This is a genomic window from Halomonas sp. R57-5, from assembly GCF_900070345.1.
Lineage (GTDB): Bacteria > Pseudomonadota > Gammaproteobacteria > Pseudomonadales > Halomonadaceae > Vreelandella > Vreelandella ventosae_B.
Map to the genome: position 1 here is coordinate 1960062 of NZ_LN813019.1, position 57671 is coordinate 2017732.

Annotated in this window: 50 protein-coding genes (2 of these 50 cut by a window edge); 22 read left to right on the forward strand and 28 right to left on the reverse strand. The window is 55.5% G+C overall.

Features of this window, described 5'->3' with window-relative positions:
• Positions 1-566: the 3' portion of an ABC transporter permease subunit gene (locus HALO_RS08940; RefSeq protein WP_050713345.1), read on the forward strand. The gene continues 265 nt to the left of window position 1, outside the view; 566 of the gene's 831 nt are visible here — the last part of the coding sequence; the start codon falls outside the window, past its left edge; its stop codon occupies positions 564-566.
• Between the two features lie 21 nt (positions 567-587).
• Here the strand turns inward: HALO_RS08940 and HALO_RS08945 are convergent, their stop codons facing one another.
• Complete coding sequence (locus HALO_RS08945) at positions 588-797, reverse strand: CPXCG motif-containing cysteine-rich protein (protein WP_035583993.1); 210 nt, start codon at positions 795-797, stop codon at positions 588-590.
• A gap of 146 nt (positions 798-943) precedes the next feature.
• Here HALO_RS08945 and HALO_RS08950 point away from each other — a divergent pair, with 146 nt between their 5' ends.
• A complete protein-coding gene (locus HALO_RS08950; RefSeq protein ID WP_035583991.1) occupies positions 944-1372 on the forward strand; it encodes a DUF3617 domain-containing protein in 429 nt (142 codons plus the stop codon).
• A 94-nt stretch (positions 1373-1466) separates the two neighbouring features.
• Here the strand turns inward: HALO_RS08950 and HALO_RS08955 are convergent, their stop codons facing one another.
• Together HALO_RS08955 and HALO_RS08960 are read right to left on the reverse strand one after the other, a co-directional pair.
• Positions 1467-4613 (reverse strand): efflux RND transporter permease subunit, encoded by a 3147-nt coding sequence (locus HALO_RS08955; protein ID WP_050713346.1) that lies wholly within the window; start codon positions 4611-4613, stop codon positions 1467-1469.
• Positions 4613-5695: an efflux RND transporter periplasmic adaptor subunit gene (locus HALO_RS08960; protein ID WP_035583987.1), complete on the reverse strand. Its 1083-nt coding sequence runs from the start codon at positions 5693-5695 to the stop codon at positions 4613-4615. The genes HALO_RS08955 and HALO_RS08960 overlap by 1 nt, the downstream gene beginning before the upstream one ends.
• A 135-nt stretch (positions 5696-5830) precedes the next feature.
• Here HALO_RS08960 and HALO_RS08965 point away from each other — a divergent pair, with 135 nt between their 5' ends.
• Positions 5831-7015: an NAD(P)/FAD-dependent oxidoreductase gene (locus HALO_RS08965; protein WP_050713347.1), complete on the forward strand. Its 1185-nt coding sequence runs from the start codon at positions 5831-5833 to the stop codon at positions 7013-7015.
• Between the two features lie 67 nt (positions 7016-7082).
• On the opposite strand, the gene HALO_RS08970 is transcribed toward HALO_RS08965, so the two are convergent.
• The 4 genes from HALO_RS08970 to HALO_RS08985 form a co-directional block, all read right to left on the reverse strand.
• A complete protein-coding gene (locus tag HALO_RS08970) occupies positions 7083-7394 on the reverse strand; it encodes a YqjK family protein (protein WP_035583983.1) in 312 nt (103 codons plus the stop codon).
• Positions 7369-7773 carry a phage holin family protein gene (locus HALO_RS08975; RefSeq protein ID WP_035583981.1) on the reverse strand — a complete coding sequence of 135 codons (405 nt, stop codon included), beginning with the start codon at positions 7771-7773 and terminating at the stop codon, positions 7369-7371. Before HALO_RS08975 ends, HALO_RS08970 begins: the two co-directional genes overlap by 26 nt.
• Positions 7773-8105 (reverse strand): DUF883 family protein, encoded by a 333-nt coding sequence (locus HALO_RS08980; RefSeq protein WP_050713348.1) that lies wholly within the window; start codon positions 8103-8105, stop codon positions 7773-7775. Before HALO_RS08980 ends, HALO_RS08975 begins: the two co-directional genes overlap by 1 nt.
• A gap of 90 nt (positions 8106-8195) precedes the next feature.
• Complete coding sequence (locus HALO_RS08985; RefSeq protein WP_035585637.1) at positions 8196-9227, reverse strand: phospholipase A; 1032 nt, start codon at positions 9225-9227, stop codon at positions 8196-8198.
• Positions 9228-9426: 199 nt separating this feature from the next.
• Here HALO_RS08985 and mscK point away from each other — a divergent pair, with 199 nt between their 5' ends.
• Positions 9427-12744 carry a mechanosensitive channel MscK gene (mscK, locus tag HALO_RS08990; protein ID WP_035583977.1) on the forward strand — a complete coding sequence of 1106 codons (3318 nt, stop codon included), beginning with the start codon at positions 9427-9429 and terminating at the stop codon, positions 12742-12744.
• Positions 12745-12753: 9 nt separating this feature from the next.
• Here the strand turns inward: mscK and HALO_RS08995 are convergent, their stop codons facing one another.
• The 3 genes from HALO_RS08995 to HALO_RS09005 are packed head-to-tail and all read right to left on the reverse strand — an operon-like array spanning position 12754 to position 16884.
• A complete protein-coding gene (locus HALO_RS08995; RefSeq protein ID WP_035583975.1) occupies positions 12754-13512 on the reverse strand; it encodes a TlyA family RNA methyltransferase in 759 nt (252 codons plus the stop codon).
• Between the two features lie 45 nt (positions 13513-13557).
• Positions 13558-15630 carry a hypothetical protein gene (locus HALO_RS09000; protein ID WP_035583973.1) on the reverse strand — a complete coding sequence of 691 codons (2073 nt, stop codon included), beginning with the start codon at positions 15628-15630 and terminating at the stop codon, positions 13558-13560.
• Positions 15631-15660: 30 nt separating this feature from the next.
• Positions 15661-16884 carry an ATP-grasp domain-containing protein gene (locus HALO_RS09005; protein ID WP_035583971.1) on the reverse strand — a complete coding sequence of 408 codons (1224 nt, stop codon included), beginning with the start codon at positions 16882-16884 and terminating at the stop codon, positions 15661-15663.
• Between the two features lie 206 nt (positions 16885-17090).
• Here HALO_RS09005 and HALO_RS09010 point away from each other — a divergent pair, with 206 nt between their 5' ends.
• The 3 genes from HALO_RS09010 (at position 17091) to HALO_RS09020 (ending at position 18851) form a co-directional block, all read left to right on the forward strand.
• Positions 17091-17420 carry a DUF1820 family protein gene (locus tag HALO_RS09010; protein WP_035583969.1) on the forward strand — a complete coding sequence of 110 codons (330 nt, stop codon included), beginning with the start codon at positions 17091-17093 and terminating at the stop codon, positions 17418-17420.
• Between the two features lie 88 nt (positions 17421-17508).
• On the forward strand, positions 17509-18144 hold the full coding sequence (locus HALO_RS09015; protein WP_035583967.1) for a TIGR04211 family SH3 domain-containing protein: 636 nt from the start codon (positions 17509-17511) through the stop codon (positions 18142-18144).
• Between the two features lie 74 nt (positions 18145-18218).
• The gene (locus HALO_RS09020; RefSeq protein ID WP_035583966.1) at positions 18219-18851 is read left to right on the forward strand and encodes a hypothetical protein; all 633 of its coding nucleotides are present in this window, start codon (positions 18219-18221) and stop codon (positions 18849-18851) included.
• Between the two features lie 49 nt (positions 18852-18900).
• Here HALO_RS09020 and HALO_RS09025 read toward each other — a convergent pair whose 3' ends face one another.
• On the reverse strand, positions 18901-19494 hold the full coding sequence (locus HALO_RS09025; protein ID WP_035583964.1) for a YajG family lipoprotein: 594 nt from the start codon (positions 19492-19494) through the stop codon (positions 18901-18903).
• 166 nt (positions 19495-19660) lie between these two features.
• Between HALO_RS09025 and HALO_RS09030 the strand changes: the two genes are divergently transcribed.
• Positions 19661-20269 (forward strand): alpha-ketoglutarate-dependent dioxygenase AlkB family protein, encoded by a 609-nt coding sequence (locus HALO_RS09030; protein WP_035583963.1) that lies wholly within the window; start codon positions 19661-19663, stop codon positions 20267-20269.
• 104 nt (positions 20270-20373) lie between these two features.
• Here HALO_RS09030 and HALO_RS09035 read toward each other — a convergent pair whose 3' ends face one another.
• From HALO_RS09035 to cysP, 4 genes are read right to left on the reverse strand one after another with little or no spacing between them, the layout of a single operon-like run.
• On the reverse strand, positions 20374-21468 hold the full coding sequence (locus HALO_RS09035) for a sulfate/molybdate ABC transporter ATP-binding protein (protein ID WP_050713349.1): 1095 nt from the start codon (positions 21466-21468) through the stop codon (positions 20374-20376).
• Positions 21465-22292: a sulfate ABC transporter permease subunit CysW gene (gene cysW / locus HALO_RS09040; RefSeq protein WP_035583960.1), complete on the reverse strand. Its 828-nt coding sequence runs from the start codon at positions 22290-22292 to the stop codon at positions 21465-21467. The genes HALO_RS09035 and cysW overlap by 4 nt, the downstream gene beginning before the upstream one ends.
• Positions 22292-23146, reverse strand: coding sequence for a sulfate ABC transporter permease subunit CysT (cysT, locus tag HALO_RS09045; RefSeq protein WP_050713350.1), 855 nt, complete (start codon positions 23144-23146; stop codon positions 22292-22294). Before cysT ends, cysW begins: the two co-directional genes overlap by 1 nt.
• A 26-nt stretch (positions 23147-23172) precedes the next feature.
• A complete protein-coding gene (cysP, locus tag HALO_RS09050) occupies positions 23173-24183 on the reverse strand; it encodes a thiosulfate ABC transporter substrate-binding protein CysP (protein WP_035583957.1) in 1011 nt (336 codons plus the stop codon).
• Positions 24184-24392: 209 nt separating this feature from the next.
• Here cysP and rpe point away from each other — a divergent pair, with 209 nt between their 5' ends.
• Positions 24393-25085: a ribulose-phosphate 3-epimerase gene (rpe, locus tag HALO_RS09055; RefSeq protein WP_035583955.1), complete on the forward strand. Its 693-nt coding sequence runs from the start codon at positions 24393-24395 to the stop codon at positions 25083-25085.
• A 13-nt stretch (positions 25086-25098) separates the two neighbouring features.
• Here the strand turns inward: rpe and HALO_RS09060 are convergent, their stop codons facing one another.
• Positions 25099-26397 (reverse strand): NAD(P)/FAD-dependent oxidoreductase, encoded by a 1299-nt coding sequence (locus HALO_RS09060; RefSeq protein ID WP_035583953.1) that lies wholly within the window; start codon positions 26395-26397, stop codon positions 25099-25101.
• Between the two features lie 119 nt (positions 26398-26516).
• Here HALO_RS09060 and HALO_RS09065 point away from each other — a divergent pair, with 119 nt between their 5' ends.
• Entirely contained in the window at positions 26517-27230 is a 714-nt protein-coding gene (locus HALO_RS09065) for a phosphoglycolate phosphatase (protein ID WP_035583951.1), read from the forward strand.
• On the opposite strand, the gene HALO_RS09070 is transcribed toward HALO_RS09065, so the two are convergent.
• Entirely contained in the window at positions 27207-28127 is a 921-nt protein-coding gene (locus HALO_RS09070) for a metal ABC transporter substrate-binding protein (RefSeq protein ID WP_050713351.1), read from the reverse strand. The genes HALO_RS09065 and HALO_RS09070 overlap by 24 nt on opposite strands.
• A gap of 343 nt (positions 28128-28470) precedes the next feature.
• Here HALO_RS09070 and HALO_RS09075 point away from each other — a divergent pair, with 343 nt between their 5' ends.
• The 3 genes from HALO_RS09075 to trpC are packed head-to-tail and all read left to right on the forward strand — an operon-like array spanning position 28471 to position 30992.
• The gene (locus tag HALO_RS09075) at positions 28471-29091 is read left to right on the forward strand and encodes an anthranilate synthase component II (protein WP_050713352.1); all 621 of its coding nucleotides are present in this window, start codon (positions 28471-28473) and stop codon (positions 29089-29091) included.
• A 37-nt stretch (positions 29092-29128) separates the two neighbouring features.
• Positions 29129-30148, forward strand: coding sequence for an anthranilate phosphoribosyltransferase (gene trpD, locus HALO_RS09080; RefSeq protein ID WP_035583948.1), 1020 nt, complete (start codon positions 29129-29131; stop codon positions 30146-30148).
• 40 nt (positions 30149-30188) lie between these two features.
• Positions 30189-30992, forward strand: a complete 804-nt coding sequence (gene trpC, locus HALO_RS09085) for an indole-3-glycerol phosphate synthase TrpC (RefSeq protein ID WP_035583946.1) — start codon at positions 30189-30191, stop codon at positions 30990-30992.
• Positions 30993-31002: 10 nt separating this feature from the next.
• Here trpC and HALO_RS09090 read toward each other — a convergent pair whose 3' ends face one another.
• From HALO_RS09090 to HALO_RS09120, 7 genes are all read right to left on the reverse strand, one after another.
• A complete protein-coding gene (locus HALO_RS09090; RefSeq protein WP_035583944.1) occupies positions 31003-34143 on the reverse strand; it encodes an efflux RND transporter permease subunit in 3141 nt (1046 codons plus the stop codon).
• 17 nt (positions 34144-34160) lie between these two features.
• A complete protein-coding gene (locus tag HALO_RS09095) occupies positions 34161-35222 on the reverse strand; it encodes an efflux RND transporter periplasmic adaptor subunit (RefSeq protein ID WP_231896831.1) in 1062 nt (353 codons plus the stop codon).
• Positions 35223-35357: 135 nt separating this feature from the next.
• Positions 35358-38459, reverse strand: coding sequence for a D-2-hydroxyglutarate dehydrogenase YdiJ (ydiJ, locus tag HALO_RS09100; RefSeq protein WP_035583941.1), 3102 nt, complete (start codon positions 38457-38459; stop codon positions 35358-35360).
• Positions 38460-38562: 103 nt separating this feature from the next.
• Entirely contained in the window at positions 38563-39153 is a 591-nt protein-coding gene (locus HALO_RS09105; RefSeq protein WP_035583939.1) for a DUF4202 domain-containing protein, read from the reverse strand.
• Positions 39154-39320: 167 nt separating this feature from the next.
• Positions 39321-40568: a dicarboxylate/amino acid:cation symporter gene (locus HALO_RS09110; RefSeq protein WP_035583938.1), complete on the reverse strand. Its 1248-nt coding sequence runs from the start codon at positions 40566-40568 to the stop codon at positions 39321-39323.
• Positions 40569-40877: 309 nt separating this feature from the next.
• The gene (locus HALO_RS09115; RefSeq protein ID WP_035583936.1) at positions 40878-41156 is read right to left on the reverse strand and encodes a type II toxin-antitoxin system RelE/ParE family toxin; all 279 of its coding nucleotides are present in this window, start codon (positions 41154-41156) and stop codon (positions 40878-40880) included.
• A complete protein-coding gene (locus tag HALO_RS09120) occupies positions 41153-41437 on the reverse strand; it encodes a type II toxin-antitoxin system RelB/DinJ family antitoxin (protein WP_035583934.1) in 285 nt (94 codons plus the stop codon). The genes HALO_RS09115 and HALO_RS09120 overlap by 4 nt, the downstream gene beginning before the upstream one ends.
• Before the next feature lie 423 nt (positions 41438-41860).
• On the opposite strand from HALO_RS09120, the gene serS reads away from it, so the two are divergent.
• Positions 41861-43138, forward strand: coding sequence for a serine--tRNA ligase (gene serS / locus HALO_RS09125; RefSeq protein ID WP_035583932.1), 1278 nt, complete (start codon positions 41861-41863; stop codon positions 43136-43138).
• Here the strand turns inward: serS and HALO_RS09130 are convergent.
• Complete coding sequence (locus HALO_RS09130; RefSeq protein WP_050713353.1) at positions 43083-43937, reverse strand: SIMPL domain-containing protein; 855 nt, start codon at positions 43935-43937, stop codon at positions 43083-43085. The two genes, serS and HALO_RS09130, sit on opposite strands and share 56 nt — an antisense overlap.
• A 219-nt stretch (positions 43938-44156) precedes the next feature.
• On the opposite strand from HALO_RS09130, the gene HALO_RS09135 reads away from it, so the two are divergent.
• Positions 44157-45254, forward strand: a complete 1098-nt coding sequence (locus tag HALO_RS09135) for an AI-2E family transporter (RefSeq protein WP_035583928.1) — start codon at positions 44157-44159, stop codon at positions 45252-45254.
• Positions 45255-45345: 91 nt separating this feature from the next.
• On the opposite strand, the gene trxA is transcribed toward HALO_RS09135, so the two are convergent.
• Entirely contained in the window at positions 45346-45669 is a 324-nt protein-coding gene (gene trxA / locus HALO_RS09140; RefSeq protein ID WP_007113240.1) for a thioredoxin, read from the reverse strand.
• 397 nt (positions 45670-46066) lie between these two features.
• On the opposite strand from trxA, the gene cysB reads away from it, so the two are divergent.
• The gene (gene cysB / locus HALO_RS09145; RefSeq protein WP_035566650.1) at positions 46067-47041 is read left to right on the forward strand and encodes an HTH-type transcriptional regulator CysB; all 975 of its coding nucleotides are present in this window, start codon (positions 46067-46069) and stop codon (positions 47039-47041) included.
• A gap of 13 nt (positions 47042-47054) precedes the next feature.
• On the opposite strand, the gene HALO_RS09150 is transcribed toward cysB, so the two are convergent.
• The gene (locus HALO_RS09150) at positions 47055-47675 is read right to left on the reverse strand and encodes a phosphoadenosine phosphosulfate reductase domain-containing protein (protein ID WP_035583926.1); all 621 of its coding nucleotides are present in this window, start codon (positions 47673-47675) and stop codon (positions 47055-47057) included.
• Between the two features lie 117 nt (positions 47676-47792).
• Positions 47793-49148: an aminodeoxychorismate synthase component I gene (gene pabB / locus HALO_RS09155; RefSeq protein WP_035583924.1), complete on the reverse strand. Its 1356-nt coding sequence runs from the start codon at positions 49146-49148 to the stop codon at positions 47793-47795.
• A 260-nt stretch (positions 49149-49408) separates the two neighbouring features.
• Between pabB and HALO_RS09160 the strand changes: the two genes are divergently transcribed.
• The 6 genes from HALO_RS09160 to prpD form a co-directional block, all read left to right on the forward strand.
• Positions 49409-50152, forward strand: coding sequence for a GntR family transcriptional regulator (locus tag HALO_RS09160; RefSeq protein ID WP_035583923.1), 744 nt, complete (start codon positions 49409-49411; stop codon positions 50150-50152).
• A gap of 69 nt (positions 50153-50221) precedes the next feature.
• Positions 50222-51112: a methylisocitrate lyase gene (gene prpB, locus HALO_RS09165; RefSeq protein ID WP_035583921.1), complete on the forward strand. Its 891-nt coding sequence runs from the start codon at positions 50222-50224 to the stop codon at positions 51110-51112.
• Positions 51113-51182: 70 nt separating this feature from the next.
• Positions 51183-52310 carry a bifunctional 2-methylcitrate synthase/citrate synthase gene (prpC, locus tag HALO_RS09170; protein ID WP_035583919.1) on the forward strand — a complete coding sequence of 376 codons (1128 nt, stop codon included), beginning with the start codon at positions 51183-51185 and terminating at the stop codon, positions 52308-52310.
• 66 nt (positions 52311-52376) lie between these two features.
• Positions 52377-54989, forward strand: a complete 2613-nt coding sequence (gene acnD, locus HALO_RS09175) for a Fe/S-dependent 2-methylisocitrate dehydratase AcnD (RefSeq protein ID WP_050713354.1) — start codon at positions 52377-52379, stop codon at positions 54987-54989.
• Positions 54990-55004: 15 nt separating this feature from the next.
• A complete protein-coding gene (prpF, locus tag HALO_RS09180; RefSeq protein ID WP_035583914.1) occupies positions 55005-56183 on the forward strand; it encodes a 2-methylaconitate cis-trans isomerase PrpF in 1179 nt (392 codons plus the stop codon).
• A gap of 70 nt (positions 56184-56253) precedes the next feature.
• Positions 56254-57671 carry the 5' portion of a 2-methylcitrate dehydratase gene (gene prpD / locus HALO_RS09185; protein WP_050713355.1) on the forward strand. 91 nt of this gene lie beyond the right edge of the window, so 1418 of the gene's 1509 nt are visible here — the first part of the coding sequence; the start codon lies at positions 56254-56256; its stop codon lies beyond the right edge, outside the window.

The window sequence follows — 57671 nt, forward strand, 5'->3', positions numbered from 1 at the left end:
CCCGCTACGGACACTTTCGAGGCAAAACAGCCCTCTCTAGCATGGTGACGGCGCCGCTGGTCATGCCCGAAGTTATTACGGGGCTTTCGTTACTGCTGCTATTTGTGCAGATGGCGCAAATTACTGGCTGGCCTGCAGACAGGGGGATGGCGACCATCTGGATTGCGCACACCACCTTTTGTAGTGCCTACGTGGCGGTGGTGGTGGCCGCAAGGCTGCGGGAAGTGGATCATTCAATTGAAGAGGCCGCTATGGATTTAGGCTCGCCGCCACTTAAAACCTTCTTCTCCATTACGCTGCCGATTATTACTCCCGCGTTGGCGGCGGGCTGGCTACTCGCGTTTACGCTCTCCCTCGACGACCTGGTGATTGCCAGCTTTGTCTCGGGTCCTGGGGCGAATACGCTGCCCMTGGTGGTGTTCTCGTCGGTGCGGATGGGGGTGTCACCGAAGATTAATGCGCTGGCCACGCTAATTATTTTGACCGTATCCCTGGCGACGTTATTGGCGTGGKTTTTTATGCGCCGCAACGAAACCAAGCGCAAGGCTGCCTTGCGAGACGTTTAATACAAGACGTTACATTCAAGGCTAGAGAACGTCATCGTCGCGTCCGGCAACGACGCTGTCGAGTTCGCCGGTGACGGGTGAGACAACAATTTGCAACTGGATGGGCGCGCAGCACTGGTGGCAATCTTCCCAGGTATCGTGACTGCCCTGGGACGTATCGATCAGGAAGGTCAGCGGCGAATCGCAGTAGGGGCAGTGAAAGTCATAATTGACCAGAGCGTCGTCTTGCATTGTTGGCTACCTTGTATAGCGGGTGCGCTGAATAAGCTTGTTATTCGTTCAGTGTAGCAGTGTGGTCGTTGGGTAGGGCATCGTGGGATTGAATCAGGTAGGATACCTAGGCTCTAAATTCCTAAAGCAACGCAGTGAGAGTAGCGATGATGTTACGTAACATGGCAGTAGCGGCCCTAGTGGCCTTTCCGATGGTCGCGTTGGCTGAAACCCCTAATGTGACCGCTGGTGAGTGGGAGTTTGTTAGCAAAACCAGTGTCAGTGGTGAAATGGAAATTCCGGATCAAACCGAAACCGAGCGCCAGTGTATTAGCCAGGAAGAACTTGATGATGCCGAATTCGGTTTCATTGAGGAAGAAGAAGGCTGTGAGTTGCTTGACCAGGACATGAACGAGGATGGCCTAAGCTACAGCATGGTGTGCCGCGCTGAGGGTGGTGAGGCGACTATTGATGGCGAAATGCGTTTTATGGGTGAGCGCATTGAAGGTAACGTCGATATCCTGACCCAGTCACCCATGGGTGAGCTAAGCATGAATACCGTGATCGAAGGCGAGTATCTTGGCGAGTGTGAGTAATCGCTGCCTTTTAGTTAATATCTCGTTAGTTCATAACTAACCGGTAGCTTATCAAAAGGGTGCCCCTCTGGGGCGCCCTTTTGGTTTGCTGTTTTTAATTGTCGGATGTTCCCCCCGGCGCGTTAGCTATTTCCTCCTCTAACTGTCGTTTCACCGCTCCTGGTGAACCGGTGTGGCGTGCCAGCAAGTCGTAAGCGACGGGTACGACAAACAGCGTAAACAGCGTTGCCGAGCCTACCCCCGCCATAATCACGGTGCCGATGACCAGGCGCGACTCAGCCCCGGGGCCGGTCGAGACAATCAATGGAATGGCGCCGGCCATGGTCGTCACTGCGGTCATTAAAATGGGTCTTAAACGTGTCACAGAGGCTTCAATCAGCGCCGCTCGAAACGCTTTACCTTCATCGCGCAATTGGTTGGCAAACTCGACGATCAGAATGCCGTTTTTAGCTGCCAGGCCAATCAGCAGGACTAGGCCTACCTGGCTATAGATATTCAGTGACTGACCGCTAAGCAGTAGCGCAAGCAGGGCACCGCTCATCGCTAGCGGCACTGTGAGCATGATCACAAAGGGGTGAATCAGACTCTCAAACTGCGCTGCTAGTACCAAAAAGACCACTAGCGCGCCAAGTATCAGCAGGAAAGCGGTGGCGCCGCTGGCCTGCTGGAAATCCCGTGAAGCCCCTGCCACATTGGTTTGCGCTTCTTCCGGCAGTAGCTCCGCGGCGCTCTGCTCCAAGTAGGCCAAGGCTTCGCCGAGGGGGTAGCCATCCGCCAAGTTAGCCTCAATAGTGATGGCGCGAATGCGGTCAAAGCGGTTTAAGGTGCTGGCACCCGCAAAGTCTGAGAGGGAAACCAAGCTTGCCAGGGGAATCAGTTCACCTGTGCGCGCAGAGCGGACCTGTATGTTATCTAGCGTCCTTGGGCTGTTTTGGCTGCCGCGATCGCCTTCCAAGATCACATCGTACTCTTCACCGTCATCCACATAGCGAGTGACATTACGGCCACCTAATAGGACTTCCAGCGTCCTACCGATCTCGGTCACGGTAACGCCTAGCGACGCCGCCCGCTCGTAGTCAATATCTACCCTCAGCTGCGGCTGGGTTTCGTTGTAGTTGCTCTCTAGTGCCATTAAGCGGGGGTTGKTTTCGCGCACATGATTCATCAAGGTGTCGCGCCACTGGGCAATTTCTTCGTAACTACCGCCGCCCAGGACAAACTGCACTGGCTTCTCTGTTCGTTGACCAAACCCTTGGCGCATCACCGGGAAAGCCTGCACACCTGGCAGTGAACTAAGGCTTTGGCGTACCTCGGCCATAATCTCCCAGGCGCTGCGTCGGCTGCCCCAGTCGGCCATATTGACGATAATAAAGCCGCTATTAAAATTCTCGATGTTGCCGTAGCCACGTGGGGCGCGAACGACTACGCGCTCCAGCTCGCCGCTTTCTACTAGCGGCGTCATTCGCGCTTCGATCTCATCCATATAGTCCATCATGTAGTCGAAGGTGGCGCCTTCAGGGCCATTGACTAGCACAATAAAATTGCCGCGGTCCTCCTGGGGGGTGTATTCGTTGGGCAGCACCGTGGCCAGCCAGGCGGTGGCGGCAATCAGCAATGCAAACGCGGCCACCACCAGCCAGCGCATTTTGAGCATCCACTCTAACACCGCCTGATAGCGGCGCTGGGTGCCGCTGAGCAGCCACTGCACCGCTTTGCCAATCCGGCTGTCGTGCATGCCCGGTTTAAGAATTTTAGACGCCATCATCGGCGTCAGCGTCAGCGCCAGCAGGGTAGAGACCACCACCGCGGCGGCCATGGTCAGCGCGAACTCGGAAAATAGCCGACCAATATCGCCTTGCAACATACTGAGTGGCACGAAAACCGCCACTAACACCAGGGTGGTCGCAATCACGGCAAAGGCGATTTGGCGAGTGCCGCGGAAGGCGGCGACGAGCGGCGTTTCGCCGTAGTCGTGCATACGCCGGTTAATGTTTTCAAGTACCACGATGGCGTCATCGACAATCAGGCCGATTGCCAGCACCAGTGCTAGCAGCGTCAGCAGGTTGATCGAAAAATTCATTGCTGCCAAAGCGGTAAAGGCGCCGATGACGGCGATCGGTACGGTCACCGCTGGGACCAGGGTGGTGCGCAAATTACCTAAAAACATAAAGATCACCACCACGACCAGCCCCATGGCGATAAACAGCGTCATGACCACCTGCTCAATGGCGCCTGAGACAAATAGCGAGGCGTCGTAATTCAGGCTCAATGACATGCCTTCTGGCAGCGTGCCCTGCAGGCGTTCAAGCTCCCCCTGCACCGCTTCGGAAAGTTCGATCACATTAGCCGTGGACTGCATGATCATCCCCAGCCCAACCATGGGGATGCCGTTGGAGCGGAACACTGAGCGATCCTCTACCGCGCCCACTTCTACCCTGGCCACATCAGCAAGGCGTACCAGGTAGCCATTTTCGCCCTGATTGAGGGAGGCATTGCGGGGAGAATTGAGAGCAAGGCGCTGAAAATCTTCGGCGCTGGCAAAGCTGCGGGGTAGGCGCACAATAAACTGACGATCTTCAGATTCAATCGAGCCCGCAGGCAGTTCAACGTTCTCGGCCCGTAGTGCATCTTCGATATCGCTGACGGTGAGCTCACGTGCGGCTAGGGCGTTGCGGTCTAGCCACACGCGCATAGCGTAGTCGCTGCCGCCGCCGACACGCACCCTTGCCACTCCTGGCTGAACGGAAAGGCTGTCGACTAGAAAGCGGTTAGCATAGTCGGTCAGCTCGGTGATCGAGTAGTCTTCACCGGAAAGGCTGAGCCACACGACGATCTCTTCGCTGCTATCGGCTTTGGTGACCTCGGGGTTGTCGGCGTCGTCGGGCAGGTTGCGCAGCGCGCCAGAAATGCGGTCGCGAATATCGTTGGCGGCGGCATTAATATCCATATCAATGCTAAATTCGATCTCAATCTGAGAGCGGCCATCTTCGCTTTCCGAGGTGATCAGCTCAATGCCTTCAACGCCCGCAATACGGTCTTCTAACACTTGAGTAATGCGTGTTTCGACAACGCTGGCTGAGGCGCCGGGGTAGCGGGTGTCGATGGTGACCACGGGTGGGTCGATGGTGGGGTACTCTTGCAGCGGCAGGCGATTGAGCGCTAGAAGACCAAAGGCAATAATGAGCGCTGCGATCACCATCGCGAGGACGGGGCGCTGAACAGAGATATCCGATAAGCGCATTAGCGGTCGGCCTCCAGCAGCGCGCGTATACCTGTCTCGTCATCGGCGATCCCGATTAACCTCGCCTCTTGCCCATCGCGGGCAAGCTGTAGGCCATGAAAGACAATTAAATCGTCCTGGGCTAACCCTTCGAGAATTTCCACCTCGCCATTGCGCCGCTCGCCAATCCTGACTTCACGCTGGGCTAGGCGGGTAGTGCCATCTTGCTGTTCTATCAGCATAACGAAATGCCGATCACCGCTAGGCTCAATGGCCGCTTCAGGGATCACAATGGTGTCGCGGACGCGTTGCTGAACGATCACTTCCATCAACATACCAGGACGCAAGCGACCATCAGCATTATCGAGCTCCGCACGAACGCTTACGCTGCGTTTTACCGGGTCTACACGCGTACCGATGGTGGCAATTTCGCCGCTAAAGAGGTCGTCAGGGTAGGCCGCAGTGGTGGCATTGAGCATCAAACCTGGCGAGAGGCGGCCCAGAAACACCTCGGGGACGCTGAAATCGAGCTGCATAACATCCAGCTTATCTAGCGTCACCAAGTCCATTCCTGGAGTGACCAGAGCGCCGATACTGATAGTGCGAAAMCCAACGCGGCCGCTGAAAGGCGCCTCTATCCGATAATTGGATAGCTCCGCTTCAATTGCTTGAATATCGGCGTCTGCCTGACGCAGTCGTGATCGACTATCTTCTACATCGGCGCGAGCCGCAAGGTTGCGATCTTGCAGCTGCGAAGCACGATTTGACGCGTTGAGGCGCTCTTCGCGAAGTGCCTGGGAGGCCCTGAGTTGCGCCTGCTCTTCCGCGTCTTCTAAGCGAATAAGCAGCCGACCCTCTTCGACCAGCTCTCCATCACGAAAATTGATCTCGGCAACAATATCGGTGACGGTGGCGGATAGCGTGACACTTTCATCCGCGCTAAGTGTGCCTAAGGCTTCCAGTGGATCCGACCAAGTGGTCATGACCGCCCGTGTGCCGATGACTGACGGCGCCGTTTGAGCAAACGCCACGGCGGATAGCAGCAGGATGAAAGGTACAAGCGCGAGTCGCAGCAGCCGTCGTCGGCGAAGGGGCAAAAGCATAGTCTTCTCAGCGTTAGATATTATTTATACAGTTATTGTATAGAGGAATTCGATCATATAATAATTTTTAAGACTGACCCTGTTAGAATGCCTGCTTTTTACAGCGAGAGTCGCCCCCATTATGAGCTGTCCACTATGATCTATGACGTTGTCATCATCGGTGCTGGCGCCGCGGGCTTAATGTGCGCGGCGCAAGCGGGTTATACCGGCAAGCGGGTGTTAGTGCTTGATCATGCTAACAAAGCGGGCAAGAAAATTCTGATGTCTGGGGGTGGCCGTTGCAACTTTACCCATCTTGGCACGACGCCGCAGCACTTTTACTCGTCAAACCCTCACTTTTGTATTTCGGCGCTCAAGCGCTACCGGCCTGAGCACTTTGTCGAGTTGGTTGAGCGCCATGGCGTTGAACATGTGGAGAAAACCCCAGGGCAGCTATTCTGTGCAACCTCGGCCAAAGAGATCGTCCGCACGCTACTGACCGAGTGCGAATGGGCAGGGGCTGATATAAAACTCAGCACACAGATTACTCGCGTGGAGCAGCAGGGCGGTGCCATGCGGCTAACCACTTCGATAGGTAACATTGATGCGGGTGTGGTGGTCGTGGCGAGCGGCGGGCTTTCCATTCCGAGCATGGGGGCGACGGGATTGGGTTACGATATAGCCCGTCAATTTGGCTTGGAAGTATTCGATACCCGCCCGGGGCTGGTGCCGTTCACGCTGAGCGATACTTGGAAGGCACGCGCAGCAGAGCTATCAGGCGTCAGCGTGCCAGTGGCCGTTAGCGCAGGCAGTCGCCGCTTTGTAGAGCCCATGCTATTTACCCACCGTGGCTTGTCTGGGCCTGCGATGCTGCAGATATCCMGCGTTTGGCAGCCAGGGGAGGCGATTAACATTGATCTGCTGCCCGGTGAGAACGTGGCGGAGTCACTGCGCGAAGCGCGCCAAGAGACCCCAAAGCGCCAACTCTCTACCTGGCTTGGCGAACGCTTCCCGAAACGCTTGGCGCAAGCGCTGTTGGAGTGGTACCCCGACAGTGACCCGGCGCGACCACTGGCCCAGTATGCCAACACAGCGCTGGATGAGTGGGCAGGAAGGCTCAACGCCTGGCAACTGAAGCCAGCGGGCACCGAAGGTTGGCGCACCGCAGAGGTGACCATGGGCGGGGTCAATACCGAGGCGCTATCATCCAAGACCTTTGAAGTTAAAGGCCTGCCGCAACTGCGCTTTATTGGAGAGGTATTGGATGTGACGGGAGAGCTAGGCGGGTATAACTTTCAGTGGGCGTGGGCGAGTGGCGTCGCTTGTGGGCAAGCCTGCTAGGCTAGGAAATGCGTTTTACGTACATCCTAGCCCAGTACAAAAAAGCCCAGTACAAAAAAGCTTTAACTTAAGTAGCCACTTTGGCTAATAACTTAAGCTTTTTGAATAGCATGTAGCCCGCAAGCGCTTTTCGGCCTGCTGCCATAGCACCACCAGGGTGGCGTGCTAGCTTATAAGCAGCAAAGCCGCCGACGGCGTAGAGCGGCAGTTTAAAGCTTTGCCAGCTTTGGTCTAGCGGCGAGGCTGCCTGCTGCAAATAGTCGCTATCCACCAAAATATCCACGCGCTGCTGCTCTAATTCGGCTAGCAGCAGCGCTTTGCGCTCAGCGCGGCTTAAAGGTTTGGTTGGCGGTTTAGCGGTGTCTGCGGATGGTTTCATCACTTGGCTCCTCAAGCAGTGCTCGATCAGCGGCAAGCTGTTTGAGTGTTTCTTTTAAAAGCGAGTGACGCTTAGACTGGCGGATGGCGATAACCGCGAGTAGCAAACTGGCGCCTATCAACACACCTGCACTGATCGCAATGGCGGTTAAGCGATAGGTATCCCAGAACAGCACCACTACCAATGCCGTCAGTGTGGCAATACCCAACAAGAGCAGCAGTAAGCTTGCTCCTGCGAGAAGCAGTAGTACCAGTAAGCGCGCACGCTCCTCTTCTAACTCAAACACCGCCAAACGCAGGCGGGTTTCGCTATTAGCAATCAGCGATTTCAGTAAGCGTTTGGCGGCAGAGAAGACGCGTTGGGTGGGACCCAAAGCCATTAGCGACGACCGAGCAGCATACCCACAACCAAACCTGCTGCGGCACCAATGCCAATGCTTGTCCAGGGATTGTCATGCACGTAGCGATCACATGCATCGGCTTKGTGGGTCAATGAATCGCGGGTTTCGTCATAAATACGCTCGCCGCGAGCTTCAAGACGCGCACGCGTGTCTTTCAAACGGCGCTCAGCGCGGGTGCGCAAATCGTTCATCTCTCCGCTGGCGTCTTTAGCGGTCGCATTGACCAGCTCTTCAACGGTTTCACTCAAGTGGCGCAGATCATCTTTGAGTTGATCGGCTTGAGTAGAGTAAGTGGGTTGACGTTTAGCCATGGAGTCTTCCTTTGACGAATGAATGATTGGACTGTTAGCTCCTACATTTATAAGCATAGCAGCCACGCACTAACAGACAAGCAAATGCGCCTAACGGTTCAGCCCTGTGGCACTAAATAAGGGATTTAAACTAAACCCAAGGCTTAAACGGTGCACGCGATGATCATAATCGATCATGCTTTCACCATATCCGTAGTAGTACTGTACATGCGCCCGCAAGCTGTTGAATGCTGGCCAGCTGTAGTCAATCTGGGTGCCTATATTGCCAGCACTAGGGTTGCCACGTAATTGACCACTCACTTCATGGTTGTTGTTAAGGCGTTTGGCGAGTCGAATATCGCCGTAACCCATGTAGCGTTCGATATCCGGGTTGTCGTCATCCTCTGATGATTCGGGTATACGCCAATGCGGKGCCAGCGTGAACGCCCAATCGCCGCGTTGAAAGGTGCTTTCAAGATACACCCGGTTCCAGCTACGTGAGAGCGGATCCGAGCGACCATTAGACTGGTGGTTAAGGGATACCCGGTTGCGGGTATTTACCCAGCCAAGCGCCTCCCAGGCATTATCAAAGTCGATGAATATTTCAGGCTCGTAGTTGGTTTCCCGAAAGGGCGACGAGGCATCGGTATTATAAGCCTGCCACCAGCTACGCTGGGTGTAGCCAAAGTAGACATCACCGTAGTTGCCAAACACCTGCTCGGCGAGATTAACCTTGGCGCTGAACTGGAATTTCAACTCCACGCTATCTGCTGGGGTGCCGTTAGCCACGGTGCGAAAGCTTTCACGGTTTTGGTTGGCATTGTAACTAACTGGGAACAGGTAGTTAGTGCGGTGGGTGGTGATTGAAAACGGGTTCCGGCTTGACTCCTGCTCAAGTTCACGGCGCTCGCTTAAGTCTTCCCGTGCAGCCTCTTCAGGCAACTGTTCAAATGGTAAGCCTATTGCAGCTTCTTCGGGATTTTCTATCTGCTGCAACTGCTGATGCAGATCATACAGCTCGGCATTGAGGGCACGGATACGCGCCTCAATCTCTTGTTGAGACTCGGCGAGGGCATTGGCACTAAAGGTAGCAAGGCTGAGCAGAACAATGAGTTTCGTCAACGGCAGTTTTCGGGTGACCATCAAGGTGACTCGCAAAATGAGTGAATAGGCAAATGCCATGCTTGTTTCTATCACGCCGCCTGCAGAAGTCAACAGCTCTGATTGCGCTGGCTATCAGAACGCCTGACAATAACCCTATTATCCGTGTCTGCGGAGCTTTCGATGTCAACGAGGCATAAGTAACGTGGTGAGATGCGCCTTTAGGTGGAGTATAACCTGTTTGTTCCTGCTGCTGGTGATTAGCAGTGCCGCTTTTAATCCAGCCCACGCTGCGCTCCAGTCTAGCCTCCTTGAACGGGTGCCTGAGCAAGAAGAGCTGTCCTCAAGGCTAGCTCAGTTGGAAGCGCTTGAGGGAACATTGACTGACCAGCAGGTAAGCGACAAGGAGACCCTGGAAGCGGCGCTCGACGCCTATGAGCGGCTGGCTTCCGTGGATGAGCGCCTAGCGGCGTTAGACACCCGCGTAGAACAGGCCCCTGAACTGCTGGTACGTCTGCAGCGTGAGTTGAGCGAAGCTGAAGAGGCCTCGCAGCAGCTAACCGTTTCCGACTTGAGCGATCGTCCCCTCGACGAGCTGGAAACGCTGCAAACCAACGCCGTGGTTGAGCTACAGCAGTTGCAAAGCCAGCTAGCGGAAGTGAATTCGCAACTGCTGGCCGCCCAAACACTGCCCGAGCGTGCCCAGCAGTCCATTGCGGAAACCCTTCAGCGCGCGGAGAGTTTGCGCCGACAGCACGATGAGCGCGAGGCACTGCTGGCGGATCGTCAGCTCTCTGCGCTGAGCGATGCACGGCTTATCCAGCTGCGTCTGGAACGGGCGCTTGCCGAGCGCGAAATAAGCTTTTATCAGCGTGAGCTAAGCGCTAATAGCCGGCTGCGAGAATTAGCCCAAGAGCGCCGCGATGTGCTGATGGCGCAGGTCGATTATCGAGAGCAGCAGTTAACGATGTTGCAAGGGGTGATTGACCAGCAGCGTCGGTTGGCCTCGGAGCAAGCCATTGCCGATGCCGCCAGGGATAACCCATTAATCGCCGCTGGGCATCCGGTGGTGGCGCAGGCGCAGCAAACCAACCAGACACTCAGTCTGGAGCTATTGCGGGCGACGGATCGCGCTAACAGTGTTGTGCGCGAAAATATTGAAGCCCAGCGGCAGTTGGAGAACGTGCGTCAGCTACAGCGCAGCCTTAATGAACAAATTGAGGCTATCCGCGGCAGCCAACTGCTGTCGCGTATTCTGCGCGAACAGCGCAAGTCGCTGCCTCCCTTACCAGCTCCACGGGATTTGCAGGACGAAATTGCCGACCTGCGCTTAAAGCAGTTTGATTTAGTCCGCCAGCGTGACCAGCTGCGCCAAAGCGAGCAGTATGCCGCCACGCGCTTAGCCGAGGCGGGTATAGAGGCAACGCCTGGGCTAGTGGATTCACTTTCGCAGCTTTACCAATCGCGGCGTGAGCTGGTCGAACAACTGGAGCAGTCGTATGGCAGTTTATTGAGTGCGGCGATTGAACTGCAGCTCAATCAACAGCAGCTAGTAACGACGACCAGCGAACTGCGTAAAACCATTGATGAACAGCTGTTTTGGGTCGCCAATAGTCGCCCGCTGGATCTGAGCTGGGCGCGCCAGTTACCTCGTAACCTCAAGCTCGAGTGGCAGGAAGGAGAGTGGCGCACCATTTTACCCACCCATTGGCAAGGATTCTCATGGGAAGTGCTCAGAGGGGCGCCGCTGGTGGTGTTAAGCCTGGTATTGATTGGCTTACGGGGTCGAATTAAGGCGCGTTTGGCCAAGTTGCATTCGCAGATTGGCCGATTAAAAAGCGATACCCAGCTGCATACCCCCAAAGCGGTGCTGCTGAATGCGCTGCTGGCGATCCCCGGCCCGCTGGCATTAGCCGGTGTTGGCGTTGGGCTGCTTGGGGCGGCGGGGTCGTTAGCTAATAGCGTTGCCCCGGCGCTGCTTCAGTTAGCGCTTAGCTGGGCAGCCGTCGCATGGTTGCGCAGGCTGCTGGTCACCGATGGCGTGGCCGAACGCCACTTTACCTGGTCGCCGCAGTACAACGCCCGCTTACGCCAACTGTTAGGTGGGTTGGGCATTGCCTTGATACCGGTGATTGCCATTGCGGCGATGTCTGGAGAGATGGAAACGGCGCTGGCCCTGCGTCCTGTCGCCTTGGGGCTGTTGTCGTTTGGCTTGATGGCGATGAGCTGGTGGTTGGCGCAGTTGATATTGGCACATATCCCCATTTTTGGCTTGCGCCTGTTTCGCTTGCTGCTGGGACTGGCGATGGCGTCGGTGCCTCTGATGCTGCTGGGATTGGTCGTCTGGGGCTATGAATACACTGCGCTACGCTTGGTAGGGCGGTTCGCGATTACCCTTTACTTGCTGGGTCTATGGGTTGTGGTGGAAGCCACCTTGGTAAGAAGTCTTGCGGTGGCCGCACGACGGCTCGCCTATCGCCGCGCATTGGCTCGCCGTCGCGCTCAGGTACAAGAGGGTGCGGAGGGTGGGCTCGAAGTAGTAGAAGAGCCCCCCCTTGATATGGAGCAGATCAACAGCCAGTCGCTGCGGCTTTCTAAACTGATTGTGCTGATTGGCTTTAGCGCGCTGCTCTATTTGGTGTGGGCCGACCTGATTTCGGTGCTTGGCTACTTGGACAACGTATCGTTATGGGAGTCCCAGGATGGGGAACTGGTCGATAATGCGCTGTCGATCTCCGACATCTTTGCGGCCCTGCTGATTGTCGCGATTACGTTTATTATGGCAGGCAATTTACCCGGCCTGTTGGAAGTGATGGTGCTATCGCGGCTGTCATTGAAACAGGGTAGCGCCTATGCGATTAGCTCGCTGCTCTCCTACACCATTGTGGGCACGGGGATAGTCATGGGGCTTTCGACGCTGGGCGTCTCCTGGGACAAGCTGCAGTGGCTGGTGGCAGCCCTGAGTGTGGGCTTGGGGTTTGGACTGCAGGAGATTTTTGCCAACTTTATATCGGGCTTGATCATTCTGTTTGAGCGCCCAATTCGGATTGGCGACACCATCACACTCGGTAATTTGCACGGTACCGTCAGCCGTATACGCATCCGTGCGACCACCGTCACCGACTTTGATCGTAAAGAGATCATTATCCCCAATAAAACCTTTGTGACCGACCAACTGATCAACTGGTCGCTGTCGGATAATATCACCCGTGTCGTGCTGACCTACGGCGTGGCACACGGCTCCGATATGGCCAAAGTGCACCAGCTATTACGTAAGGTGGCGGATGAAAACCCCCGTGTGCTAACCGACCCAGAACCCCAGGTTTTCTGTTTAAGCTATGGGCAGCACAGCCTTAACTTCGAGCTGCGTATTTTCGTCAACGATCTGCTCGATCGGCTGTTTGCCGCCGATGAAATCAACTGCCGGATAGATGCGCTGTTTCGTGAAGCGGGCGTACGCGTGGCGTTTGAACAGATGGATGTGTGGCTACACCCTGATCAGGGGGAGGCGGTCAAAGTGCAGTCCGCTAATCATCTGATGCCCCCTGCGTCGACTTAGTCCTCTTTTTTAAACCTCTTTTACAGCGTGCAGGAGAAACTCTCGATTGCCGTCACCGCCGGTAATCGGGCTCTCCTGCCAGTGGCGAATGGTGAGTCCGCAGGCGTCGCAGGTGCTGCGAATGTTGGTTTCCACCTCTGCAAAGCGCTTAGCGTCGCGAACCACACCACGTTTATCCAGGGCGCCGGGGGTTAGCTCAAACTGCGGTTTAACCAGTGAAATCAACTGCCCCTCAGGTGGTAGCAGGGCGGCAATTTCGGGCAAAATCAGCGTTTGAGATATAAATGAAACGTCCATAATGGCGCTATCAATGGGCTGAACGGAAAGCACGCTACTGAGTGCTTCACTGCTACTCATTGAACGTGCATTTAACCCTTCCAGGCAGGTGACGCGTGGGTCGCCGCGCAGCTCAGGTGCAAGCTGTCCATGGCCAACTTCTACGCCAATCACGTGGCGGGCGCCAAAACGCAGCGCGCAGTCGGTGAAGCCGCCGGTTGATTGGCCAATATCGAGCACGCTGCAACCGTCAAACCGCAACTCAAGCGCAGTGAGCACCGCCTCTAACTTCAATCCTGCCCGGGAGACATAGCGCTCTTCGGGATCATCTTCTACTTCAAAACGGGTCTCTTCGGGCCATTTCTCGGACGCTTTGATTAACGGCTTGCCACTATCGGCAAGCCGTATCCGCCCGTGACGAATAAGTCTTTGGGCGCGGGTACGCGAGTTGGCCAGCCCCTGGCTGACCAACAGTTGATCGAGTCGCATCATAGTGGTTGAAAGTGTCGTGGTTGAAAGTATCGCTCAGCGTACCTGTTACCCTTCGTCTGGGGGCGTATCCGGTAGCGGTGATTGGGGAAGGGTTGAATTGGAGCCCTGATCCGCTTGCAGCTCAGTCGGTGGTAAGCGAGAAGCGCCCCAGCTACGGTGCAAGTAGTGTTTAACATTTTCCACCTCTTCGCTGGTGACATCGGCTATGTCAACGCGCTCTAGAGGATCGTAGTGATAGATATACAGCCGCGATGCAAAACGATCGAAAGGCAGTGAGGCCTCACCAAAGCGTTCACCATTGCCTGATGTGCTGACTATGACGTCATCGCCCCAATCCTGCCCACTGTCATTGTTAGGGTTGTAGAAGTACACCCGCATAACATCAGAAGGGTCGAGGGAGGCTCGCAAAATAGTAATTGCGTGCCAACCGATAAAACGCGCTGCGCTGTCGGTGACCGCAATGCCCGCGGGTTGGGGATGAATCAGCGGCTGATTGCCATTGTAATAGGGGTGATAGTAGGCGAAGAAGTGGCGTATAAAGTCATCCACATCGCTTAGTTGGCCAGTGGCCACGTCGACGTTGATGCGGAAACCGCGGCCTGACCACCAGCCGTGAAATTCAGGATTCACCCAGCGGTGGGGATCACCTTCCCGGCCAATGCAGCGTCGACCCATTTCGGCATAAATGCGATCCAGATGCGGCACTACAATCAGCGAAACCGGATCAAGATCGATGGGCAGCTGGGTTGCCACACCAGAGAGACTCGCCATGGATGAGATGGCTTGCCCCTCGAAATGCATAATGATTTCGTCGTCGCGGGCTGCCCAAGCCACCATCTGCAGCAGATAGTCTGGGTCGTTATACGCCCACATGGAGAGCGCTCGGGCTGACTGGCAGGTGGGGTTGTTGCCCTGGCCAACGCCGAGTGGCAGTCCCAGCATGCAGAGCACGCCTTCAATTAAGCGTGCGCGTGGAGAAACAGTGTCGCCATAAGCCATGGATAGCCGCGACTGCGCCCACTCCGAGAGCGGCAGGTTCAGTTGACGCCACATCGCGGGTGCCACTGGCGGCTGATAGAGAATACCGCGCTCCAGCATCAGCGCGAGGCCATACACTGCTTGTGCCGTGGCAGGGTAAACGCCGCCACGTATCAGCGCTTGAACCAGCTCGCGATAGCAGAGTAGGCAGTCACGGCCGGTAGATGAAAGCCCCAGCGCCTCGGAGAGTAAGTGGTCACCCTCTTCAAGTAGATGACGCAACAGCACGGCGTGATAGGGCGATACCAGACCGGTGTCATGCATCGCCCGGGCGAAGCCGGTGGATTCAGCCTGCAGGGCAGCCTGATCCATATGTTCTAACCGGTCACGATAAATATCCACGCCGGGGTCTTCGCGACAGGCTTGGGTGGGCCCGTAAAGCGAGCTGACCAGACGGTCAGCTCCCTGGCCACTCGCGCCAAGATCAATCGCTGGGTTAGCCTGACACAGCGCGATTTGGGTGATCATCTGTTTGATCGAATCAACCTGAATCGGGCGTTGTTTTAAGATGCGCCAAATCTCATCAATCAGTTGATCAACAATATGTTCGTAGCCAATGCGATCGGCGAGATGTTGGAAGAGATGGCGAGGGATGGTCGCCAGTCGCCCTTGGGTTTCCCGCTCGGCTTCGCTAGGCGGTAAAAACAGCAGCCATAAATTAATCGCCATTACCTGAGTAAGGTAGTGGTGGGCATGCTCTGCGGAAACCAGCGGATGCTCAAAATTGCCTTTAGCGACAGCCAGGAGTCGAAGCTCGCTTAAGGCCTCAATGACGACCACATTGGCATCTGCGCTTTTCAACGCGAAGGTTGTTAGGGTCGGCACCAAGTATTGAGGTGTTTCCCAATCGGAGCCCAAAAACACACCAGCGTCCTCAAACGCTTGGGCGCGGGACTCCAGTGCTTCACAGCCGCCATCCTGAAGCAGTACACGTCGCGCGGTATCCATCACCCGCGGCAGCTTGGCGGGCTTTGAGAAGGCGGGCGCCTGCGTAAGCAGACGCACGGCGTCATCAAAGTTGCTCAACAGTCCATTGAGCTTGCTATCTTCTTGAGAAGACGTTACTTGATCTGTCTCCACGGTGACTCCTTATCCCAGCATCAGCGGGGATTATACATAGAAGTCGAGATCTTCTTGGCGTTTTAGCAGATCGCGAATCGTATGCGCATCCTCGCCTTTAAAGTAGATCAGACCCCAATGGGTACCAAACGCGGTGCGCTTAGTAACGGTTTCTTCTACTGGTGAGGTTAGTTCATGAGACTCAAAATAGGGATGATCTTCGGTCTCTTCGGGAATTTCCAAGCGGCTGACCACACGACGGCGGGGGTAAACGCCAAAGCAACCGGCAAAACCATCGGCATCAACCACTTCTTTCGGGAAGAATTTGGCCACTTCTTCTTTAGTGGTTTTCGGGTCAAACACCAGCATTGAAGCTTGATAAGCATTAAAGCCGTAAACACGTTCGAGCAGTTCAAATACTTTGAAGCCGGGCGGACGGTAAGCTACTTCGCCAAAGTACATCTCACCATCGCTGGTGACAAAGTATTCTGGGTGGATCAAGCCAAACTCAATATCAAAGGCTTTAATCAGTTTCTCGATTTGCTGAGTGATCTGTTCGCGGTAAATCTCAAGTTCAGGTGAGGCGGGCACAAACACCGAGTAACCCAGCGTCACGTATTCGGAGATGTTCAAGAAGGCAATTTTGCCATCGTGAATCCACGCTTCAACGGCAAATTCCCAACCATCCAGGTGCGACTCCATCAACACCGGGAACTCTTCCTCCGGGATGGTATCGACTTCATCTGGGGTACGAATAACGCGGTGGCCAAGGCAGCCCGCTTTATCAAACGCTTTAAGGTGAATCGGGTCGTTGGGGTCGCCGTCCAGTTTGAGCAGCGTCTGGTTAACCCGCTTCAGAAAGCGTACCACGTCTTCTTTATCGTGGGCTTCTTCAAAAATACCCACGCGGATACCGCCTAGCTGGGCACGGCGCTTCATCAATGCTTTATCGCGCAACAGCAGCGACTGGCCGTAAAGGCGTGGGTTATCCAGTAGCACAGAGTTGATGGCCCCGGCCCACTCAACGGTCTCTTCGTATAGTGGGATGGCGACATCAACGCCTTTCTCTTTCAGTGTCTCGGCAATTTCCATCGAGCGGTCATTGAGTCGCTCGAAATTCCAAGGCACGTAGGGAATATCATGTTTTTGGCAATACTCTTCCGCCCAATCAGGTGCAACGACAATGTAGCGACGGTCAAAATTTTCGGCCGCTTCAATCGCATTGAGACTCCAGCCTAGCAGGGCAATATAGCCCTTATTGGGATCTTTCTGCATGTTGATGACTCCTACTTGGTGAATAAATATTATTGCCAAACCACGCTCACCACCATACACGAGGGGGGCATGCGCGGCTAATGAGCGCATTGTCCGTCGCATTAACGCTAAGCTTGCTAAGGGTTTAGCCTAAAGGCGTGGCGGCAGGAATATGCTAAGCTAGGCGGTCCAACTTAATGTACGAATGGCAAGAGGATTAGGCCAAGATGGCGGCCAAGCCGATCTACCGTGTGGTGGTTCACCAGCAGGGTGAAATTTGGGATTTATACGTCCGAGAGATCTTTCAAAGCGAACTCTGGGGCTTTATTGAAGTCGAGGAGTTTGTCTTTGAAGATGCTTCACGGGTAGTGGTCGACCCTGCGACTGAAAAATTGCAACGAACCTTCGATGGCGTGAAGCGTAGCTACCTGCCATTAAATGCTATTGTGCGCATTGATGAAGTAGAGCGCGAAGGGCCATTGAAGGCGGTCAAAACCGATGCCCGGGTAGCGGAGTTCCCCCGTCCCTTTCCGTTGCCCCCGCGCGGAGAAGGGTAAGCGTATGAGACAAGCGCACCGCTAAGTTAGGCGATAAGCGCTGCTGGCTTCGTCCGCCTTGCAGCGTTTTTAATTAGGACATGATGTCATGCTAGTAAATAGAACTCGTTATCGAAATTACGCCGCTGCGGCTGGTCTTTTACTTACTGTTACCAGCTTCAATGCCACCGCCCAGTCCGCTAACCAAGCGTGGGTGACCGATGAGTTGAGCACCTATGTGCGCAGCGGTCCAACCGATGGGTACCGCATCATCGGTACGCTTAACGCAGGTGAGCAGGTGGAGGTGCTGGAAACCAGCGGTGACTATACCCGTGTGCGCAACAGCGAGGGTAATGCCGTTTGGGTATTGAGCAATGAGCTTCAGCAAACCCCCAGTGCGGTTGAGCAGCTACCCGCGTTAGAAGCTCAGGTAGAGGAACTTACCGCCGAGCTTGAGGGTATCAATGAAACCTGGGAACAGCGTACGGCCTCAATGACGGAAACGCTCGAAGTTCGCGAACGCCGTATTGCCGAGCTTGAGGCGAGTAACCAGGAATTGGATAGTCAGGCAGAACAGTCACGCCAGCAGGTAAGAGGGCTGCAGGCCCGCTTGGAGACTCAAGAAGAAGACTTGCTGATGCGCTACTTTATGTACGGCGGCGGTGTCGCTGGCGCGGGCTTGCTGGTGGGGTTGATTGTGCCGCACCTGCCACGTCGGCGTAAAAAGCGTGACCGTTGGTTCTAAAAGCGCGATAAGCCCTATTCGCGGATGCATCCCTAATCTGTGGTTAGCGCAAGCGACGACAAGGTGGCTAGACAATGAGCGATCAATGGCGCAAGCGCTGGCAAGAAGGGCGTATTGGCTTTCACTTGCAGCAAGCGCACCCGGCATTGTTGCGCCATTGGGCGTCGCTTGGCGTTGCAAATCGCACCAAGGTGCTGGTGCCGCTGTGCGGTAAAAGCCTGGATATGCGCTGGTTGGCGGATGAAGGGTATCCCGTTTTGGGGATTGAGTTTGCCCCTGAGGCCATTGAGCAGTTTTTGGCCCAGCGCAGCACGGCCGTATCCCGTTACCGTCAGGCAGGGTTTACGATTTCTCGCCAGGGCAGCGTGGAATTATGGTGCGGGGACTTTTTTCACCTGCATATACAACAAGCCGCTGAGATAGGGGCGTTTTATGATCGCGCCTCGCTGATAGCGCTGCCACCTGCTACAAGGCAGCGCTATGCGTTTCACCTTGCTCAGCTGGTGCCGCCTGGTGCCAAGGGGTTGCTGATTAGTTTGTCGCATCCTGATGGCAGTGCTGGGCCGCCTTATAGCGTGCCCAAAAGTGAAATCGAAAGCCTGTTCACCCCCAACTTCACGCTAACCTTTCTGGAAGAGGGCAGCCCTGATGAGCGTGGCCGAACGGAAAGCGTGTGGGCACTGGAACGACGCGGGCCGCGGCTCTAGAAGTAAAGAGGCGCAGCCCGTGTCAAAGGTGTTTCTATAGAGGTGTGTCTTAGCGTGCGAGCAAATTGCCCAGTTCTGGATCGCTAAAAGCACGGTTCATGCCATCGCTAAGTAGATCGCTCAGCATGCGCGTATTGCTGTCGGCATCGGGCTTCAGGGCGTAGCCCTGAGTACGGCGTGAGGTGTAGGTGCCGGTATAGGTGGTGCCCTTGTTTTGAGCGATAGCGCGGAAAACACCTTCAAGACGTGCTTCATCGACCAGCGGCTGGCCGCTGTCGCCACGGGCGTAGTTCAGGCTGGCAAGTTCTAGCGTTAAGCTTGGGCGGCCCTCGGCCTGCTCGGTGGTAGGGCTAAAGCCCATATCCCGCACGGCGCGCTCAGCCTCTTCCTGCAGACGTGGGATTAGCTCGTGGCTGCTAACGGTAATATGTGCCGTCGACATGCCGCCGCCAGCACGATTGCCGATAATGTCGCTCTCGCGGCCATCCTGGGCAATGACCGTGACCTGCTGGCCTGAGCCCACTTGCGGCACCTGCGCACTGCGCTCGGGACTGAGCTGTAAGTATTGGGGGCTGGCGCAACCAGCAAGCCATGCACTGGCAAGCAGCACACCTGAAATCCGTAAAAAGTGACGCCGAAGCATGGTCTTCCTCCGCTATGGCTAAAACACCAGTATAACGCGGGTAGCGCTGTGGCGGTATGTTCTAGCGGTGTGGGGTTTCCAACGAAGGTTAAGTTTCGCTTGTGGCTGCCAACTTTCCAATAACCTAGGCATGCCATAACGCACTGGGCACTAACGAGGTCTTGGTATGGATCTGTTTGAAAACGATGGCATGAAGTTGGTTAATCTGCTTCCACAGGATGGCGAGGCTTATTACCACGGTAAAATCTTAGTAGCTGAGATCGCGGATATGTATTTGGATCAGTGCATTAACGAATTGCATTGGGAGCATGACCGAGCATTTATTTATGGCAAAGAGATTGTCACCAAACGGAAAATTGCCTGGTACGCGGATGAGCCGGTCGACTATACCTACTCGGGGTATACCAAGAGGGCGTTGGTATGGCCGGACTGTCTACGCGAGATTAAACAACGGGTGGAGAGCCATTGCGGAGAGGTGTTTAATTCATGCCTGGGCAATTTTTATAGCTCAGGCGAGGAGGGCATGAGTTGGCACAGTGATGCCGAGAAAGACCTTGTTGAGAATGGGGTCATCGGGGCGTTGAGTTTAGGTGGGGAGAGGAAGTTCTCGTTTAAACATAGACACACAGGGGAGAGCGTTTCGCTTACTTTAGGGCACGGTAGCTTGCTGGTTATGAAAGGCAGCACGCAAAAAAATTGGTTACACAGCCTGCCCAAAACCAAGAAAGTTGTTGAGCCGCGGGTGAGCTTAACCTTTAGGCAAATGCGCTTTTGAGCGAATCCTATTAAAGCCCCGACAACGTTAGCTGCTGGGGCTTTAAGTGCTAAGGTTTTTAAGTACTGAAGTTATTAAATGCTGGGGATTTAAGAACGTTCTTCCTAAGCGACGCGGGTTTGTTCTGCCGCTTTCGCTTCTATCTTAGGGAAACGACGCCAGTGGCGCGGATGAGCGAATAAGCGCTGCCCACGTTGTAGCGCCAGGKGTTCAAAGTCCGTATGGCGCACGGTGGCCAGCCACGGCTGGGCCAGCCAATCAGCCTCTAGCTCCACGCGTACTTCGGCACCCACTGGCGAGATCGCCGTGATGGTGACCGGTAGGTGGCTTTCAGCGGTGGGCTGTTCGGTTAGGCGTACTTCATGAGGGCGCAGCAATAGCTCTTGATGACCATCGGGCAGATCAGCGTGCCAGTAGGCGTCACCGCAGGTCAGAACACCGTTGCTTACGTTGCCTTCAAGATGATTTACATCGCCCAGAAACTCAAACACAAAGCGGTTTTTGGGTGTGCGGTAGAGCTCATCGGGAGTGTCAATCTGCTCAATGCGGCCATTGCTCATTACCACCACGCGGTCAGATAACTCCAGCGCCTCTTCCTGATCGTGGGTGACAAACACACTGGTAAAGTTGAGTTCGTCGTGGAGATGGCGCAGCCAGCGGCGAAGCTCCTGACGTACCTTGGCATCGAGTGCGCCAAACGGCTCGTCCAACAGCAGTACTTCCGGCTCTACGGCTAATGCGCGGGCCAGCGAGACCCGCTGCTGCTGGCCGCCTGAAAGCTGGGCAGGGTAACGATTGGCAAGGTGCTCCAGCTTGACCATTTCCAGCAGCCTAAATACCCGGGCACGGATCTCGCCACTGCTGGGGCGGCGCTTGCGGGATAGAACGGTCAACCCAAAGGCCACGTTGTCGTAAACACTCATATGGCGGAACAGCGCGTAGTGCTGGAACACGAAGCCGATACGCCGGTCGCGCACATGCACGTTGGTAACATCGCGGTCGCCGAACAGAATCTTACCCGGTTGATTAGAGCGGTCAGCATTTTCCAAACCGGCGATAATCCGCAGCAGGGTGGTTTTGCCCGACCCCGAAGGGCCGAGTAGACCAACCAGCTCGCCCTCGTGAATATCCAGGTTGATCGGCTCTAGCGCCTGGGTATTGCCGAAGTGCTTAGCGATGTTATGTAAATGAATGCTCATGCAAATGCCTCCCGGCGCGCTGCGCGCCATTCCAGCCCGGCCTTGGCGGCGAGCGTCAGTAGGGCAATCAATGCGAGTAGGGCCGCGCAGGCAAATGCCCCCACGGCGTTATAATCCTGATAAAGCTGCTCAAGGTGCAGTGGTAGCGTATTGGTCTTGCCGCGAATAGCGCCGGAGACCACCGATACAGCACCAAACTCCCCCACCGCACGGGCGTTGGTAAGAATCACGCCATACAGTAGTGCCCAGCGAATGTTGGGCAGCGTGACGCGACGAAAAGTTGTCCAGCCGGATGCGCCCAGAACCACGGCGGCTTCCTCTTCACGGGAACCCTGCGCCTGCATCAGCGGAATCAGCTCCCGGGCGATAAAGGGGCAGGTGACAAAAATGGTCACCATTAGAATGCCCGGCCAGGAGAACATCAGCTGGATATCGTAGCTATCCAGCCATCCGCCGATCCAGCCGTTGCGACCATATAGCAAAAGATAAATAAGGCCAGCAACAACGGGCGATACCGCAAAGGGAATATCGATAAGCGTTTGCAGAATGCGTCGGCCAGGAAAACTGAAGCGCGTGACCAGCCATGCCAGAGCAACGCCGAATACCAGGCACACGGGGATGGTTAACAGCGCAATCATCAGCGTTAAGCCAATCGCAAGCAGGGTAAAGGTATCACTGACGTTGGCCCAGAAAACCATAACGCCCTGTGAGAACGCCTGGGCAAAAATGGCAACTAACGGCAGCAGCAAGAACAGCGCCGACAGCACCAGAGCGATACCGATCAATAGGCGCCGGATAAGCGGCGCATCACCAATTCGACGCATTACCCCTTACCTCCATGCAGGCGGCGCACAAAGCGGCCCTGCCAAATATTAATCGCCAGTAGCAGTGCAAGCGATACGAACAATACCACTGAGGCAATTGCCGATGCCCCGGCATAGTCATACTCCTGCAGCTTGACGAAAATCATCAGCGCGGTGATTTCCGTTTCGTAAGGCATATTGCCAGCGATAAAGATAATCGCGCCGAACTCGCCCAGCGAACGCACAAACGCAAGCCCAGTACCGGTCACCAAGGCGGGCCAGATATGCGGCAGGATGACACGGCGAAATGCCACACCGTCGGTAGCACCCAGCGACATGGCGGCTTCGTCGACTTCGGTAGGCAAGTCCTCTAACACCGGCTGCACCGTACGCACGACAAATGGAATACTGGTAAACGCCATGGCCAGCGCAATGCCCACCCAGGTGTAAGCGACTTGAAAGCCCAGCGGCTCCAGCAATCCACCCATCCAGCCGCTGCTGGCGTAAAGCGTTGCCAGCGTAATGCCTGCCACGGCGGKGGGCAGCGCGAAAGGTAGATCCATCAGCGCGTCGAGCAGTCGTTTACCGGGAAATTCATAGCGCACCAATACCCAAGCTAGTAACAGCCCAAAGATGGCGTTAATGATGGCTGCCACTGCCGCTGCGCCGATGGTGACCATGTAGCTGGCGACGACGCGACCTTCGGTGATGATTGCCCAGTACTCGGCAAGGCTAAGCCCCGCTAACTGGCCAAACAGGCCGGTAATCGGCAGCAGCAGTACCAGCGAAATAAATAGCACGCTGATGCCCATAGAAAGGCCAAAACCCGGCAGCACGCGTGTGCTGCCGGATCGCCAGGAGGCAAGTTGACTCATAGTTCAGGCTGGCTCATAGGTGAATATTAGCGACGCTGTAACTGGTCGAGAAGGGCGCCACCCTCAAAGTGGGTCTCCATGGCCTCGTCCCAGCTGCCGAACACATCATCAACTTCAAGCAGTTCGGTTTCCGGGAATTGATCGGCAAACTCTTCAACCACGGCTTCGTTATGCACCCGGTAGTTGAAGCCCGCGAGCAGGCGCTGAGTCTCTTCGGTATAGAGGTACTCAAGATAGCTCTGGGCCAAATCGCTGTTACCGTTGCGCTCGGCGTTTTCACCGACGACCGCCACCGGGAATTCGGCCAGGATGCTCACGGGGGGCACGATCACTTCGTAATCGTCGCTGCCGTATTCGCTGCGGATGTTGTTCACTTCCGACTCAAAGCTAATCAGCACATCGCCAATTTCACGCTCGATAAAACTAGTGGTCGCCCCACGGCCGCCGGTATCAAATACCGCTACGTTGGCCAAGAAGGTGCGCATAAACTCTTCGATTTGCTCTTCATCGCCATCAAATTCGTTTTCGGCAAAGCCCCAAGCCGCTAAGTAGGTGTAGCGACCATTGCCCGAGGTTTTGGGGTTAGGGAACACCATTTCCACGTCTTCATTAACCAAGTCGTCCCAGCTTTCGATGCCTTTAGGGTTGCCTTTACGCACTAAGAACGCGGTAGTGGAGTAATAGGGCGAAGCGTTGTTCTCAAACGCATCCTGCCAATCTTCGGCCACCAGCCCGGCCTCGGCAAGTACCTGCACGTCGGTCACCTGGTTGAAGGTCACCACATCGGCACGCAGGCCCTGCAAAATTGCGCGCGCTTGGGCAGAGGAGCCGCCGTGGGACTGGCTGATCTCAATCTCTTCGCCGTGCTCTTCCTGCCACCAGGCTTGAAACTCAGGATTAATCGCCGCAAACAGCTCGCGAGCGATATCGTAGGACGAATTAAGCAGTTCACGCTCCTGGGCAGCGGCAGGGCTGCTCACCGTGACGCCTAAGGCAAGCGCAATCAGGCTGCGGCGGAAAATAGTCGGCAGTGTCATAAACTAGCTCCTTCAAAAGTGTAAGCGCGTCTTATCGCAATATGGGCAAGGTTAAATCTATCAATGTGGAATTACAATCATGTTTTATATTCTATTTGAGAATATGAGTGTGCGCAGATGCCCAATGCAAAGTCGTGTAGGTGATGGGGCTTAGTGGGTGGCTCTGGTAACATAGAAGGCTCATTCCCCTGTTAATTTAGGAACGTGCTATGACCGCTGCGCAGGACTTTTTGATTGCCCCCTCTATTCTTTCCGCTAACTTTGCGCGGCTTGGCGAGGAAGTAGATAACGTGCTGGCGGCTGGCGCGGATGTGGTGCACTTCGATGTCATGGACAATCACTATGTGCCCAACCTCACCATTGGCCCTATGGTATGCAAAGCGTTGCGCCAGCACGGGGTGACGGCACCGATTGACGTCCACCTAATGGTCAAGCCGGTAGACCGCATGATCAGTGACTTTATTGAGGCGGGTGCCAGCTACATTACGTTTCACCCGGAAGCCTCTGAGCACGTTGATCGCTCATTGCAGTTAATTCGTGATGGCGGTTGTCAGGCAGGCTTAGTGTTTAACCCGGCCACGCCGCTCTCCTATCTCGACTACGTGATGGATAAAGTCGATATGGTGCTGCTGATGAGCGTTAACCCTGGCTTTGGCGGTCAGTCCTTTATCCCTGGCACGTTAAACAAACTACGCGAGGCGCGGGCGCGCATTGATGCCTCAGGACGTCCGATTCGTCTGGAGATCGACGGTGGGGTGAAAGTGGATAATATCGGCGAGATCGCCGCCGCGGGCGCTGACACCTTTGTGGCCGGATCTGCTATCTTTAGCGCTCACCAAGCCAGCGACCCGCACGGCTATGACACCGTGATCAAGCAGATGCGTGCTGCGCTGGCCAAGTAAACGTCAGTGTTGTTTAGTGAAGCTTCATGCGCGGCTTTAAGTAGCGATTCAGCTTATCGACCAGCCACGCTAGCCCCGTCTTCGGCGCCCCATGAATAGAGAGCTGGTGCATGCGGTAGAGCGATGCATAGGCTTGGCGAGCCAGCCAGCCCTCTAAAAATAGCCCCTTGGAGGCGGAACTACGCATTAAATTGCCCACTGCATCGTATCGGGCTAACGATACTAGCGAGCCGTGATCGCGGTAGCGGAAATCGGCGAGCGGTTTGCCTTCCAGTTGATTAACGATATTTTTGGCGAGCAGCTTGGCCTGCTGATGAGCCGCCTGGGCGCGAGGCGGCACCGTGCCACTTTCCCCCATTGGGCAACTGGCGCAATCGCCTAAGGCAAAAATCTTCTCATCATCGACACTCTGCAGAGTGCTGTTGACTTCAATTTGGTTTTTCTTATTCGTCGTAAGGCCTAGTTCCGCCAAAAACGGGGGTGCTTTGATCCCCGCTGCCCAGACGTTAATGTCGGTCTTAATCACTTCATCATCACCAGTGACCAACTGATACGCTTGCGCTTCTTTCACGGCGGTATCGGTGTGAACCGTCACGCCCATCTCTTCAAGTTCTGTTTTAACCGTTTGACTGACCCGTTCCGAAAGCCCCGGCAGCAAACGCGGGGCTGCTTCTAGCAAGTGCACACTGATTTGCTGGTTATCCAGCGCCGTCACGCCATAGGCATTGAGCATGCGCGAAGCGTCAAACAATTCGGCGGCAAGCTCTACTCCCGTGGCGCCACCCCCCACAATCCCAATGGTCAACTGAGTATGCTGACGCAGGTTGGGATCGGTATAGCGCAGAAAGGTATTGATCATATCGCGCTGGAACGCCTTGGCCTGCTGGGGCGAGTCAATAAAGTGGCAGTGCTCCGCAACGCCGGGTGTGCCGAAATCGTTGGAGACGCTGCCTATGGCCATGACCAGATAGTCATAGGTAAGCTCCCTGGCGGGTAGCACTTCTTGACCGTCCTCATCATTGATAGGCGCGAGTTGCAGTGTCCGCTGCTCGCGATTTATGCCGGTCAGCGAGCCACGCTGGTAGCGATAGAAGTGAGCAGAGGAGTGCCCGCGAAGATCCACCTCGTCCATGCTCGAATTCAGCACGCCAGTGGCCAGTTCGTGGAGCAGCGGTTTCCAGACATGGGTGGTATTGCGATCCAGCAGCACAATTTCTGCGCGTTTGCGCTTACCTAAGGTACGGCCTAATCGCGTGGCAAGGGCTAAGCCGCCCGCACCGCCGCCAACAATCACGATTCTGGGAGTGGGCATATCACTACCTCCTTAACTAAATTAGCCCTAGCATAGAAGGTTCTCGCGCTTCTGACTAATGCGATCCTTTGTTTTAAGCAGGTAAACTGGTTTTCAAATCCACATGGGAATAGAGAGCATTGAAAGTACATCCAATCCACTACTCAGAACTACATTCAGTGCTACAGGGGAAGCGGCTGCTTGCCTTCGACTTGGACGGCACTCTGATCGACTCAGTGCCCGACCTTGCAGTCGCAGTGGCGCGCACGTTAAGCGAGCTGGCGTTGCCCATGCCGGGTGAAACAGAGGTGCGGGGCTGGGTTGGCAATGGCGCGCCGGTATTAGTCGAAAGAGCCCTGACCTGGGCGCGAAAAGCAGCGCCCGACCCCGTGCTTCAGCAGCGCGCCTATGAGGCATTTATGCGCCACTATGGCGCGGCATCCAATACCCTGACGACGCTGTACCCTGGGGTTAAGCAGGCACTTCAGGCACTGTATCAACACGGCCTAACGTTGGTGCTGATCACCAATAAGCCCGAGCGCTTTATTGAACCGCTGCTAACACACTTCGAGCTGTTGGACTATTTTACCCTCTTGATTGGCGGCGATTCGCTGGCCGAAAAAAAGCCCCACCCTCTGCCGCTGCTGCACGCTGCTCAACACTGCCAAATAGCGCCAGATGAGTGTGTGATGATCGGCGATTCACGTCACGATATGGCGGCTGGTAAGGCGGCGGGCTTTACCACCCTCGGGTTGCCCTACGGCTATAATCATGGGGAGCCGATCGACAACAGTCACCCTGATCTAGTGCTGAGTTCGTTAACCGAACTGCTACTCGGCCGTCGCGCCCCCTAGAGCGGTATGCATCACTTCAGCATTATGTTGCAGCATCGCTGAGTAGTTGGCCGCCGGGCCATCTGCACCGCTCAGCGAGTCGACATACAGCGGGCCTGCTAGGGGAAGCGAGGCCTCCCGTGATAGGGCGTCCATATGAATACTGGGCGTGGTGCTTTCAAAAAACAGCGCTGGCGGGCGAGGGCGGTTATTAGCCAGATATTCGCTCATCTTGGCCATTGCCTCGGCACTGCCCTGGGTCTCGTGATTAACGCCCCACACTCCCAGGGTTTCAAAGGCGTAGGCGCGGGCGAAATAGCCAAAACCAGCTTCACTGGTCATTAAGGTTCGGTTGGTTTGTGGAATCCCATCAAGCCGCTCTTTCACTGTTTGGTTAAGCGTGCTCAGTGCCTTGCGTGCCTCTTCAGCCCGAGCATAAAAGGCATCGGCCTGGTCGGGTAAATGCTCAGCTAGCGTCTCGGCAATTACATCGATGTAGGCGGCAGCCCCCTCGGGATCCATCCACATATGTGGGTCTAACTCGCCTTTATACTGCCCTGTTGAGATCATTAGCGGTGAATAGTCGGCCTTTTCCGCCACCTCTACTAGGGTCAGCTGGTCGTGGGACATCGCTTCAACATGGCGTATCCACGGCTCCAGCCCCAGCCCGTTATAAAACACAATATGGGTCTCTTCTAACGCCAGTACATTGGGCGGGGTTAACTCCCAGCGATGAACATCTTCTCCTCGTGGAACAATGACGTTGACGCTAACCGTGTCGCCGGCCACCCGTTTGACCAACTCCTCCATGACTGAGAAAGAGGCAATAACGCGTAGCGTTGTGCTGGCATAGGCTGGCGCAGCMCTTATCAGCGCGGCAAATAAGAGCGTACACACCCAGGTAACCCGCTTTGACATTCCACGCTCCTAACTGGCTGAAAAACTACTACAAAAACGATCACAAACACTATGACAAAAATGATCACAAAAGACGGCAGATAATAAAGACTGCGCTGGCCTGTTGCCAGTTCCAATGCAACGTTAGGCCAAAACAGATATTGCCCAAGGAGGGATTCACCCTCGGGAAAAGTGCCACTATGCTGAACACTACTATACATATAAGCATAGCTTGCCTTATGAATTGCCGAACGGTTTCTTCGTGGTGGTACTTAACCCCTGCAAGGGAGTGCTCGGTTGCGGTATCATCATCGCTTAGCGGTTTCATCTGTGACCGAAATGACGCAATGGAGTAAGTGGGGCGATGGCGCAAGCTCAGTCGGTGCTAAATCAGGCAGCGCAGAAAGTGCTCATGATCGACAACTACGACAGCTTTACGTTTAACATTGTCCAGTACCTGGGCGAGCTGGGCGCGGAAGTGATCACTTATCTTAATGACCACATTACCATTGAGCGGATCGAAGCGCTGGCGCCGACGCACTTAATGGTGTCGCCAGGACCCTGCACGCCCAATGAAGCAGGAATCTCCATGGCTGCCATTGAGTATTTCGCTGGCAAGCTGCCTATTCTAGGCGTCTGCCTGGGGCATCAGGCGATTGGCCAAGTGTATGGTGGCAAGGTAGTGCACGCCCCGCAGGTGATGCACGGTAAAACCTCGGCTGTACTGCATGCTAACCAAGGCGTGTTCGAAGGGCTGGATAATCCTGTTGAGGTTACCCGCTATCACTCCCTGGTGGTCGATAAGGCAAGCTTGCCCGACTGTTTGGAAGTCACTGCCTGGACAGGTGATGACGACGTGACCCCCGGTTTAGTCATGGGATTTCGTCACCGCGAGCTGGATATTGAAGGGGTGCAGTTTCACCCTGAGTCGATTCTTACCCGCCAAGGCCATGAGCTGTTGGCCAACTTTTTAAAACGCGGCTGATGGCCGGTTTCACACGCTTTTAGGGGCCCCTCTGCTCATGCAAATGCGAGACGCGATTAATGCGGTGATGCGCCGCGAAGACCTCTCTTTCGATGCCATGCACGCCTTGATGCGCCAAATCATGACCGGCGATGCGTCTGACGCGCAAATTGGTGGCCTGCTGGTCGGTTTAGCCATGAAGGGCGAAAGCGCGGTAGAGATCAGCGCCGCCGCGCAGGTAATGCGCGAGCTGATGAAGCGCGTAGAACTGCAGGCCGAAAACGTTGTAGACATCGTCGGCACCGGTGGCGATGGTGCGAACCTGTTTAACGTTTCCACCGCCGCCAGTTTTGTCGCCGCCGCCGCCGGTGCCCATGTGGCCAAGCACGGTAACCGCAGCGTTTCATCATCGTCGGGCAGTGCTGATCTGTTTGATGTAGCGGGTATTTACCTGGATCTTAAGCCTGACCAGGTGGCGCGCTGTATTGAGCAGGTGGGCGTAGGCTTTATGTTCGCCCCCAACCACCACCCGGCGATGCGCTATGCCATCGGCCCCCGCCGTGAAATGGGCGTGCGCACGCTGTTTAATATTTTGGGCCCGTTGACCAACCCGGCGGGCGCTCCCAACCAAGTGCTGGGCGTTTACGCGCCGGAGCTGGTGCCGCTGATGGCGGAAGTGCTGAAAACCCTCGGCAGCCGCCACGTGATGGTGGTGCACTCAGAGGATGGCCTGGATGAGATTTCCCTGGCTAGTCCCACCTTGGTGGCTGAACTCAAAGAGGGTGAGATTACCCAGTACACCATTACACCCGAAGCGTTAGGCATAGAGCGCCAGAGCCTGGCAACGCTGAAAGCTAATAGTGCGGAAGATAGCCTGCGCTTGGTTAAAGCCGCGCTTTCCGGTGAGGGAGCCGCGGCCGATATGGTCGCGCTAAATGCCGGGGCCGCGCTCTACTGTGCGGGCGTCGCGGATACGTTAAAAGAGGGTGTGATGGTGGCCCAGGACGCCCAAGCCTCCAAACTGCCGCTTGAGAAGCTTAAAGAGCTTTCGCACTTCACCAGCGTTTTTAAGCAGTAGGCTCATAAACAAGATAAGTGTTAAACCAAAAGAGATCACCATGACTCAACAGGCAACGCCGACTATTTTAACGCGCATTCTGGCCCGTAAGGATCAGGAGGTGGCTGAGCGCCGTCAGGCAGTTTCGGAAGCTGATCTGCTCGCCCTCGGGGAGAAGCAGAGCGCCCCGCGTGGTTTTATCGAAGCCCTCAACGCGCGCATTGCAGCGGGTGATCCGGCGATTATTGCGGAGGTGAAAAAAGCGTCGCCCTCGAAGGGGGTAATTCGCGAAGAGTTTCATCCTTCGGATATTGCCAAAAGCTATGCCCAGGGCGGTGCGGCTTGTTTGTCGGTACTCACCGACGCGGACTTTTTTCAGGGCCACGAAGACTATCTGATTGCCGCACGGGATGTGTGTTCGCTGCCGGTGATTCGCAAAGACTTTATCACCCACGGCTATCAGGTCAGTGAAGCGCGGGCGATCGGTGCGGACTGTATTCTGCTGATCGTGGCTGCGCTTGACGATGCCCAGCTACGCGACCTGAACCAGCAGGCTATTCAGTTGGGAATGGATGTACTGGTTGAGGTTCACGATGCGGACGAGCTAGAGCGCGCTTTAGCGCTGGATTTAAAGCTGGTAGGTATCAATAACCGTAACCTGCACACCTTTGACACCAGTCTTAATACCACCCTTGATCTGCTGCCACGTATTCCCGAAGGCGTCACGGTGATTACCGAATCCGGCATTCATACCCGTGATGACGTTGAGCTGATGCGCGACCATAACGTCAATGGTTTTCTGGTTGGCGAAGCCTTTATGCGTGAAAGCGATCCCGGATTGGCGCTTAAGCGGCTGTTTTTTTAACCCGCAGCTTTTAGTTCGCCTTTTTGGTTTTCCAACTGAGCACGGCAACCGTAAGGGCGGGCAGAAAAGTAACGGTGACGATGGCCGTGCCGAGCAGCCCGAACAGCACAATGGCGCCGACGCCGCGGTAAAGCTCGGTGCCTTCCCCCGGTAAAAACACCAGCGGTGAAAGGCCACACAGGGTAGTGAGGGTGGTCATGGCGATAGGCCGCAAACGGCTCTCAACCGCCTGTTGAACGGCCTCACGAACGCCCATAGATGCCGTGCGTAGATTCTCCCTTGCCTGATGAACCACCAGTATTGGGTTGTTGACCACCGTGCCCATCAGTATCAAAAAGCCCAGCATGGTGATCATATCAAACGGCTGGCTAATGGCGTTCAAGCCTATTTTTGGCAGTTGGGCGCCTACAGTATTCATCAGCCAGAGCCCGACAATCCCGCCTGCGGCACCCAATGGAATGGTAGCGAGAATCAGCAGTGGATAGCCCCAATGGGCGAAAATCGCCACCAATAAAAGATACACAATCGCCAGCGCAATCAGTGCATTGCCGGTCAGCGCCTGCCGGGTAGCGTCTAACTGATCCCCGGCACCGCTCACCGTGACATTAATGTTAGCGGGTAGCGCGCCTTCATCGCTTAAGTAGTCGATCACCTCCCGCTGCATCCGCTCGATACCCGCTTCCAACGCCACGCTGCGCGGAGGAATAACATCCAGGGTGACGCTGCGGCGACCATCTACTCGCCGTAATGTGGCGGTTCCCACCGTTTCCCGTATGTCAGCGAGGGTGTTGAGCGGAACGTTAATTCCCGACGGGGTGTGAATCGGCAGCGTGGCGAGGGCATCCAGGTTGATATCTCCTGCTTCGGGGCCGTAGCCGTAAAGATCGATTTTTTCGTCGTCGAGGTAAAAGTCATCTAGGTAGGCGCCGTTGGTAAGTACCGCCACGGTGGTACCCAGCTCGCCGGTATCCATGCCGACTTCGGCGGCGCGCTCCCAGTCAGGGTAAATCTCAATCAGCGGCTGACCAAGATCCAAGGCAGAGGGCCGCGACTGAATGCGCGGGTTGTCGAAAACCGTCTGGGCGCGCTGGTAAATCGCATTGGCGGTGGTGTAAAGCTGGTTTAAATCATTGCCAGCAATATCCAGCGTTATGCTGCGCGTACCGCCATCGTTGCTGGAGATAATTGAGCCACGGGCGGCAAAAGCGCGCATGTCTGGATATCTTTCAAAGCGTTGGGTGAGGGCGTCCATCAAGGCTTCGATATGGGTGGGGTCAATGGTTTCAGCAATAATCCGCAAACTCTGGGCTTCAGCCTGAATGCCCATGGTGCGAATCGGCGGAACATCGGTATCGCCACGCTCAAAATTTTCAGGGTCGGCGCCTACATGGGGTTCAAGCTCACGCTGCAGGGTTTGGGCAATGGCATCCATGGTAGCCAGATTGTAACTCGCCGGGGCATTCATACTGGCAAAGGTCTTGGCCTCTTCGCCTTCCGGCAGGTACTCCGCTGGGGGTGTTAGCCAAACAAAAATGCCGATACCTCCCACAACGCCCAGCACGATGGCAAGAAAGCGCCGTGAAGCCGTGCGGATCATGCCATCAACCACCCATAAACAGCTGCGTACCCATCGTGGTGATGAGGTTGATGCGCTCTCTTTGCCGCGAAAATCGATATGCGCACCCAGGGTGGGGATCACGGTAATTGCCACTACCATCGAGACAATAATCGAGGTTGAGATGGCCACCGCAATATCGGAGTAGAGCTGACCGGCTTCCTGCTGAATAAAGAAGATCGGCACAAAGACTAAAATAGTCGTGAGGGTTGAGGCCAGAACTGCGGGCCATACTTGCTTAACGCCCTCCAAAGCGGCTTCAAAACGCGCGAGCCCACGGCGGCGCTGGGTCTCGATGCTCTCCAGTACCACGATGGTGTTATCAATGGTCATGCCAATGGCGAAAGCGACACCCGCCAGTGAAATAACGTTGAGCGTGCGGCCTGCCAGCAGCAGGCCTAGAAAGGCAGCGATGGTGCAGATGGGAATGCCGATCACACCAGCAAAAGTGGCTCGGGCTGAGCGTAGAAAAGCGTACATCACTAGGGTGGCAAACAGCGCACCCAGGCCCAGGTTGACCCACACATTGGCAATTGACGACTCCACGTAGCGCACATCGTCGCTGGAGAGCGTCATGCGCATACCCTGCTCAGCCAGCAGGCCTTCGTTTAGCGCGTCGACTTCTTCCAGCATGGCGCGCTTGATATCGATGACATTGGCGCCTGGCTCCCGGCGAACCTGCACGCTAAGCACCGGATCCCCCGCTGAGTTGTAGGCTCTGGAAGTGAGCTCAGCATAGGATTGGCGCACTTCAGCCACATCGCTTAGCCGGGTGACTGCGTCACCTTCGCGGGCTAGAATCAGCGCTTCAAGGCTTTCGACATCTTCGAAACGCCCCACGGTACGCAGCAGATAACGACGCTTGCCGCTCTCTAAATTACCGCCAGAGACATCCTGGTTGCGGGCCTGCAGGGCTGCCTGTATATCGCTAATGCTCAACTCGCGGGCGGCCAGTGCCTCGGGATTAATCAACAACTGCATTTGCCGCTCTGCGCCCCCGGAAACCGTGACTTCCGAGACGCCCGCAACGCTCTCCAGGCGCGGGCGGACGTTATCTTCCAGGTAATCGCGCATGGCCGGCATATCGAGCTGGCGCGGGTTGCCTTCCCGTGGGCCAACGTTAAAGTACATAAAGGCGTTAGCGGAAAAAGAGTTAGCGACAATGCGCGGCTGGTCGACGTTGTTGGGATAGGAGGGCACTTGGCTAAGCGCGTTGTTAACCCGAATCAAGGTTTCGGTGAGATCAACGCCGAAGGGGAACTCCAGTTCTATCTCGGCGCTACCGCTGCTGGCGGTAGACTCCATGCGCTGCAGGTTGGGCACATTGCGCAGGAACTCCTCCTGCTCAATCAAGATGTCCTTCTCGATATCTTGCGGTGTCGCACCCGGCCACTGGGTCTCGATGCCCACTACGCGGGTTTCCAGGTCGGGGATCATCTGTACGGGTATGCGCCAGATAGCAGCGATACCCAGAATCAACAGGATTAGCGTGATCACGCTAACCAAGATGCCGTGACGGATAATAGCGGCAAACATAGCTGAGGGCGGCTCCTTTAGTCGTCGCTTAGGGACACGCTTTGCCCCTCTTCAAGGCGTTCGTTGCCGACGACGATGACGCGATCACCCGCCGAGAGGCCCTCTTTGATGGCGACTTCGCCCTGGTGGCTACTGCCGATCTCAACCCGCTGTTCAAACGCTTGCCACGTCTCCTCCTCTTGGCGGGTGAGCCAAACGCTAACGCTACCATCCGGTCGGCGGATTAGCGCATCCCGCGGCACGCTGGGGCCACTTTCGCCGTTAAGCTGCAAACGGCCTTCTACGGCCATGCCTGGGAGCATTTCCAGTGGCTCTTCCGGCACCGCGCGGAGTAGAAACTGCCGTGAACGGGCATCAAGGGGAATGCGCGCTAGTGTTCGCGCTGGGTACCACTGATCACTACCCTCTAAACGCACCTCTAGCTGCGAGCCTTCAAAGCGCTGGTAGGCGGAGAGCGGTACTGAAAAATCCAGCGTCAGGGCAGATAAATCAATCAGCGTCAGCAGCGTATCGCCGGGGTTGACCCACTCACCCACATTGCTCTCCCGCTGGGTGACCATGCCATCAAAGGGGGCACGTATTTGGTGACGCTCCAGCTGTAGTTGGGTGAGCGAGTAATCCGCTTCCCGTGCTTCCAGCGCGGCCTGAGCAGCGGCTAAAACACTTTCACGCTGGCGGCGTTCGCTTGCGGCAATACTTTGCGCCGAGAGCTGGTTGGCCTCGCTCACCAAGCGTTGGGCTTCGTCGCGCTCAGCTTCGGCCTGGGCCAAGTCGGCGCGGGCACGCTGGCTCTCCAGGCTAATGTCGCGGGTATCGAGGGAGAGTAGCGGTTGGTCCTGAGKGACGGTGTCGCCCATCTCTACCGTTAGTTCGCTGACCTGACCCGCTTCAGCGCTCGACAACTGTGAGGTTTGCGGAGCGGTGACGCTACCGGTGAGCGGCAAAATCTCTACCCGGGGAGTGTCTTCGACCACCTGCGTTTCAACGCGGCTTTCCTGGGCGACAGCTGTGACCGTCAGGCTTAGCATAAGCACAACGCCAGCGCCTAGGCGGGCCAAGGTGGGGAGTAAAGGCAGCAAGAGGGCTCCTGAAAAATGGACACGTTGGTAGAGAGCGTGACAGCTTTTTGTGCTGCACACCAATTATTATATCAACGTTAGACAAGAAGTCTTCTGAGTACAACGACACCTTGCTCGCTGTTTGTTTATCACGCCCTAGTGCCGCTTCAATGCAGCCAATAGCGCTTGCAATGGATGGGGCAGCACTTGCTTCGAGTAACGTTTCACCTGGCTGCGGCAGGAGTAGCCGGTAGCCAGTAGCCTGCCACTGTTTTCCGTGGCCTCTACCTGAGGTTGCCACGACTGGGCGTATATGGTTTTTGAGGTGGCGGCGTTGCGGGTTTCGTGGCCGTAGGTGCCGGACATGCCGCAGCAGCCACTGGCCATCAGTTCGAGCTCTAACCCAAACGCCGCGAACACCTGCTGCCACGCCTTGGGGCTACCCGGCGCGTTGGTTTTCTCGGTGCAGTGGGAGAGCAGCTTAAAGCCTGGGTCGGTTAGCTGGAGCTGGTTGGGCGCTAGCGTGTTAATGCGGGTCGCCAGCCACTCCTGCAGCATCAGCACTTCCGGCACCGCCTCATTGCCCAGCGCTTTAACGTACTCTTGCCGGTAGGTCAGCGTCATCGCCGGGTCGATACCGACCATGGGTATATCAAAGCGCGCCAGGGTGCGGAGCCGCTCGGCCTGCTTGGCGGCGGTGCGCTCGAAGGCGCCCAAAAAGCCCTGCACCTGGAGCGGTTTGCCGTTCGCGGAAAAGGGCATCACAAACACGCGTAGATTGAGCCGAGACAACAGCTCCACCACGTCCATTACCAGCTTGGCTTCAAAGTGGGTGGTGAAAGCATCCTGGACGATAATCACGCTATTGGCGCGCTGCTGTTCGGTTAATAGCGCCAGCGAGAGCGGCGTTGCTTCAGCGATGCCCCAGGCCTTCAGCTGTTTCTTCACGCTGGCGCGAGAGAGGGCGGGTGAATCACTCATGCCCAATGTGCTGCGCATTAGTTTTTCCACCCAGCCCTGGCCAATCACCGCGTTATACAGCGGTGCGGCCTTGGCCAGGGTGGGCAGCATAAACTCGGTGCCGCCGATCACGTAGTCGCGCAGCGGGCGCAGGTAGCGGCCATGGTAGACCTCTAGAAACTGTGAGCGAAACTGGGGGACATTGACCTTGATGGGGCATTGCCCCGCGCAGGATTTACACGCCAAACAGCCCGCCATAGCGTCGTAAACCTCGTGGGAGTAGTCGTGGTGCTGCTTGCGGCTTAGTGTGTTCGCCACCCGCAGTGGAAGGCTTTTAATAAAGCCCCAGCCGCCTTCGACTTTCTTCTTACGTGACTCTTCAACGACGTCGATCCCTGCCTGTGACTGTAGGCGTAGCCATTCGCGGATCAAGCTAGCGCGGCCTTTGGGCGAGTGGCGGCGGTCCCGCGTTGCCTTCCACGAAGGGCACATGGGGTCGTCAAAGTCATAGTTGTAGCAGGCGCCGTTGCCGTTGCAGTAGACCGCAGCGTCGTAAGCCTGCCAGGCACGCTCGTCGATGGTGCGGTCAAACTGGCCGCGCATGGGTACGCCATCGATGGTGAGTAGATCGGGGTCGCTATCCTTGGCGATTAGCGCGCTATCTTCGGCAGGTGATGCGATTTTGCCAGGGTTAAGCTGATTAAACGGATCAAACGCCGCTTTGACCCGCTGTAGGCTAGGGTAGAGTTCGCCAAAGAATTTGGGCGCGTACTCCGAGCGCACGCCCTTGCCGTGTTCGCCCCACAGCAGGCCACCATATTTCTGGGTAAGTGCTGCCACCTCATCGGAAACTTCACGAATCAGTTTTTCCTGTTCGGGATCCTTCATATCGATGGCGGGGCGCACGTGCAGCACTCCCGCATCCACATGGCCAAACATGCCGTATGAAAGCCCTCGGGCATCCAGCGCGGCGCGGAACTCGGCGATAAAATCGGCTAGATGCTCTGGCGGTACGGCGGTGTCTTCCACAAAGGCAATGGGTCGCTTCTCGCCCTGCACGTTGCCAAGCAGGCCCACCGAGCGTTTGCGCATGGCGTAGACTTTCTGGATCTGCCCTCGCCCTTCGGCCAGGGTGTAGCCTAGCCGCGCTACGGCGGTGTCTTGGCTTAGCTGTTCAGTAAATGCCCTTACCCGCTCGGCGAGGGCGCTTTCATCGTCGTCATTAAACTCGATCAGGTTAATACCGCGAATGGGTTCGCTATCGGTTGCCGGGAAAAACGCTGCCACGCTGTCCCAGACAAAGTCCTCCATGGCCAGTTGAAGCACTGTGTCATCCACCGTTTCGATGGAGGTTGGCCGAGCGCTGGCGGCTTTCAGCGTTTTGGCATCCCGCAAGGCGTCCATAAAGCTGGTATAGCGCACATTGACCAGTGTGGAGTGCTTGGGGATCGGCAACACGTTCAGCACGGCTTCGTTTAGAAAGCCCAATGAGCCTTCTGAGCCGCACAGCAGGCTGTTGAGATTAAGCTGGCCTTCATCATCGCGCAGGTGGGCTAAATCGTAGCCGGTTAAACAGCGGTTGAGCGGCGGAAATTTTGACTCTATCAGGCCGCGCTGCTGGTCGATAATCTCGGCGGCGGTGGTATGCACGCGACCAAGAATGCCTTCCTGCTGGCGCTCAGTCTGCTCTTCATCCTGGGTTAACGCACGACTGTGCAGATGCTTGCCGCCGATCAGAACGGTATCGAGTTCCAGCACGTGGTCGCGGGTTTTGCCGTATTCGCAGCTGCCCTGGCCACTGGCATCGGTGGAAATCATGCCGCCAATGGTGGCGCGATTGGAGGTGGAGAGTTCTGGGGCGAAAAACAGCCCATGGGGTTTTAGCGCAGCGTTGAGCTGGTCTTTGATCACCCCGGCCTGGACGCGTACCCGACGGTTTTCAACATCGATGTTAAGGATTTGGTTCATATGGCGGGAGATATCCACCACAATGCCGTCTGTGAGTGACTGACCGTTAGTGCCGGTGCCGCCGCCGCGGGGCGTTAACACAATCCCTCGATGGGTGGTTTGCGCGGCCAGCCGGGTCAGGCGCTCAATATCTTCTGCGTGCTTGGGGTAAACCGCTGCCTGGGGCAAAAGCTGATAAATCGAGTTGTCCGTTGCCAGCACCGTGCGGTTGGCATAATCGGGGGCTATTTCGCCCTCAAAGCCGCGGGTTTTGAGGGCTTGTAGAAATCGCACGTAATCTTTGCCCAAACGTTCAAACGGGGCGGTACGGGTGTCCAAGGATGCAATCATAGTTGATCAGGCCGTCAGTGCCGGGGGGCGCAATAAAAGAAGACCGCTACTTTACCGCAGCGGCTGCCCGGCTGCATCTCACGCTAGCGCTTTACTCCACACCTTATTCCGCTCCTAGGGCCTCTTTTACCAGCGCTAATGAGGCGTCAGTCATTGGCAGCGTTAGGGCCAATTCGTGGGCGCGGGGCGACATTTTGCGCCAAGTCATTTGCACAATACGTACCATATGGTCGTGCTCGATCTTGCGCGAGAAATCGGCAAAGTAGTTTTCTAAGAATACCAAGCAGGCGCAATCTTCCAGTGCCTGCACATCGGCGTCTCGACCCAGGCCTTTTTTACCAATAATTTTCGCGGCTCGGTCGGCGTCTTCGTCACTGTAGCCAGCATCGCGCATTAGCTGAGCGGTCGTCTCGCCCGCGCGCTTGCCCTGGTCACGCCGCCAAGTTAAATAACCCACGCGTCCTTCAGGATACTCTTCCCGCGGTACCAACCAGCGCTGCAAGTGCTGGGCCCGAACGGCTAATCGAAGCACTTCATCCGGTGCGTCATGCACATGGTCTAGCCACCCACTCATGCGCTGAGCATAGGCCAGTTCCTGGGGCATTGATGTGTCATCGGCGAGGGTGGTGGAACGTGGATCCTCGGCATGCAGGGCATCGATGGCGGCAAGCGTTTGATCAAAAGCGGTAGGCATGGCAGCGGTGCTCGGCTGGAAAGTGGTCGACAATAGAGACTAGGTTGCCGAGAAACCGCACGAATCACAACTGCTGTAGGKGGGGAGGTTATGAAAAAGGGAAGCATCGCGTCCGCTGCTAACCACAGCGGACGCTTTTTCATACGCTATAAATGCTAGCGTCAAAATTAGCGGTGGTTGTAGATTTCTTCGTTAAGTTCACCCTCGCTTTTACCCACCAGGGTCGTCACCATTAAATCACCGGCGACGTTGACGCTGGTGCGTGCCATATCAAGGATACGATCAATCCCTGCGACCACGGCGATGGCTTCCAACGGCAGGCCAACCTGCGCCATCACAATCGAGAGCATAATCAAGCCTGCGCCCGGCACCCCCGCAGTGCCAATGGAAGCCAGCGTGCCGGTGGCGACAATCATGCCGTAATCCATCATGCTCAAATCTGTACCGGTCATTTGGGCAATAAATAGCACCACTACGCCCTGATAAAGCGCGGTGCCATCCATATTGATGGTGGCGCCCACGGGCAGTACAAACCCAGAAACTCCTTCAGAAACGCCAAGGTTCTTTTGAGCACAGCGGATCGAGACCGGCAGGGTGCCCGCAGAGGAGGCGGACGAGAACGCCACCACAATAGCGTCCAGGCTGCCCTGCAAATAGCGCATAGGATTTAGCCGACCCAGTAGCGAGATAAAGCCTGAGTAGATCACTAGCACGTGCAGGATACTGGCCAGGTATGCCACGCCAATCAGTTTGGCCAGTGGTAGCAGTATCTCTAAGCCGTACTGGCCCGAGACGTGGGCGATTAAGCCAAATACGCCGAACGGGGCGAAGGCCATCACAATGCCGGTGAGCTTGTACATCGCCTCGGCAAAGCTGTCGAATACCTTCATTACTGGCTCGCCTTTATCGCCAATCAGCGTCAGCGAAATACCCAAACCAATGGCAAACACAATGATCTGCATAATGTTGCCGTTGGCTAGGGCGTCCAGCGGGTTACGCGGCACTAAGTTAACCAGAATAGAGACCAGTGATGGCGCTTCGCTGGCGGCCACTTCAGAATCGAAGCTTAAATCAACACCCACGCCCGGCTGCAGAAGGGTGGAAAGCACCAAGCCGATAGAGATAGCAAAGGCGGTAGTGACCAAATAGAGCGTAATGGTGCGCGCGCCAATGCGGCCCATTTTCTGAGGGTCGCGCATGGAGGTAATACCCACCACCAAAGTGGAAAATACCAGCGGCACAATCAGCATCATAATGGCGTTAATAAAAATATCGCCCAGCGGCTTAAACACGCTGGCGGTTTCACCTAGCAGCGCTCCCGCTAAAATACCCAGCGCCAACCCTGCGAGAATCTTCTTCCATAGGGCAATTCGTCGCCACCAAGCAAACTTTCCTTGCTGTGCTGTCTCCTGCACTGCCTTTCTCCTGTCCAAAAGTGTGAAAACCTATTATTCATCGATTCGCCAGTCGAATCGGCGGGCACTCTATCACTTTTGACTAATGAGCGGGGGTGGTTATGCCGAGTGGTAATAGTGCATGCGGTCGCTTCGATCATTCTACTTAGCTAGCGGCGCGGCTGTAGTTGGGGGCTTGAAGCGTGGCTATCAAAATAGGGAGTTCAGATGCACGGTCATGTAGGGCACACTTCTCACCATAGTGATAATCAGAGAATAGCGTCTACTTATCCGCTAGAAATATACCTATCTGCTGTCTCGCTAAGTTGATCATTCAATCGGAAACTTTTGTTTTTGATGAAGCACTCGCATGATGCGAATAGTGGGGCCATCCACCCAGTAGGAAATAATCAGCGATACTTCAGGGACGATAAGCAATCTGCCTGGAATACCCTCTCTTTGCACACCCATCATCGGTTGCTCGAGCAGGTTTTCAGCTTTAGCTTCGATCATGTCATCAGTTTTCTCCGCCACTAAAGGGTTAAATTCGTAAAGAAACTCGAAGATCACCTCACGATCATTAAGGGACTCTTCTTCCCAAAAAATCATGGCGTAGCTCGATGGCGGATTTTAGCTTTGCGTTCAGCCATATGGGCTTTCGCGCTTTCATGATCAATGAAGGAAGCTTTTCCCTCATCATATTTCTCAAACGCCCGATTAACTTGCTGTGTCAACCATGTATCGTGAGATAACATCTTGCGCTGTTGCTCAGCCAGTTGCTCGGTAAATTCACGGCAGGCATCACTAAGCGTTCGCCCCTGGCTCTCAGCCATTTGTTGGCTTAAACGTTTTGTTTCCTCATCAACACGAAACTGAATTCTGGTGTCCATGGTGAGTTCCTATCCAAATCTATGCGTGTGTACAGATGTTAGCACAAGTGTGACTGGCAAGGTGGCTGACGAGTTTAGGTGAATCATGTGTGCGCGATGACGATTAAGCAGTTCTGATGCTGCGAGGGAGATCCATCTTAGAGTTTCAATCCACGCGCCCATGTAGGGCGCGACAGTCATGAGTGAGCGTAAAAGTGCGACGATTTAGGTGGCATTTGCATGGCTCAACATGATTAATTATTTAGTCACCTTAGCCTTAAAGTATCCCCTTTTTCTATAGCTAAATGTTTACACTGTACAAGCTATTGCTTAGCCCCTGAGGCCACCCATAGCCCCCCGCCGCGCTTTTGCCTACAATAGACCCCTTTATGCACGCGCATTGGCGCGGTGCTTTTATTGTTTTCAGGCCAAGGGACAGGATTCATGCTCGATCCGAAACTGCTGCGCGGTGATCTTGACACGGTTGCTCATCAACTGGCCCGCCGGGGCTTTGTGCTTGATAAGGCGGGGCTACAGGTGCTGGAGTCGCGTCGCCGCGAGCTGCAAACGCAAACCGAGCAGCTGCAAAACGAGCGTAATATGCGCTCCAAAGCAATTGGCAAGGCCAAGGCTAACGGTGAAGATATTCAGCCGCTGCTAGATGAAGTCAGCGATTTAGGCGATCGCCTGGATAAAGCCAAGAAAGAATTGGCCGAGGTGCAGGAAGAGTGGGACGACGCCATTAGCGGTATTCCCAACCTGCCCCACGAAAGCGTGCCGGAAGGCAAAAGCGAAGACGATAACGTTGAACTACACCGTTGGGGCACGCCGCGGGCGTTTGATTTCAAGGTGCTGGATCACGTTGATCTGGGTAAGAAGTCGGGCTATCTCGATTTTGAGCTGGCGGCTAAAATCACCGGTGCTCGCTTTGCGGTCATGCGTGGGCCGATCGCGCGCCTGCATCGGGCGCTGGCGCAATTTATGCTGGATACCCAAACCGAGCAGCACGGTTATGAAGAGTGCTACGTGCCGTATATGGTCAACCGTGATTCGCTTATGGGCACCGGCCAACTGCCGAAGTTTGGCGAAGATCTGTTTAGGCTAGACGATGAGCGCGAATACCACCTGATTCCCACTTCAGAAGTGCCGCTGACCAATTTTGTGCGCGATGAAATTGTCGAGCAGGCGGCGCTGCCGATGAAGCTTACCGCCCATACGCCGTGTTTCCGCAGTGAGGCGGGCTCCCACGGGCGCGATACTCGCGGCATGATCCGTCAGCACCAGTTCGATAAAGTCGAAATGGTACAGATCGTAGAGCCGGAGACGAGCTACGCAGCGCTGGAAGAGATGCGCGGCCATGCGGAGGCGATCCTGCAGGCGCTGGAGTTGCCGTATCGCGTAGTAACGCTTTGCACTGGGGATATGGGCTTTGGGGCCACGAAGACTTATGACTTGGAAGTCTGGCTGCCCAGCCAGGAGACTTACCGGGAAATATCGTCGGTCTCTAACTGCGAAGATTTCCAGGCCCGGCGTATGCAAGCGCGGTATCGCCATCCGGATGCTAAAAAGCCACAGCTGCTGCATACGCTGAACGGTTCAGGGCTGGCGGTTGGTCGTTGCCTGCTGGCGGTGCTTGAAAACCACCAGCAGGCGGATGGCTCGGTAACTATTCCTGAGCCGCTACGTCGCTATCTGGGCGGCGTGGAGCGTCTGGCCCTTTAAGCGCCCACTCAACGCTAACCCCGGCATCAATACGAATGGTGCCGGGGCTGTAATCACTGGCGGCACCCGRTTGGTTGGCAGCAGAATCGCTTTCTGCCCGCATTGCCATCATGCGTGGTTGGAAAATAGGCGATTGGGTCTCTTCAATGCGCTGCACATGGTCAAGCTCGGCATCTAAGCTGTCGGCCATCAAATTGGCCTTGTGTTGCGCTTTCTCTAGCGCTTTAACCAGTGCTTCGTCGGTGGCTGCATCACGGTCTTGCAGGTCAAACTGAACACCGTCCAGTGAGTTAACACCGGCGGCTATTAGCGCGTCTAATACTTGGCTTAACTGATCCAGGTCGGTTAGTTCGACGGTGATTGGGCGCTCAAGGCGCGTGCGCTGCAGGGTTTCATGCTCACCGTCTTCATTGCGGGGCCCTTGAACATGTTCAGGATAGACATTCAGCGAGCCCGCATTAATAGCGTTGCGTTCAAGGCCGGTGGCTTCCATCTGTTCGATTAATTCGCTGGCGCGGCTCTCCAAACGCTCGCGGGCATCGCTAAGTGCGCTACTATCGCTCTCTTCCAAGGTGGAAAGAGCGGGAGTGTTCTCCCATAGCCGTGCATTTAAAGTGGCTTTGTCAGGCTCTACCTCCACCCATGACTGTGCTTGAACATGTAGGCTGGGTTGTGGCGGAGTGGGCGGTGAAGCGTGTGCTAAAGGCGCGCTTAGGAGTGCCAGCAGGGCACTGCCAAGCAGACCGTAGCCTAGAAATTGAGAGCGCAGCCGCGTAGAGATAGGTGATATTGCTTTCATAGATGGCTTCCTTAATGAGCGGACAATCGTGCCGCTAAGTTAATACCCGGTTTTACAAAAGCTGTTTCAAGAAGTTAGGGCAGACGGAGCTTGGAAGCGCAGTGGAAAAGAAAGTTCAGCAGGGAAGAGTGAACGCAAAACAGTTGCTTATTATTTGCACGGTTTGTGCAATATGCCGTATGCAGCCATTATACACTGACAGCAAGCTAAGGATGGATTATGCCGAAATTATCGGATGAGGATTACCGCAGTATACCGCTCCATGCCACCTTGGCGCTCGCCGCCTTGGTCGTGATTATTGCGGGCATGAAAGCAGGCGCTGATCTACTCGTGCCGCTGTTACTGGCGATATTTATTGCGGTAGTGTGCACCTCACCTGTGCAGTGGCTGCATCGCTGTGGCTTAAGTATGCGGGTGTCGGCCTTTCTAACCTTGATGGTGTTACTGGGGTTTTTATCGCTTATTGGTCTGCTGGTGGTCAACAGCTTTAGTACCTTTGTGACGGCGTTGCCGGAAATCGAGTCGCGGCTATATGAACAGTACTGGAACTTGCTTAATGCGCTCTCTTCACGAGGGTTAGCGATTAATCCCGACCAGATCAACTCGCTGTTCGAGATGGATGATGAAGGCTCCTGGATGCCAGAGGTATTGAGCCAGCTTGGTAACCTCTTTATGCAGAGCATCATTGTCGGGTTACTGGTCATCTTTATGCTGTTTGAAACCCTAAATGTGCGCGACAAAATTTCCCGTGCCTTGGAAAATCCTGCACCTAGCTTGAAACGCTTTAGTGAGTTCAGCTTAACGCTGAAGCGCTATCTGGCTGTTAAGACGGTTATTAGCCTGGCAACGGGCGCGTTGGTTTGGCTTTCTTGCATGGTCGTTGGGGTTGATTTTCCGCTGCTATGGGGCGTGCTGGCGTTTGCCCTCAACTTTATCCCCAATATCGGCTCAGCCATTGCTGCCATTCCTCCCGTGCTATTGCTCTTGGTCTCCCAAGATGGCGGCGCCTTTCAGGCACTACTGCTGGCTTCCGCTTATCTGGTGATCAACTTTGTACTCGGCAATTTGATCGAACCGCGGGTAATGGGGCAGGCGTTGGGGCTTTCTACCTTTGTGGCGTTTTTATCGCTGGTGGTATGGGGGTGGATTTTTGGTGCGGCGGGGATGCTGCTGTCGGTGGTGCTGACAATGACGCTTAAGATTGCTCTCGATAGTCATCCACAAACCCGTTGGATTGCTCGACTGCTAGGGCCAGGGAAACGTCGCGTGAAAGACGGTCGGGCGAGTGATGCAAACTTGCCACCCTGGAAGCGATAAGGCGAAAGAAGTGAACTGAGTAGTAATCGAACTGGGTAGCAGGACAGCTACCGCCGACAGGGTCGGCGGTAGTTTTACGCGGGCACATTCATCAAGCGTTTTGTTCGATGAACTGCGTCAGTTGTGATTTAGATTGCGCGCCAACCAGTGAAGCGACTTTGGTGCCGGACTTAAACAGCATCACGGTAGGTACACCGCGCACGCCTTGTTCGGCCGCAATTTCAGGTGCATCGTCGACATTAACGCTAACCACTTTCAGGCTCTCCTGACGTTCTGCAGCTACTTCATCCACAACCGGGGCCATGACCTTGCACGGGCCACACCAGGGCGCCCAGAATTTCATTAGCACAGGCTGTTCAGCGTTGAGGACTTCTTGCTCAAAATTGGCGTTGGTGACATCAACATTATTAGCCATTTGCTTCTCCGTTTGCGTTGCTCTTGCTGTTTCGTTGCCTCAAATGGAGCAACGGTCATTACGCGATCAATCGGCGCTCTTTCACCACGCCACGTGACTATCGCGATAAGCGTGGGCAGATGTTAGCGGGCGCGAAGGTTGCTGGCAAATTTCCTGCATAGTGAGTTAACTAAATAGCAGAAATTAAAGGGTGCCGATAGCACATATTTTTTATAATATAAAAGTATTATTTTGGTGTTTTTTATTCTATATGGTGCTGTAGAGTGCCGAATCGACAACACGACCTCTCAGATGCGATGAGCAGTAGCGCTTTAGGGTGTTGGTTGAATGTGTTGTTAGGGTTTGTTGATAGGTACGGTCTACATAGATCTGTTTAGAGAATAAATAAGGTGAGGATATGAAGCTACAACAGCTACGCTATATCTGGGAAGTCAATCGACATAACCTAAACGTCTCAGCCACAGCGCAAAGTCTATTTACCTCACAGCCAGGGATCTCCAAACAGATACGGTTGTTGGAAGATGAGCTTGGCGTCGAAATTTTTGCCCGCAGCGGGAAGCACCTGACACGGGTTACGCCAGCCGGGCAGTCGATTATTGACTTGGCCGGGCAGGTTCTGCGCCTCACCGAAAACATCAAGCAGGTGGCCCAGGAGCATAGCGACGAGCGCCGCGGTAGCCTAGCCATTGCGACGACTCATACTCAAGCTCGCTACGCGCTGCCGCCCATTATCAGCGAATTTACTCTGAAATACCCCGATGTGGCGCTGCATATGCAGCAGGGTACGCCTAAGCAGATCGCGCAGATGGTCAGTGAAGGTCAGGCAGATTTTGCTATTGCGACCGAATCGCTAGAACTATTTACCGATTTAGTGCTGTTGCCGTGCTATCGCTGGAACCGCTGCGTATTGGTGCCTAAGGGTCATCCTTTGGCAACCCATAACGGCCCGCTGACACTAGAAGCGCTCGCTGAACATCCGTTGGTGACCTATGTGTTTGGATTTACCGGCCGCTCGCAGTTAGACGATGCCTTTAAAGCCAAGGGCCTAACGCCCAATGTGGTGCTAACCGCCGCCGATGCTGACGTGATCAAAACCTACGTGCGGTTGGGCATGGGGGTTGGCATTGTGGCGCATATGGCCGTGGATGAAGCGCTTGATGATGATTTGGTAGCGCTCGATGCTAGCCACTTATTTGCTAGCTCCACGACCAAGATTGGTATTCGTCGTGGCACTTTTATGCGCGGCTATATGTATGATTTTTTAGAGCGTTTTGCGCCTCATTTAACCCGCGACCGGGTAGAGGAAGCGCTAATGGCAGGCCCGCGTCATGAACAGTCTCTATTCGATGACTTAGACCTGCCTGAGTATTAATCTGCTGTGTGAATCAGTGCTGTAAATGCAGCCCGCATTCACGCTTCTCTTCCACCTTGGTAGGGTCGAAGTAGTCGAAGTTGTTGGGCAGATTATGCGCCTGTAGGTACTGGTACATATCTTTGGCACTCCACTGCAGCAGCGGAGCAACTTTCAATAGGCCGTCGCTGTTGCGGCTAACCGGCTGCATTTTGGCCCGCTCCGCGGTGTCTTCGGCGCGCAGCGCGGTAAACCATACGTCGGGCTGCATTTCACGCAGCGCGCGCTCAAAGGGCTCGATTTTGACTTCCTGAGTAAAGGCCGCGTGGCGCGGGTCGTCGATACCGGGCATGGGGCCTTCCAGCGCTTCACGATGGGCGCGGGTGCGCTGGGGGATAAAGCTCACCAGATTGAGATTGAGCTGTTTAATGACCTCATCAGCAAATTGATAGGTCGCCTCAGTATTGTAGCCGCTGTCCATCCATACAATGGGAATATCCGGGCGTACCTGGGTGACCATATGCAGAATCACCGCCTCAAAAGGGCGAAAATTGGTGGTGCAAATAGGTCGGGCGCCCTGAGCCAGTGCCCACTCAACTAACCCTTGAGGATTGTTGGCGAAATCTCTGTTAATCGCTTCAAGCTCTGAGGACATGCTGCCTCCTAATCGAAAGTTAAATAATACTGACTAGGCTACCAAACAGGAGGCAGCGAACCCCAATACCGTTTAGTTTGGCTTTTATATTCCTTTTTGATATAGAGCTTGCGCTGCTTATTCCAAAGCGCCAATTAGGTGGCGGATTTTATCCAGCGTCTCGGTGTACTCTTCCTCCGCTTGGGAGTCTGCCACCAAGCCCCCGCCGCCCCATACATGCAGTCTTCCCGCCTCGGCCACCATGGTGCGAATAGCGATGGAGGTATCCATGCTGCCGCGTACATCCACATAGCCAAGGCTGCCGCAATACACGCTGCGATGGCAGGGCTCCAGTTCATCGATAATCTGCATCGCACGAATCTTGGGTGCGCCGGTAATGGAGCCGCCGGGAAACGCCGCCTTAAGTAGTGCCAGCGGGGTGTAGTGTTCGGCCAGGGTTCCCTGCACTACGCTAACCAAGTGGTGCACGTTGGGGTAGCTCTCTAAGTGGCATAGCTGCGGTACGCGAATGGATCCCGGCTGGCAGACGCGGCCCAGGTCATTGCGCAGCAGATCGACAATCATCACATTCTCAGCGCGGTCTTTAGTACTGCTTATTAGCTGCTCAGCCAGCGCCTGATCCTCTTCAAGCGTTGCGCCGCGCGGGCGGGTGCCTTTAATTGGACGGGTTTCGACTTCGCGGTTGCGGCACTGAATAAACCGTTCGGGTGAAAGCGAGAGCACGGCCTTGTCATCCCAGGCCATAAAGCCTGAATAGGGCGTGGGGGTGGCTTTTCGCAACTGTCGGTACGCCTGCCACTCATCCCCCTGGTAGTCGGCATAAAAACGCTGGGCCAGGTTGATTTGATAGCAGTCACCCGCCCGAATATAGCGTTGTACGGCGTTAAAGCGCGTCACGTATTGGGCGTGGCTAAGCTCGGCCTTAAAGGCACCCGTTAGGGTAAAGGATTTAGTCGGCGTTGGCGTCTGAGTCAGCCAGCTCTCCACCTGCTCACGGCGCTCTGGTGAGGCGATTAACCACGCCTGTTGGGTCACGTGGTCGAGCGTAATACACCAGTCGTAAAGCCCTAAACGGGCTTGCGGTAGTGGTGCCGGGCTCGCCTGTCGACTTGGGATTGATAAGCTTTTACGGCCTAAATCGTAACCCCAGTAGCCAATCAGCCCGCCGAGAAAAGGTAGGTCGCTGCACTCATCAAAGGTGTCTAATTGATCCAGTAGCCACTGCTGAAGACCAAACACATCGTTGACAAAGTGTGCCGGGGGGCTAAGTTGATCCGACACGACATTGGTGTCGCCATGATGAGTAACTTCCAACGTAGCGAGTGGGTCGCTACTGATAATATCAAAGCGACCGGTGGCGATAGGTCGGCCGCTATCGAGTAGTACCGCGCCGGGCCTTTCACGCAGGCAGGCGAATATCCCCAATGGATCGGGTGAGTAGGGCAGGGCAGATATCGTCAACGCCTTGATCATTAAGCAAACGCCTAGCCAGTAAAGGGCGAGCTATTTTAGAGGGGCGTAGACGATGACACCAGTGCACGGCTTCGACGCCTTTCTCACGCAGAGCCTTATCGATAGTTTTACGCACAATAATGACTTGATTGTTGACAGCAAGGGTTTTGTTGCGCCTGCTAATACAACGAAAGGGGTATAAAATCGGCTAACAAGGTTAGTTGACGGTTTAATTGGCACGCGCTAGAGTCTGTGTACTTTCCAATTGTCGACAATTAATTATGGCTCCTCTCGCTACTTCCTCATTAAACGCCACGGAAAATTCGCCTGAATCGAATTCTTCAGAAGTGCGCACGCTCGCCGAGCGGGTATTTAATCAGCTCCAGGATGCCATCGTCCGCGGCGAACTGGCCCCTGGCAGTAAAATCACCGAACCGGGATTGTCTAAAACCTACGGCATATCACGGGGGCCACTGCGCGAGGCAATGCGGCGTCTGGAAGCGCACCGCCTGATTGAGCGCGTTCCTCATGTGGGCGCCCGTGTTGTCCAGCTCTCAATGAAAGAGCTGCTAGAGCTGTTTGATCTGCGCGAAGCCCTGGAAAGCATGGCCGCCCGGCTGGCCGCAGAAAATATGACGCCGGAAGAGGTTCAGGGCCTGCGGGATGTGCTGGCGCTACACGAAGGCCAGGCGGACTTAAAGCGTGGCGAAGCTTACTACCAGCGTGAGGGCGATCTCGATTTTCATTACTGCATCGTGCAGGGCAGCCACAACAAGATGCTAATGAACCTGCTCTGCGACGACCTTTACTACCTTGTGCGCCTCTACCGGACCCAGTTTAGTGCCAGTGGCACCCGGCCTCAGCGCGCTTTTGTAGAGCACCACCGCATTGTCGATGCCATTGAGGCGGGTGATGCGGAGTTGGCCGAGCTATTGATGCGCCGTCATGTCAGCGCCTCTCGAGCCAATGTGGCCGATCGCTACGCCGCGGCTCTCGAACAGTCAGTATCTAAATCACAACGCTAGAACATAACTAAAAAGTAGCTAAACCAGAGCTTATCCAAAGCTCCGCCAGATCAACAGGAGAAACGCCCCATGTCCCAGATGACTCCCGGCGCCCGCTTTCGGGCCGCGCTTGAGGCTAACCGCCCGCTGCCCATTTTAGGCACTATCAATGCCTACACTGCGCTAATGGCCGATAAAGTGGGCCATCAGGCCATTTACCTCTCCGGTGGCGGTGTGGCGAATGCCTCGTTCGGCTTGCCGGATCTGGGCATGACCACCATGAACGATGTGGTGGAGGATGCTCATCGCATTTGCGGCGCCACCGAGCTACCGCTGCTGGTGGATATCGATACCGGTTGGGGCGGCGCTTTCAATATTGCTCGCACCGTCAAAGAGATGCAGCGCGCTGGCGTGGCGGCGGTTCATATGGAAGACCAGGTGGCGCAAAAGCGCTGTGGTCACCGTCCGAATAAAGCGATTGTTTCCCAGCAGGAAATGGTTGACCGCATTAAAGCCGCAGCGGATGCCAAGATTGATCCTGACTTCTATTTGATTGCCCGCACCGATGCGTTCCAGAAAGAGGGACTTGATGCGGCCATTGAACGGGCTAACGCCTGTGTGGAAGCGGGCGCGGATGCCATCTTCGCCGAGGCCGTGCACACCCTGGACGATTACAAAGCCTTCTGCCAGAGGGTCAATGCGCCGATTTTAGCTAACATCACCGAATTTGGTGCGACCCCACTGTTTACTCAAACAGAGCTTGGCGACGTTGGCTGCCGTATGGTGCTTTATCCGCTCTCCGCGTTCCGCGCCATGAACGCCGCGGCACTGCAGGTTTACCAAAGCATCCTCGACAACGGCCACCAAAAAGACGTTGTACCGCTGATGCAAACCCGCGACGAGCTCTACGACTTCCTGAACTACCACGATTTTGAACAGAAGCTGGACGCCCTGTTTGCTGAAAAAGGCGATGACCAGTAGGCCAAACGCCAATGTAACGAACCACCATATTCATAAAAAATATTAAAAAAGTAACGATAGGAGACACACCATGGCTGATAAACCCGTGACAGGTGCAGGACTACGTGGCCAAAGTGCCGGTTCCACCGCGCTGTGTACGGTAGGCAAAACAGGTTCAGGCCTGACCTACCGTGGCTTCGATATCAAAGAGTTAGCTGAAAAAGCCAAATTTGAAGAAGTGGCTTACCTACTGTTAAAGGGCAAGCTGCCCAATCAAGCCGAGCTGGATCACTACACCAGCAAACTGAAAAGCCTGCGTGGGCTGCCCGATGCGCTGAAAACGGTGCTTGAGCAGATCCCTAAAGATGCCCACCCGATGGATGTGATGCGCACCGGCACCTCAATGTTAGGCAATCTGGAAACCGAGGAGAACTTTGATCAGCAGCAGGACGTCGCCGACCGGCTGCTAGCCGTGCTGCCCTCAATTATCTGCTACTGGTACCGCTTCTCCCACGACGGCGTACGCATCGATACCGAAACGGATGATGTCTCGGTAGGCGGTCACTTCTTGAATATGCTGCGCGGCGAGCCCGCTTCTGAGCTGCATGCGCGGGTAATGAACGTATCGCTGATTCTCTATGCCGAGCACGAGTTTAACGCCTCTACCTTTACCGCTCGGGTCTGCGCCTCGACGCTTTCTGATATGCACTCCTGCGTGACCGGTGCGATTGGCTCGCTACGCGGSCCACTGCACGGCGGCGCTAACGAGGCTGCCATGGCGATGATCGAAGATTGGCAGTCGCCTGAAGAAGCAGAAAGCAAGATTATGGGCATGCTGGAGCGCAAGGATAAGATCATGGGCTTCGGCCACGCGATCTATCGCGAGTCCGACCCACGCAATGCGATTATCAAAGAGTGGTCAAAAAAGCTGGCTGATGATGTCGGCGATAAAGTGCTTTACCCGGTTTCCGAGCGGGTTGAAGAGGTCATGTGGCGGGAGAAGAAACTGTTCTGTAACGCTGATTTCTTTCATGCCAGTGCGTACCACTTTATGGACATTCCCACCAAGCTGTTCACGCCGATTTTTGTTATGTCGCGGCTCACCGGCTGGGCGGCACACGTGTTTGAACAGCGCGCCAATAACCGCATTATTCGCCCCAGCGCCGATTACACGGGTCCCGAGAAGAGCGAGTGGGTGCCGATAGAAGCGCGAGACTGATCCGCGTGCTGCCCGGTGGCTTGGCCACCGGGCTTTTTTCCGCCCCTTCTTGTGAGTCTGCCTGCTATGAATACCGATTACCGTAAACCTCTGCCCGGCACAGCGCTTGAGTTTTTTGATGCTCGCGAGGCAGTGGAAGATATCCAGCCCGGTGCCTATGCACAGCTGCCCTATACCTCCCGCGTGCTGGCCGAACAGCTGGTGCGCCGCTGCGATCCTGCGCTGCTCACCGATGCCTTGAAACAATTGATTGAGCGCAAAAGCGACCTGGATTTCCCCTGGTACCCGGCACGCGTGGTCTGTCACGACATCCTGGGCCAAACCGCGCTGGTCGATCTTGCCGGACTACGCGACGCCATTGCGGAAAAGGGCGGCGACCCCGCCAAAGTGAATCCCGTAGTGCCGACCCAGTTAATTGTTGATCACTCGTTGGCAGTGGAGCATGCAGGATCGGAAGAGGGTGCCTTTGAGAAAAACCGTGCCATTGAAGATCGCCGCAACGATGACCGTTTTCACTTTATCAACTGGACCAAAACGGCCTTTGAGAACGTCGATGTGATTCCCCCCGGTAACGGCATTATGCACCAGATTAATCTGGAGAAGATGTCGCCGGTGGTGCAAAACCGCGATGGCATTGCCTACCCGGATACCTGTGTGGGCACCGATAGCCATACGCCCATGGTTGATGCTTTGGGCGTTATCTCCGTGGGCGTGGGTGGTCTGGAGGCCGAAAGCGTGATGCTGGGCCGTGCTTCCATGATGCGCCTGCCGGATATCGTCGGCGTAGAGTTGACCGGCAAACTGCAGCCAGGCATTACCGGCACCGATATGGTGCTGGCGATTACCGAATTCCTGCGTAAAGAGCGGGTGGTCGGTGCTTATCTGGAATTTTACGGCGAAGGAGCCAATGCGCTTACCGTGGGTGACCGCGCCACGATCTCGAATATGACCCCCGAGKACGGCGCCACGGCGGCGATGTTCTATATTGACGGCCAAACTATCGATTACCTGAAACTTACCGGTCGCGAGGACGAACAGGTAGCGCTGGTCGAAACCTATGCCAAGCATACTGGCCTGTGGGCGGACAGCTTGAGCGAGGTTGAGTATGAGCGAGTGCTGACATTTGACCTCTCGTCGGTCACCCGCACCCTGGCAGGCCCCTCCAATCCCCATGCCCACCTGCCTACTTCAGAGCTTGCCCAGCGCGGTATTGCCGTGGGGCTTGAGGCGGCGCAGGCGGAAGAGAAGGCCGGTAAAATGCCCGATGGCGCGGTGATCATCGCCGCCATTACCAGCTGCACCAATACTTCTAACCCCCGCAATATGGTAGCCGCCGGGCTGATTGCCCGTAACGCTAACCGGCTGGGTCTGCTGCGCAAGCCCTGGGTGAAGTCGTCGCTGGCGCCAGGCTCAAAAACCGTCAAGATGTATCTGGAAGAGGCCGGTTTGATGAGCGAACTGGAAAATCTCGGCTTCGGGGTGGTGGCCTACGCTTGCACCACTTGCAACGGGATGTCTGGGGCGCTGGAGCCAAAAATTGCCCAGGAAATTATCGAGCGAGACCTTTACGCCACGGCGGTGCTTTCCGGTAACCGTAACTTTGATGGTCGGATTCACCCCCACGCCCAGCAGGCCTTTTTAGCGTCACCGCCGCTGGTGGTCGCCTACGCCATTGCGGGCACCATTCGCTTTGATATTGAGAAAGATATTCTGGGTATCGATCAAGCGGGTAACCCCGTTACCTTGAAGGATATCTGGCCCGCCGATGAGGAGATCGACGCCATTGTCAAAGCGTCGGTAAAACCGGAGCAGTTCCGCCAGACCTATATTCCCATGTTCGACCTGGATAAAAGCGCCCGGGCCCAGGTGAGCCCGCTGTATGACTGGCGGCCCCAGAGCACCTATATCCGTCGCCCGCCCTACTGGGAAGGCAATATGGCCAAAGTGCGCMCCCTCAAAGGCATGCGGCCGCTGGCGATACTGCCAGACAATATCACTACCGATCATCTGTCGCCCTCCAACGCGATTCAGTTGAACAGCGCGGCGGGTGAGTATCTGGATAAAATGGGCGTGCCGGAGGAGGACTTCAACTCCTACGCCACCCACCGTGGCGATCACCTCACTGCACAGCGCGCCACCTTCGCCAACCCCAAGCTGTTTAACGAGATGGTGCGCGACGCTGACGGCAAAGTAAAACAGGGGTCGTTGGCGCGGATAGAGCCAGAGGGCGAAGTGACCCGCATGTGGGAAGCCATCGAAACCTATATGGCGCGTAAGCAGCCGCTGATTATTATCGCCGGGGCGGATTACGGCCAGGGCTCTTCCCGGGACTGGGCAGCCAAAGGCGTGGCACTAGCGGGCGTAGAAGCAATTGCTGCCGAAGGCTTTGAGCGTATTCACCGCACCAACCTGATCGGCATGGGGGTGATGCCGCTGGAGTTTGAACCCGGCACCACTCGCATAACCCTAGGCCTGGATGGCACCGAAACCTTTGATGTCGTAGGCGCAGTTTCGCCAGGCGCGCAGCTTTCCTTGGTGATCCATCGCGACAGCGGTGACAGCGAGCGGGTAGCGGTGAAGTGCCGTTTGGATACCGCCGAGGAGGTGTCGATCTACACCGCCGGTGGCGTACTGCAGCGTTTTGCTCAGGACTTTCTTGAATCCACCAGCGCTGCATAGCCGGAGAGAATGCTTATGCCTTATGCCCCTCAGATTAAAATCCCCGCCACCTATATGCGTGGCGGCACCAGTAAGGGTGTGTTTTTTAAACTTAGCGATCTACCCGAAGCCGCCCAGCAGCCGGGCGTTGCGCGGGATCAACTGTTGTTGCGGGTTATTGGCAGTCCCGACCCTTATGAGAAGCAGATTGATGGTATGGGGGCAGCGACCTCCAGTACCAGCAAAACGGTGATTTTGTCGAAAAGCGACTCTCCCGAGCATGATGTGGATTATCTGTTTGGTCAGGTTTCCATCGATAAACCCTTTGTGGATTGGAGCGGCAACTGTGGCAATCTCTCCGCGGCGGTAGGCCCCTTTGCGATTGCCAATGGCTTGGTTGACCCGGCCCGTATCCCCGAAAATGGGGTGGTTGAGGTGCGCATTTGGCAGGCGAATATCCACAAAACCATTGTGTCGCGAGTGCCGATTAGTAACGGGGAAGTACAGGAAACAGGCGACTTTGAGCTTGATGGGGTGACCTTTCCCGCGGCTGAAATTCCAGTGGCGTTTATGGATCCGGCCGACGGGGAGGGGGCAATTTTCCCTACCGGTAACCTGATTGACCAGCTTGACGTTCCAGGCGTAGGAATATTGAAAGCAACGCTGATTAATGCCGGTATCCCCACGGTGTTTATAAATGCCGCTGATATTGGCTATACCGGCACGGAGCTGCAGGAGGCCATCAACGGCGACAGCAAAGCACTTAAGATGTTTGAAACCATTCGTGCCCACGGCGCTGTGCTTATGGGGCTGATCAGTGACATCAGCGAAGCCGCTAACCGTCAACATACGCCCAAAGTCGCTTTTGTAGGGCCTCCCGCAGACTATCTCTCATCAAGTGGTAAAAGCGTAAAGGCTGCTGACATTGATTTGGTGGTACGAGCACTCTCCATGGGCAAGCTACACCATGCCATGATGGGCACCGCCGCAGTGGCTATTGCTGCAGCCGCGGCCATTGAAGGTACGCTAGTTAACTTGGCAGCAGGTGGCGGCAAACTTAATGCCGTCACCTTTGGGCATCCTTCGGGTAGCCTGCGCGTCGGTGCAGAAGCAAATCTGATAGAGGGGCGTTGGCATATCGAGCAGGCGGTGATGAGTCGCAGCGCCCGGGTATTGATGGAAGGATGGGTAAGAATTCCTGATGACAGCTTTTAGGGCGCGTTCCTTGGGCCATACTGACTTTGAGCCATACTGAGTAGGTGATTCAACCGCAGGAGAGAGCGCTATGTTTTCCAGACCGTCTGCAAAATCGACAGTCACATCCGAAGCCAATGAGCGGCCTGATTACGACCCCGAGCTACAGGCGATCGCCGACTATGTACTCAATTATCAGGTGGCGTCCGATGAAGCACTGGAAACTGCCCGCTACTGCTTAATGGACACGCTGGGTTGTGGGCTGTTGGCGCTGCGTTTTCCTGAATGCACCAAGCACCTTGGGCCGATAGTCGAAGGCACAGTGGTGCCCTTTGGGGCACGGGTGCCGGGTACCTCGCTACGCCTTGACCCGGTGAAGGCGGCGTGGGACATCGGCTGTATCATCCGCTGGTTGGATTATAACGACACCTGGCTTGCCGCCGAGTGGGGCCATCCCTCCGATAATCTTGGTGCGATACTTGCCGTCGCTGACCATCTCTCCCAGCAGCGGGTCGCTCAAGGTGAAGCGCCACTGGTGATGCGTGATGTGCTCAACACCATGGTTATGGCCCATGAGATTCAGGGCGTGCTGGCGCTGGAGAATAGCTTCAATCGTGTCGGCCTTGACCATGTGGTGCTGGTCAAAGTCGCATCCACGGCGGTGGCCGCCAAGCTTTTGGGTGCCAACCGCGAGCAGCTGCTGTCGGCACTCTCCCACGCATGGGTGGATGGCCAAAGCCTGCGCACCTATCGCCACGCGCCCAATGCCGGGTCGCGTAAAAGCTGGGCCGCTGGGGACGCCACTTCACGGGGCGTGCGCTTGGCAGATATCGCCCTGCGCGGTGAAATGGGTATTCCCAGTGCATTATCGGCGCCCCAGTGGGGGTTCTACGATGTGCTGTTTAGCCATGCCAACAAAGATTTGAGCCTGAAGCCGGAAGCTGACCGCCGCCTACGCTTTCAGCGCGAATTCGGCAGCTACGTGATGGAGAATATTCTGTTTAAAATCTCCTTCCCCGCTGAGTTTCACGCCCAAACCGCTTGCGAAGCCGCTGTGACGCTGCACCCTCAGGTGAAAGATCGACTAGATGAGATCGATAAGATCGTGCTCACCACCCACGATTCAGCCATTCGGATTATTTCTAAAACCGGCGCGCTCGCCAATCCAGCGGACCGCGACCACTGCTTGCAATATATGACTGCGGTGCCGCTTATCTTCGGCGCGCTGACCGCGGAGCACTATGAAGATAGCTTCCATGCGGCCCATCCGCTGATAGATGAGCTGCGTGACAAGATGGTGGTGGAGGAGAATACTGAATATTCAGCGGCTTATCACGACCCGGATAAACGCTCTATCGCTAATGCGGTGCAGGTGTTTTTCAACGATGGCACGTCAACTGATCACATCGCGGTAGAGTACCCGGTCGGCCATCGGCGTCGGCGAGAAGAGGGGATGCCGTTATTAGTTGAGAAGTTTGAGCGCCATTTGGCGACACGTTTTGCGGMAAG

Excerpts from the sequence above, each read along its gene's own strand:
- HALO_RS08950 (WP_035583991.1), top strand. The coding sequence starts at position 944 with ATGATGTTACGTAACATGGCAGTAGCGGCCCTAGTGGCCTTTCCGATG.
- HALO_RS09160 (WP_035583923.1), top strand. The coding sequence starts at position 49,409 with ATGGCTCCTCTCGCTACTTCCTCATTAAACGCCACGGAAAATTCGCCT.
- rpe (WP_035583955.1), top strand. The coding sequence starts at position 24,393 with ATGACCGCTGCGCAGGACTTTTTGATTGCCCCCTCTATTCTTTCCGCT.
- HALO_RS09150 (WP_035583926.1), bottom strand. The coding sequence starts at position 47,675 with ATGTCCTCAGAGCTTGAAGCGATTAACAGAGATTTCGCCAACAATCCT.
- HALO_RS08970 (WP_035583983.1), bottom strand. The coding sequence starts at position 7,394 with ATGAAACCATCCGCAGACACCGCTAAACCGCCAACCAAACCTTTAAGC.
- ydiJ (WP_035583941.1), bottom strand. The coding sequence starts at position 38,459 with ATGATTGCATCCTTGGACACCCGTACCGCCCCGTTTGAACGTTTGGGC.
- HALO_RS08945 (WP_035583993.1), bottom strand. The coding sequence starts at position 797 with ATGCAAGACGACGCTCTGGTCAATTATGACTTTCACTGCCCCTACTGC.
- HALO_RS09075 (WP_050713352.1), top strand. The coding sequence starts at position 28,471 with ATGGCGCAAGCTCAGTCGGTGCTAAATCAGGCAGCGCAGAAAGTGCTC.
- serS (WP_035583932.1), top strand. The coding sequence starts at position 41,861 with ATGCTCGATCCGAAACTGCTGCGCGGTGATCTTGACACGGTTGCTCAT.
- HALO_RS09090 (WP_035583944.1), bottom strand. The coding sequence starts at position 34,143 with ATGTTTGCCGCTATTATCCGTCACGGCATCTTGGTTAGCGTGATCACG.
- HALO_RS08995 (WP_035583975.1), bottom strand. The coding sequence starts at position 13,512 with ATGATGCGACTCGATCAACTGTTGGTCAGCCAGGGGCTGGCCAACTCG.
- HALO_RS09010 (WP_035583969.1), top strand. The coding sequence starts at position 17,091 with ATGGCGGCCAAGCCGATCTACCGTGTGGTGGTTCACCAGCAGGGTGAA.
- HALO_RS09115 (WP_035583936.1), bottom strand. The coding sequence starts at position 41,156 with ATGATTTTTTGGGAAGAAGAGTCCCTTAATGATCGTGAGGTGATCTTC.
- HALO_RS09030 (WP_035583963.1), top strand. The coding sequence starts at position 19,661 with ATGGATCTGTTTGAAAACGATGGCATGAAGTTGGTTAATCTGCTTCCA.
- pabB (WP_035583924.1), bottom strand. The coding sequence starts at position 49,148 with ATGATCAAGGCGTTGACGATATCTGCCCTGCCCTACTCACCCGATCCA.
- cysW (WP_035583960.1), bottom strand. The coding sequence starts at position 22,292 with ATGCGTCGAATTGGTGATGCGCCGCTTATCCGGCGCCTATTGATCGGT.
- HALO_RS09020 (WP_035583966.1), top strand. The coding sequence starts at position 18,219 with ATGAGCGATCAATGGCGCAAGCGCTGGCAAGAAGGGCGTATTGGCTTT.
- HALO_RS08975 (WP_035583981.1), bottom strand. The coding sequence starts at position 7,773 with ATGGCTTTGGGTCCCACCCAACGCGTCTTCTCTGCCGCCAAACGCTTA.
- HALO_RS09015 (WP_035583967.1), top strand. The coding sequence starts at position 17,509 with ATGCTAGTAAATAGAACTCGTTATCGAAATTACGCCGCTGCGGCTGGT.
- prpF (WP_035583914.1), top strand. The coding sequence starts at position 55,005 with ATGCCTTATGCCCCTCAGATTAAAATCCCCGCCACCTATATGCGTGGC.
- HALO_RS09005 (WP_035583971.1), bottom strand. The coding sequence starts at position 16,884 with ATGCAGAAAGATCCCAATAAGGGCTATATTGCCCTGCTAGGCTGGAGT.
- trpC (WP_035583946.1), top strand. The coding sequence starts at position 30,189 with ATGACTCAACAGGCAACGCCGACTATTTTAACGCGCATTCTGGCCCGT.
- HALO_RS09105 (WP_035583939.1), bottom strand. The coding sequence starts at position 39,153 with ATGCCTACCGCTTTTGATCAAACGCTTGCCGCCATCGATGCCCTGCAT.
- HALO_RS09025 (WP_035583964.1), bottom strand. The coding sequence starts at position 19,494 with ATGCTTCGGCGTCACTTTTTACGGATTTCAGGTGTGCTGCTTGCCAGT.
- trpD (WP_035583948.1), top strand. The coding sequence starts at position 29,129 with ATGCAAATGCGAGACGCGATTAATGCGGTGATGCGCCGCGAAGACCTC.
- cysP (WP_035583957.1), bottom strand. The coding sequence starts at position 24,183 with ATGACACTGCCGACTATTTTCCGCCGCAGCCTGATTGCGCTTGCCTTA.
- cysB (WP_035566650.1), top strand. The coding sequence starts at position 46,067 with ATGAAGCTACAACAGCTACGCTATATCTGGGAAGTCAATCGACATAAC.
- HALO_RS09060 (WP_035583953.1), bottom strand. The coding sequence starts at position 26,397 with ATGCCCACTCCCAGAATCGTGATTGTTGGCGGCGGTGCGGGCGGCTTA.
- HALO_RS09120 (WP_035583934.1), bottom strand. The coding sequence starts at position 41,437 with ATGGACACCAGAATTCAGTTTCGTGTTGATGAGGAAACAAAACGTTTA.
- HALO_RS09135 (WP_035583928.1), top strand. The coding sequence starts at position 44,157 with ATGCCGAAATTATCGGATGAGGATTACCGCAGTATACCGCTCCATGCC.
- trxA (WP_007113240.1), bottom strand. The coding sequence starts at position 45,669 with ATGGCTAATAATGTTGATGTCACCAACGCCAATTTTGAGCAAGAAGTC.
- prpB (WP_035583921.1), top strand. The coding sequence starts at position 50,222 with ATGTCCCAGATGACTCCCGGCGCCCGCTTTCGGGCCGCGCTTGAGGCT.